Annotated in this window: 47 protein-coding genes (1 of these 47 running past the window's edge); 10 read left to right on the top strand and 37 right to left on the bottom strand. The window is 64.8% G+C overall.

What is annotated here, in order from left to right; translation table 11 throughout:
• The 4 genes from infB to rimP form a co-directional block, all read right to left on the bottom strand.
• Positions 1–2,083 carry the 5' portion of a translation initiation factor IF-2 gene (gene infB, locus FNV92_RS00235; RefSeq protein WP_014438692.1) on the bottom strand. The gene continues 632 nt to the left of window position 1, outside the view, so only the first 2,083 of its 2,715 coding nucleotides appear in the window; it begins with the start codon at positions 2,081–2,083; the stop codon falls past the left edge of the window.
• A gap of 70 nt (positions 2,084–2,153) precedes the next feature.
• Complete coding sequence (locus FNV92_RS00230) at positions 2,154–2,837, bottom strand: RNA-binding protein (RefSeq protein WP_014438691.1); 684 nt, start codon at positions 2,835–2,837, stop codon at positions 2,154–2,156.
• 23 nt (positions 2,838–2,860) lie between these two features.
• Positions 2,861–4,471, bottom strand: coding sequence for a transcription termination factor NusA (nusA, locus tag FNV92_RS00225; RefSeq protein WP_014438690.1), 1,611 nt, complete (start codon positions 4,469–4,471; stop codon positions 2,861–2,863).
• A 2-nt stretch (positions 4,472–4,473) separates the two neighbouring features.
• A complete protein-coding gene (gene rimP, locus FNV92_RS00220) occupies positions 4,474–5,250 on the bottom strand; it encodes a ribosome maturation factor RimP (protein ID WP_143842688.1) in 777 nt (258 codons plus the stop codon).
• Between the two features lie 358 nt (positions 5,251–5,608).
• On the opposite strand from rimP, the gene FNV92_RS00215 reads away from it, so the two are divergent.
• Complete coding sequence (locus FNV92_RS00215) at positions 5,609–6,691, top strand: DUF2336 domain-containing protein (RefSeq protein WP_041747941.1); 1,083 nt, start codon at positions 5,609–5,611, stop codon at positions 6,689–6,691.
• Here the strand turns inward: FNV92_RS00215 and trmB are convergent.
• The 16 genes from trmB to murJ all read right to left on the bottom strand — a co-directional run bounded on the left by trmB (position 6,688) and on the right by murJ (position 21,950).
• Positions 6,688–7,398, bottom strand: coding sequence for a tRNA (guanosine(46)-N7)-methyltransferase TrmB (gene trmB / locus FNV92_RS00210; RefSeq protein ID WP_143842689.1), 711 nt, complete (start codon positions 7,396–7,398; stop codon positions 6,688–6,690). The genes FNV92_RS00215 and trmB overlap by 4 nt on opposite strands.
• On the bottom strand, positions 7,395–8,552 hold the full coding sequence (locus tag FNV92_RS00205) for a M20 family metallopeptidase (RefSeq protein ID WP_143842690.1): 1,158 nt from the start codon (positions 8,550–8,552) through the stop codon (positions 7,395–7,397). Before FNV92_RS00205 ends, trmB begins: the two co-directional genes overlap by 4 nt.
• Before the next feature lie 85 nt (positions 8,553–8,637).
• A complete protein-coding gene (locus tag FNV92_RS00200; RefSeq protein ID WP_014438684.1) occupies positions 8,638–9,051 on the bottom strand; it encodes a helix-turn-helix domain-containing protein in 414 nt (137 codons plus the stop codon).
• Positions 9,052–9,283: 232 nt separating this feature from the next.
• Complete coding sequence (lnt, locus tag FNV92_RS00195; RefSeq protein WP_143842691.1) at positions 9,284–10,897, bottom strand: apolipoprotein N-acyltransferase; 1,614 nt, start codon at positions 10,895–10,897, stop codon at positions 9,284–9,286.
• Complete coding sequence (locus FNV92_RS00190) at positions 10,894–12,012, bottom strand: hemolysin family protein (protein ID WP_168213409.1); 1,119 nt, start codon at positions 12,010–12,012, stop codon at positions 10,894–10,896. Before FNV92_RS00190 ends, lnt begins: the two co-directional genes overlap by 4 nt.
• A 1-nt stretch (position 12,013) precedes the next feature.
• Positions 12,014–12,502 (bottom strand): rRNA maturation RNase YbeY, encoded by a 489-nt coding sequence (gene ybeY / locus FNV92_RS00185; protein WP_014438681.1) that lies wholly within the window; start codon positions 12,500–12,502, stop codon positions 12,014–12,016.
• A gap of 82 nt (positions 12,503–12,584) precedes the next feature.
• On the bottom strand, positions 12,585–13,580 hold the full coding sequence (locus FNV92_RS00180; protein ID WP_014438680.1) for a PhoH family protein: 996 nt from the start codon (positions 13,578–13,580) through the stop codon (positions 12,585–12,587).
• 64 nt (positions 13,581–13,644) lie between these two features.
• Positions 13,645–15,042 (bottom strand): tRNA (N6-isopentenyl adenosine(37)-C2)-methylthiotransferase MiaB, encoded by a 1,398-nt coding sequence (miaB, locus tag FNV92_RS00175; RefSeq protein WP_143842693.1) that lies wholly within the window; start codon positions 15,040–15,042, stop codon positions 13,645–13,647.
• A gap of 144 nt (positions 15,043–15,186) precedes the next feature.
• Complete coding sequence (locus FNV92_RS00170; protein ID WP_143842694.1) at positions 15,187–15,867, bottom strand: HAD family hydrolase; 681 nt, start codon at positions 15,865–15,867, stop codon at positions 15,187–15,189.
• A 4-nt stretch (positions 15,868–15,871) separates the two neighbouring features.
• Positions 15,872–16,327, bottom strand: coding sequence for a Fur family transcriptional regulator (locus tag FNV92_RS00165; protein WP_014438677.1), 456 nt, complete (start codon positions 16,325–16,327; stop codon positions 15,872–15,874).
• A 38-nt stretch (positions 16,328–16,365) separates the two neighbouring features.
• Complete coding sequence (gene rimI / locus FNV92_RS00160) at positions 16,366–16,851, bottom strand: ribosomal protein S18-alanine N-acetyltransferase (protein WP_143842695.1); 486 nt, start codon at positions 16,849–16,851, stop codon at positions 16,366–16,368.
• Positions 16,848–17,540: a tRNA (adenosine(37)-N6)-threonylcarbamoyltransferase complex dimerization subunit type 1 TsaB gene (gene tsaB / locus FNV92_RS00155; RefSeq protein ID WP_143842696.1), complete on the bottom strand. Its 693-nt coding sequence runs from the start codon at positions 17,538–17,540 to the stop codon at positions 16,848–16,850. Before tsaB ends, rimI begins: the two co-directional genes overlap by 4 nt.
• Positions 17,541–17,928: 388 nt before the next feature.
• Positions 17,929–18,498: a NifU family protein gene (locus FNV92_RS00150; protein ID WP_014438674.1), complete on the bottom strand. Its 570-nt coding sequence runs from the start codon at positions 18,496–18,498 to the stop codon at positions 17,929–17,931.
• A 170-nt stretch (positions 18,499–18,668) separates the two neighbouring features.
• A complete protein-coding gene (locus FNV92_RS00145; protein ID WP_014438673.1) occupies positions 18,669–19,163 on the bottom strand; it encodes a universal stress protein in 495 nt (164 codons plus the stop codon).
• A 109-nt stretch (positions 19,164–19,272) separates the two neighbouring features.
• Positions 19,273–20,325, bottom strand: a complete 1,053-nt coding sequence (gene trpS / locus FNV92_RS00140; protein WP_014438672.1) for a tryptophan--tRNA ligase — start codon at positions 20,323–20,325, stop codon at positions 19,273–19,275.
• A gap of 74 nt (positions 20,326–20,399) precedes the next feature.
• Entirely contained in the window at positions 20,400–21,950 is a 1,551-nt protein-coding gene (gene murJ / locus FNV92_RS00135) for a murein biosynthesis integral membrane protein MurJ (protein WP_143842698.1), read from the bottom strand.
• Between the two features lie 185 nt (positions 21,951–22,135).
• Between murJ and FNV92_RS00130 the strand changes: the two genes are divergently transcribed.
• Entirely contained in the window at positions 22,136–23,137 is a 1,002-nt protein-coding gene (locus tag FNV92_RS00130) for an adenosine kinase (RefSeq protein WP_143842699.1), read from the top strand.
• Between the two features lie 224 nt (positions 23,138–23,361).
• On the opposite strand, the gene FNV92_RS00125 is transcribed toward FNV92_RS00130, so the two are convergent.
• On the bottom strand, positions 23,362–24,555 hold the full coding sequence (locus tag FNV92_RS00125; protein ID WP_168213410.1) for a serine hydrolase domain-containing protein: 1,194 nt from the start codon (positions 24,553–24,555) through the stop codon (positions 23,362–23,364).
• A gap of 339 nt (positions 24,556–24,894) precedes the next feature.
• Here FNV92_RS00125 and FNV92_RS00120 point away from each other — a divergent pair, with 339 nt between their 5' ends.
• From FNV92_RS00120 to FNV92_RS00105, 4 genes are all read left to right on the top strand, one after another.
• Positions 24,895–25,215, top strand: a complete 321-nt coding sequence (locus tag FNV92_RS00120) for a hypothetical protein (RefSeq protein ID WP_014438668.1) — start codon at positions 24,895–24,897, stop codon at positions 25,213–25,215.
• A gap of 110 nt (positions 25,216–25,325) precedes the next feature.
• Positions 25,326–26,819 carry an NAD-dependent succinate-semialdehyde dehydrogenase gene (locus FNV92_RS00115; RefSeq protein WP_143842701.1) on the top strand — a complete coding sequence of 498 codons (1,494 nt, stop codon included), beginning with the start codon at positions 25,326–25,328 and terminating at the stop codon, positions 26,817–26,819.
• A gap of 247 nt (positions 26,820–27,066) precedes the next feature.
• Positions 27,067–28,533, top strand: a complete 1,467-nt coding sequence (locus FNV92_RS00110; RefSeq protein WP_244623787.1) for a sensor histidine kinase — start codon at positions 27,067–27,069, stop codon at positions 28,531–28,533.
• A 243-nt stretch (positions 28,534–28,776) separates the two neighbouring features.
• Positions 28,777–29,679 (top strand): sugar ABC transporter substrate-binding protein, encoded by a 903-nt coding sequence (locus FNV92_RS00105; protein WP_334266084.1) that lies wholly within the window; start codon positions 28,777–28,779, stop codon positions 29,677–29,679.
• Between the two features lie 5 nt (positions 29,680–29,684).
• Here the strand turns inward: FNV92_RS00105 and FNV92_RS00100 are convergent, their stop codons facing one another.
• From FNV92_RS00100 to FNV92_RS00090, 3 genes are all read right to left on the bottom strand, one after another.
• Positions 29,685–31,901, bottom strand: a complete 2,217-nt coding sequence (locus tag FNV92_RS00100) for an SLC26A/SulP transporter family protein (protein ID WP_143842703.1) — start codon at positions 31,899–31,901, stop codon at positions 29,685–29,687.
• Between the two features lie 280 nt (positions 31,902–32,181).
• Entirely contained in the window at positions 32,182–33,096 is a 915-nt protein-coding gene (locus FNV92_RS00095; protein ID WP_143842704.1) for a phosphoribosylaminoimidazolesuccinocarboxamide synthase, read from the bottom strand.
• A 78-nt stretch (positions 33,097–33,174) separates the two neighbouring features.
• Positions 33,175–34,092 (bottom strand): pirin family protein, encoded by a 918-nt coding sequence (locus tag FNV92_RS00090; RefSeq protein ID WP_143842705.1) that lies wholly within the window; start codon positions 34,090–34,092, stop codon positions 33,175–33,177.
• A gap of 225 nt (positions 34,093–34,317) precedes the next feature.
• On the opposite strand from FNV92_RS00090, the gene FNV92_RS00085 reads away from it, so the two are divergent.
• Positions 34,318–35,379 (top strand): AraC family transcriptional regulator, encoded by a 1,062-nt coding sequence (locus tag FNV92_RS00085; RefSeq protein ID WP_143842706.1) that lies wholly within the window; start codon positions 34,318–34,320, stop codon positions 35,377–35,379.
• 145 nt (positions 35,380–35,524) lie between these two features.
• Positions 35,525–36,994, top strand: coding sequence for a serine hydrolase domain-containing protein (locus FNV92_RS00080; protein WP_143842707.1), 1,470 nt, complete (start codon positions 35,525–35,527; stop codon positions 36,992–36,994).
• Between the two features lie 96 nt (positions 36,995–37,090).
• Here the strand turns inward: FNV92_RS00080 and FNV92_RS00075 are convergent, their stop codons facing one another.
• Entirely contained in the window at positions 37,091–38,458 is a 1,368-nt protein-coding gene (locus FNV92_RS00075) for an MmgE/PrpD family protein (RefSeq protein ID WP_143842708.1), read from the bottom strand.
• A gap of 118 nt (positions 38,459–38,576) precedes the next feature.
• Between FNV92_RS00075 and FNV92_RS00070 the strand changes: the two genes are divergently transcribed.
• Entirely contained in the window at positions 38,577–39,692 is a 1,116-nt protein-coding gene (locus tag FNV92_RS00070) for an FUSC family protein (protein ID WP_143842709.1), read from the top strand.
• A gap of 1 nt (position 39,693) precedes the next feature.
• On the opposite strand, the gene FNV92_RS00065 is transcribed toward FNV92_RS00070, so the two are convergent.
• From FNV92_RS00065 to FNV92_RS00040, 6 genes are all read right to left on the bottom strand, one after another.
• The gene (locus FNV92_RS00065; RefSeq protein ID WP_143842710.1) at positions 39,694–40,344 is read right to left on the bottom strand and encodes a 2-hydroxychromene-2-carboxylate isomerase; all 651 of its coding nucleotides are present in this window, start codon (positions 40,342–40,344) and stop codon (positions 39,694–39,696) included.
• Positions 40,341–40,829, bottom strand: coding sequence for a DUF2867 domain-containing protein (locus FNV92_RS00060; RefSeq protein WP_143842711.1), 489 nt, complete (start codon positions 40,827–40,829; stop codon positions 40,341–40,343). Before FNV92_RS00060 ends, FNV92_RS00065 begins: the two co-directional genes overlap by 4 nt.
• Positions 40,826–42,220, bottom strand: coding sequence for an MATE family efflux transporter (locus tag FNV92_RS00055; protein WP_143842712.1), 1,395 nt, complete (start codon positions 42,218–42,220; stop codon positions 40,826–40,828). Before FNV92_RS00055 ends, FNV92_RS00060 begins: the two co-directional genes overlap by 4 nt.
• 204 nt (positions 42,221–42,424) lie before the next feature.
• On the bottom strand, positions 42,425–43,720 hold the full coding sequence (gene murA, locus FNV92_RS00050) for a UDP-N-acetylglucosamine 1-carboxyvinyltransferase (protein ID WP_014438654.1): 1,296 nt from the start codon (positions 43,718–43,720) through the stop codon (positions 42,425–42,427).
• Between the two features lie 113 nt (positions 43,721–43,833).
• A complete protein-coding gene (locus FNV92_RS00045) occupies positions 43,834–44,301 on the bottom strand; it encodes a hypothetical protein (protein WP_143842713.1) in 468 nt (155 codons plus the stop codon).
• A gap of 1,122 nt (positions 44,302–45,423) precedes the next feature.
• Positions 45,424–46,056 (bottom strand): M48 family metalloprotease, encoded by a 633-nt coding sequence (locus FNV92_RS00040; RefSeq protein ID WP_143842714.1) that lies wholly within the window; start codon positions 46,054–46,056, stop codon positions 45,424–45,426.
• Positions 46,057–46,181: 125 nt separating this feature from the next.
• On the opposite strand from FNV92_RS00040, the gene FNV92_RS00035 reads away from it, so the two are divergent.
• On the top strand, positions 46,182–46,583 hold the full coding sequence (locus FNV92_RS00035; protein WP_143842715.1) for a hypothetical protein: 402 nt from the start codon (positions 46,182–46,184) through the stop codon (positions 46,581–46,583).
• A 1,194-nt stretch (positions 46,584–47,777) separates the two neighbouring features.
• Here the strand turns inward: FNV92_RS00035 and gyrB are convergent.
• The 6 genes from gyrB to dnaA form a co-directional block, all read right to left on the bottom strand.
• A complete protein-coding gene (gyrB, locus tag FNV92_RS00030) occupies positions 47,778–50,213 on the bottom strand; it encodes a DNA topoisomerase (ATP-hydrolyzing) subunit B (RefSeq protein WP_143842716.1) in 2,436 nt (811 codons plus the stop codon).
• Between the two features lie 281 nt (positions 50,214–50,494).
• Positions 50,495–52,666: a hypothetical protein gene (locus FNV92_RS00025; protein WP_143842717.1), complete on the bottom strand. Its 2,172-nt coding sequence runs from the start codon at positions 52,664–52,666 to the stop codon at positions 50,495–50,497.
• 109 nt (positions 52,667–52,775) lie between these two features.
• The gene (locus FNV92_RS00020; protein ID WP_168213411.1) at positions 52,776–53,519 is read right to left on the bottom strand and encodes a hypothetical protein; all 744 of its coding nucleotides are present in this window, start codon (positions 53,517–53,519) and stop codon (positions 52,776–52,778) included.
• A 103-nt stretch (positions 53,520–53,622) separates the two neighbouring features.
• The gene (gene recF / locus FNV92_RS00015; protein ID WP_143842719.1) at positions 53,623–54,762 is read right to left on the bottom strand and encodes a DNA replication/repair protein RecF; all 1,140 of its coding nucleotides are present in this window, start codon (positions 54,760–54,762) and stop codon (positions 53,623–53,625) included.
• A gap of 108 nt (positions 54,763–54,870) precedes the next feature.
• Complete coding sequence (dnaN, locus tag FNV92_RS00010; RefSeq protein ID WP_143842720.1) at positions 54,871–55,989, bottom strand: DNA polymerase III subunit beta; 1,119 nt, start codon at positions 55,987–55,989, stop codon at positions 54,871–54,873.
• 269 nt (positions 55,990–56,258) lie between these two features.
• Entirely contained in the window at positions 56,259–57,671 is a 1,413-nt protein-coding gene (gene dnaA, locus FNV92_RS00005; protein WP_014438647.1) for a chromosomal replication initiator protein DnaA, read from the bottom strand.

Here is a 57,671-nt window from a genome sequence, read left to right as displayed (position 1 = left end):
GCGACATCATCTGCTCGAGCGAGCCGCGCATGCCGGAGATCGAGGCTGCCGCGTTCTCGCGCTTCTGATGCGCGCGGTAGCTGGTGACCTGGCGGGCGCGAGCTTCGTTCTCGACGACGGCGAGGCGATCGCCGGCTTCCGGCGGACCGTTGAAGCCGAGCACCTCGACCGGCACCGACGGGCCTGCCTCCTGCACCGTTTCGCCCTGATCGGAGATCAGCGCACGGACGCGGCCCATTTCGGCGCCGGCGACGATGATGTCACCGACACGAAGCGTGCCGCGCTGGACCAGCACGGTCGCGACCGGACCACGGCCGCGGTCGAGCTTGGCCTCGATCACGGTGCCTTCGGCCGGACGATCCGAATTGGTCTTCAGGTCGAGAATGTCGGCCTGCAGCGCGATCATTTCGAGCAGCTTGTCGAGATTGGTCTTGTTCTTGGCGGACACCTCGACGTCGACGACGTCGCCGCCGAAGGATTCCACCTGCACTTCGTGCTGGAGCAGCTCGGTGCGCACGCGCTCGGGCTTGGCATCGGGCTTGTCGATCTTGTTGATGGCAACGATGATCGGCACCCGCGCCGCCTTGGCGTGGTTGATGGCTTCGATCGTCTGCGGCATGACGCCGTCATCGGCCGCGACCACCAGCACGACGATGTCGGTGACCTTGGCGCCACGGGCGCGCATCGCGGTGAACGCGGCGTGGCCGGGCGTGTCGATGAAGGTGATCTTCTTGCCGCTCTCGGGCGACAGCACCTGATAGGCACCGATGTGCTGGGTGATGCCGCCGGCCTCGCCGGAGACGACGTTGGCATGACGAAGCGCGTCGAGCAGCGAGGTCTTGCCGTGGTCGACGTGACCCATCACGGTGACGACCGGAGAGCGGGTCTCGGTGTCGGTGGAATCGTCGGTTGCGTCGAACAGGCCTTCTTCAACGTCGGACGCGGCAACGCGCTTGACGGTGTGCCCCAGTTCTTCGGCGATCAGCTGCGCGGTGTCGGCGTCGATCACGTCGGTGATCTTGTGAATCGCGCCCTGCTTCATCAGCATGCGGATGATTTCCACCGCGCGCTCGGCCATGCGGTTGGCGAGCTCCTGGATGGTGATCGCTTCAGGAATGATCACCTCGCGGATGAGCTTTTCCTTCGGCTCGTTCGCGGCATGGCCCTTCAGGCGCTGGGTGCGGCGGCGGAACGAGGCGATCGAGCGCTCGCGCACTTCGTCGGCGTTGAGCGCGGTGACGACAGTCAGGCGGCCGCGCTCTTTCTGCGGACCGGGCTTGTGCGTGGGCTTAGGGGGGACCACAGGGCGCGCTGCGCCACCGGGTCCGCGGCGGATCTGACGCGGACCGTCGTCCTCGTCCGGTCCGGCTGCGACCGCGGGCGCGCGGCCCAGCGGGCCGCCTGTCGGCCGCGCCGTGGTCGTTCCTGGGCGCGCGGTCGTCGTTCCGGGACGTGCCGTCGTGGTGGTGGTGGTGCCGGGCCGGGCCGCGGGCGCGCCGGTTCGCGGCGCGGGAGCAGCCGGGGCTGCCGTTGCGGGGCGCGGAGCGGATTGCGGCTGCTCGCCTTCGCCAAAACGCTTCTTGGCCTCGGTCTCGGCCTTGCGCTTGGCTTCGTCCTCGTGACGATGGCGCTCTTCCTCGGCCTTGCGGCGGGATTCGGCGGCTTCGCGATCGGCGCGTTCGGCGGCCTCGCGAACGGCGCGGCGCTGGGCCTCTTCCTCGGCTTGGCGGCGCTCTTCGACTTCGCGCACCTTGGCATCGGCCAAGGCGCTGGCGCGGGCGGAACGTTCGTCCTCGGTCAAGGTGCGCAGCACCACGCCGGACCCGGAGTTACGCGGGGGCGCCGGGCGCGAGGGAGCGGGCGCAGGCGCGGCGGGTGCCGGCTTCGCAACAACCGTGGGAGCCTGCTGAGGCTCGGGGCTGCCGTCGATGCGGCGCTTGCCGCGCTTCTCGACCACGACCTGCTTGCTGCGGCCATGGCTGAAGCTCTGGCGCACAGTGCCCGTTTCGACGCGTGGCTTGAGCGATAGCGTCTTGCTCGGAACGCTCAGCTTCTTGTCGTCAGGGGTCTTGGTATCAACCATTCAGCAGTCCTAATCCTGATCTGTTAGCGTTGTGCGTTGCCGCACCGTCCTATCGGGTGGTCGTTGTCTCTCAGAAATCCTGGCCGGGCTTTTCGGCAGTCTTGTCATCGTCCGCCATCCGGTATCGGACCAGCATCTGGCTACGTGACAGGAATGACTTGCTCGCCGGGCCCGCGAGCAGGGCAGCATGTATCACATTTGACCGGGTAAGTGCCAAATCCAATTCTACTGATTTTAGTGCGGTGACGACGGGAATCTGCGGCCTGGTGCCGCGATTTCCGTCATTTTGACGTGCCAGCATGTCCAATTTGCGGATTCCGTCCGCGGCCCCGTCGCTGGCGTGGATCAGGACCTCGACCGTGCCTTCCCGCAGGGCGCTCTCGACCTTGCCGAAACCGGCCACGATCTGGGCCGCCTTGGCAGCAATCCCAAGGGCTTCGGTCACGCTCCGAACCAGGAGCGCCTCGATGTCCGCAGGAAACGTCTGGGGGATGCGCAGCTCGCGCTTGAAGGCTTTGCTAAAATGGTGACGACGAACGGCTTCCGCAACCACCTCGCGCGAGGCGGTGAGCCACATGCCGCGTCCGGGCAGCTTGCGCTTGAGATCGGGGACGACTTGCCCTTGCGGCGAGACGACGAAGCGGATCAGCTCATCGATCGGCCGGACCTCGCGGCTGACCGCGCACATCCGCATGGTCGCGGACCTTTCGGTCCGCGGGCCATTGTCGAGATCGTGGTCGGTATCTGCGAGCATCCGGGCGACATTCTCCTTGGCCCTTAAGCCGGCTGATCTTCAGCCGCCTCGGCCTCTTCGGCCGGCTTGGCGAGATCGGCTTCGGTGATCCAGCCGGCCTTGACGCGGGCCTGCATGATCATGGCTTCGGCGTCGTCGCGGGAGATTTCGAGGCCATCGAGCGCGCCGGGGAACTTGGTCTGTTCGCCGCCTTCCTTGCGCTCGGTCCAGCCGACCAGATCATCGGTGGCGCAGCCGGCGAGGTCCTCGACCGTCTTGATGTCGTTCTCGCCGAACTTCACCAGCATCTTCGAGGTCACGCCCGGCACGTCCTTGACGGCATCCTCGACACCGAGCTCCTTGCGCTTGGCCTCGATCTCGGCCTCCTGCTGCTCGAGATATTCGCGGGCACGGTTCTGGAGCTCCTGCGCGGTCTCCTCGTCGAAGCCCTCGATGCCGGCAAGCTCCTTGAGGTCCACCATGGCGAGCTCCTCGACCGAGGTGAAGCCTTCGGACGCCAGCAGCTGGCCGACCACTTCGTCGACGTTGAGCGATTCCATGAAGACGCGGGTGGAGTTCTCGAAGTCGGCCTGGCGGCGCTCCGATTCCTCCTGCTCGGTCAGGATGTCGATGTCCCAGCCGGTGAGCTGGGAGGCCAGGCGCACGTTCTGGCCGCGGCGGCCGATCGCCAGCGAGAGCTGGTTGTTGGTGTCGGGCACGACGACTTCGATGCGCTCGCGATCCTCGTCGATGACGACCTTGGAGACTTCGGCCGGCGCCAGCGCGTTGACCACGAAGGTCGCGATGTCGGGCGACCAGGGAATGATGTCGATCTTCTCGCCCTGCAGCTCGTTCACCACGGCCTGCACGCGCGAGCCGCGCATGCCGACGCAGGCACCAACCGGATCGACCGAGGAATCGCGGGAAATCACGCCGATTTTCGCGCGCGAGCCGGGATCGCGGGCAACCGCCTTGATCTCGACGATGCCGTCATAGATCTCGGGCACTTCCTGCGCGAACAGCTTCGCCATGAACTGCGGATGGGTGCGGGAGAGGAAGATTTGCGGGCCGCGGGTCTCGCGGCGGACGTCGAAGATGTAGGCGCGGACGCGGTCGCCGTTGCGGAACACTTCGCGCGGCAGCATCTCGTCGCGGCGGATGATGGCTTCGCCGCGGCCGAGATCGACGATCACGCTGCCATATTCGACGCGCTTGACGACGCCGTTGACGATGTCGCCGATGCGGTCCTTGAATTCCTGGTACTGCCGGTCACGCTCGGCCTCGCGCACCTTCTGCACGATCACCTGCTTGGCCGACTGCGCGGCGATGCGGCCGTATTCCAGCGGTGGCAGGGTGTCGGCGATGGTGTCGCCGACCTGGGCACCGGGATTGGCGCGCTGTGCGTCCACCAGCGAGATCTGGTTGGAATGGTTTTCTACCGTGTCGACGACCAGCATGTGGCGCGACAGCCGCAACTCGCCCTTCTTGGGGTCGATCTCGGCGTGAACGTCAGTCTCGCTGCCGTAGCGGGCCCGCGCGGCCTTGGCGATCGCGTCCTCCATCGCCGCGATCACGATGCCGCGGTCGATCGATTTCTCGCGCGCAACGGCGTCGGCGATCTGGAGCAACTCAAGTCGATTGGCGCTGACTGCCATGGCTAGTCTCCTTCGTCAGGCTCGATCTCGCCCCGCCGCGCGCGGTCGGCGGCAAGTCGATGTTTCTTCGTATTTGTCGGAGCCGGCTTTTTTGGCGTCGGAGCCGGCTTCTTTTGCGGCTTGGTGTTCTTGGTCGTTTTCTCGCTGATGCTGGCGTGCGGTGCCGCCGGCGGCTCCAGGCCGAGATTGCGGCGCATCTCGCGCGCCTGGGCCTTGCCGCGGCGCATCGATTCCGCGATCAGCTCGTCGGTCAGCACCAGCCGTGCCTCGCCGATATCTTCCATCGTCAGGAGGACGTCGGTCTCTTCGCCCGACTTGACGTCGTCGCGATGCAGATGCACGCGGTCGCCTTCGACGGCGCCGATCTTGCCACGGAACCGCTTCCGCCCCTCATGGGCGACGGCCATCTCGACTTTCACCAGATGGCCCACATAGCGCTCGAAATCCGAGCGCCGCACCAGGGGCCGGTCGATCCCCGGCGAGGAAATCTCCAGCCGATAGGCACGATCGATGGGATCGGCGACATCGAGCACGGGCGACAGCGCCCGCGAGATCGCCTCGCAATCCTCGAGCTGCATCGTGCCGTCCGGCCGCTCGGCCATGATCTGCACTGTGCAGCCGGATTCCCCGGAAATGCGGATCCGCACCAGGCGATAACCCATGCCCTCAAGTACGGGCGCCGCGACCGCGGATACCCGTGCCGCCACGCCCGGCTCGACGACGAGCCTCGGCTCGGCCAGCAACTCGGCATCCGTGGAACCAGTGGTCGGTTCGGTCATATCCAGGGTCAAGGCGCTCGATGGTTAAGGCTTGGTTACGACTGCAAAGCCCGCTTCGGAACTTTCCCGACAACGCGTCAGGCCGTATCTTCCGCCAAGCCGCGCTCAGGTAACAAAAAAGAGCGGGTCCTTTCGGGCCCACTCTCACTACGCGGATCGTATGAGAAGATGAATTGGCGCTGATATAGCCCTTTCCGTCCTCCCGGACAAGGCCCATCGCAGGCAGGACGAGGCTTTTTGCGCCCGGTCCGCGGGCCTCGCGCAACGCTTCCTTCATCTAGCAGGCCTAGATTCCCTGATTGTGGGGCGGCTTGGACCGAGGGCGCACCCGCGGCGTGCCCTGCTCGAGTTGCGTTTCATGACCGTTGCCACGTCGCTCATTCCCGGACTGGACGATATCGTCAAACGCGGTGATCCCCGGCGTCGCGGCGAAATCGCGCGCGCCATCTCGGATTTGTTCTTCCACGATGCCGCAAGGCTCCGTCCCGATCTCATCGAGCTGTTCGACAATCTCCTGATCGATCTCGTCCCGCATGCCGAGCTGGCCTCGCGGGTCGATCTTGCCGAACGCTTCTCGCGCCTGGACAACGCGCCGCCGCATCTGGTGACCCAGCTCGCGCGCGAGAACGAGATCATGGTGGCGGGCCCGGTGCTGCGCCACTCGCCCGTGCTCGACGAAGCTGCCCTGGTCGAGATCGCACGGTTGAAGGGCCAGGGTCATTTGCTGGCGATGACGGAGCGCCCCGCTTTGCCGGCCGTCGTCACCGACGTGCTGGTCGAGCGTGGCGATCGCGACGTGGTGCGGCGCACGGCCGGCAATGCCGGCGCGGTGTTCTCGCCCGGCAGCTATTCCGAGCTGATCAAGCGTGCGGCACAGGACGGCGTGCTGACCCTCAAGATCGGTCAGCGCGACGATCTTTCGGGCGAGCACCTGAAGGAGCTTCTCAACGGCACGCTCGACGTGATCCGCCGCCGCCTCTCACGTGTGGTCAATCCCGCGCGCCAGGTCGAGATCAAGCGCGCCATGCTCGCGATCGAGGAGGCCGCTCTGCCGCCCGGGCCGCGGCGTGATTTCTCGGCGGCGCAGCGCACCGTGCTCGCCTTGCATCGCGGCGGACATCTCGGCGAGAGCGCGCTGCTCAGCTTTGCCAGGGCGCACAAATACGAGGAGTCGATCGCCTCGCTCTCGGCGATGGCCGGCGTCCGCCTCTCGATTCTCGACCGCCTGATCGCGGGCGATCGCTACGATCCAATTCTGATCCTGGGGCGGATGCTGAATCTCGGCTGGCCCACGGTGCGTGCCCTGATCCTGATGTGGTACGGCCCGAATCGGACGCCAGCCGATGCCGATCTCGAGCAGGCGCGCGTGAACTTCACGCGCCTGATGCCGGCGACGGCCGAGCGCGTCGTGAAATTCTGGCGCAACCGGCAGACGATTTAGATCCTCCTGAACCGCAGATACGCCGCCTTGCGCCCTTCGCGCGTGGCCTTCCGGCCGTAGCGCGTCATGGTGTAGCCGTTCCACGGCAGCCGGAAATCGTCGGCGCGTTCGGCGAGCCATCGGAAGTCCGGCGAGCGCGACAGATGCGACAGCGTCCAGGCGCAGTAATCGTCGATGTCGCAAACGAAGCGGAATTCGCCGCCAGCCTTCAGCACGCGCGCCATCGCGGCGATCGTCCGGTCCTGGACGAAGCGCCGCTTCCAGTGCCGCCGCTTCGGCCAGGGATCGGGATGGATCAGGTCGATCCGCGACAGCGAGGCCTGCGGCAGCCAGGCCAGCAGTTCGGCGGCGTCGCCCGCGAACAGGCGGATGTTGGCGATGTTGGCGGCCTCGATCTGCGCGAGGATCTTCGCCATGCCGTTGACGTAGGGCTCGCAGCCGATGAAGCCGGTCCCGGGGAAGGCCTGCGCCTCGGCCGCAAGATGCTCGCCGCCACCGAAGCCGATCTCGAGGCGCACCTCGTCCGCTGCGGGATCGAAGATCTCGCCGGCATTGGCCGGCGCCTCACCGTCAATGTCGAGCGCAAGATGCGGCAGCAGATGATCGATCAGCTCGGCCTGGTGCTGCCTGAGCTTATGGCCCTTGCGGCGCCCGAAGAAGGCGCGCTCGCTATCGTCGCGATCGGGATCCGATTTGCGTTCGCTCATCGCAGCGTCTGGTACAGGCGATGCAGCAGCCGCGCCCGCGGTTCGAGTGACGAGACGTAGAGCTGCTCATAATGGGTGTGCGCGCCCTTGCCGTCGACGCCGAGCCCGTCGAGCGTCGCGGTGTGCGCGGCGGTGAAATTGCCGTCCGAGCCGCCGCCGGTGTGGGCGTCGATCAGCTCGAAGCCGATCTCGGCGGCAAGCGTCTTTGCGTGCTCGTACAGCGCGGCGCCGGCATTGTTCTTCTCGTAGGGCGGACGATTGAGCGCGCCCGTGACCTTGACGGTGACGCCTTCCGTCTTCGACGTCAGCCCGAGGATCCTGCCGACGAATTCTTCCGCATCGGCGAAGCTCGGGACGCGCAGATCGATTTCGGCGTGGGCCTCTTCCGGCGTGACGTTGGGCCGCGTGCCGCCGCGCACCACGCCGACATTGACGCTGACGCCGCGCTCCAGATCGTTCATTCCCTCCAGCGCCAGGATCACGTTGGCGAGCTCACGGTTCGCGCTGCGGCCGTCCTGGGGCCGTGTGCCGGCATGCGCGGGCACGCCCTTGATGAATACTTCGAATCTTCCGACGCCCTTGCGCCCGGTGACGATCTTGCCGCCGTCGCGCGCAGGCTCCGTCACCAGGACGTATTTGGCCCTGCGCCCCTCCTGCTCGATCAGCGCGCGGGAGGTGGGGCTGCCGATCTCCTCATCGGAGGTGAAAATGTGGGTGATGCCGAGCGGCGAGCGATCTGCCGCTGCGCAAAGCGCGCGAAAGGCGTGCTGGGCGATGTAGGCGCCGCCCTTCATGTCGTAGATGCCGGGGCCGAACGCGCTGTCGCCTTCGACCTTGAACGGCAGGCGCTCGATGAATCCCATGGGATGAACGGTGTCGAGGTGGCTCAGCACCAGAATGCCCGGCAGGTCCTGACCCCAGATCGTGCGCGCAATGAGATGATCGCCGCAGCCGTCGACGCCGGCGATGCGTTCGAGCGTGACCGGCAGATCGCGATATTGCTCCGCGACCATAGCGATCAGCTTGTTGACCTGTTCAGGCGCTTCCGTCGGCGTCTCGATCTCCACCCAGCGCCGGATGCCATCGAGAATAGTTTGAGAATCGAACCAATTGGAGTTGGTCATGAGCGCATCTGTGTCTTTGAACCGCATCATCGGAAAGGGGGCGCACCAAAGCGCGGCCACAGATGACGACATAGGCCAGAATTGACGCGGTCTCAAATCAGATTGAGATTGTGCGTCAGCGCTTGTCGGGGCCTTCGCGTGCCGCGATCTGCTCGACGAGGTCGACGATCGAGCGGCGCATCTTCGAATCGGTGATTCGCGTGAACGCCTTGGTCAACGCAAGACCCTCGGAGGTCGCGAGGAAGTCCGAGACGTAAGAGGGCGAGGCGCCTTCTGCGAAGCCATCCGTTCCGGCCACGCCGCTGGGGCCGCCCTCGAACAGGAACGACACCGGTACCTGCAAAATCTCGGAGATCTGCTGGATGCGGCTTGCGCCGACGCGATTCGTACCCTTCTCGTACTTCTGAATCTGCTGGAAAGTCAGGCCCAAAGCTTCACCGAGCTTTTCCTGACTCATGCCCAACATGATGCGGCGCATGCGCACGCGGCTGCCGACATATTTGTCAACAGGGTTGGGCGCTTTCGACATTTCCTCAGCCTCCAAACATCACCGTCGGCGCAATCGAAGAGAATGCCTCAGGTGCAAGCAGCGTAAAAATCAAACCCTGTTATTGGGGAACATTGCGGAGAAATTTAGCAATGCCCACTGTCTTTTGCAGCGGATGCAGAATGAGGAGGCCCCGTGCAGTCTGTCAACCGTGGGACTACGGTTGTCAAAGGATTCCGGTCGCGTCGACCGAAAACCGCTAGCGACGGTGTGACTACGGATGCCGTTTGGCAACACGTCGCCTGACCGCCAGAAACACAGCCAGCGCGATGAGCATGGCAGCGGGCACATCGCCCACACGCGCATAGACGGTCGGTGGGATTGCGGCAGGCAGGCTTGCATCCAAAATGCCTTCGACTCCGAGGCCGAGGCTTGCAACGGTGCGTCCGACCGGATCGATCACCGCCGAGACGCCGGTATTGGCCGAGCGGACCAGCGGCAGTCCGAGTTCGATGGCGCGCATCTTTGCCTGCTCCAGATGCTGATAGGGGCCGGTCGAGATGCCGAACCAGCCGTCATTGGTGAGATTCACGATCCAGCCTGGACGTTCGTTGCGCCCGGCAACCTCACCGGGAAAGATGGCTTCGTAACAGATCAGCGGCAGCGCGGGCGGCACGCCGGGCACCGGCAGTGCGTGCCGCACGGTGCCGGGAATGAAGCCGCCGCGCATGCGCGTGAGTTGCTCGAAGCCGAGCTTCTCCATCAGGTCCTGGTAGGGCAGAAATTCGCCGAACGGCACGAGGTGGAGCTTGTCGTAGACCGAGAGCACGCTGCCGTCGTGATCGATGACGTAGATCGAATTATACGCGCGCGTGATCGGCGTGCCGCGCGGCAAGTCGGGCGCGCGGACTGAACCCGTGATCAGCACCGTGCCCTTCGGCAGCAGCTCGGCGATCTCGGCCATCGCATCGGCTTCGCGGGTCAGGAAGAACGGAAAGGCGGATTCCGGCCAGATCAGGATGGTGGCATCGCGCACGCCGGTCGATTGCGGTCCGGAGGCGCGGTCCGACAGCGCCAGGTATTTCTTCATTACGTCCGCCTTGGCGGCGTAGTTGAACTTCGCGTCCTGCTGGAGGTCCGGCTGCATCAGGCGCAGCTTGGCGCCCGCGACCATGGTGGTCGGGTGGAGCGACAGGCGGATCGCGCCGAAGATGCTCATCACGATCAGGAGCGCCATCGCGGCAGCCGGCGCGCGCCACGCCGGGCGCCGATCAGGCGTGCGGTCGATCAGCGCCGCGGGGCTCGCGAAGATCGCGATCGCGACGAACGTCATGCCCCAGAGGCCGATCAACGACGCCGTCTGCGCCAGCGGCAGCGGCTCGGACAGCGCATAGCCGAACGCATTCCAGGGAAAGCCGGTCAGCGCGTGACCGCGCAGCCATTCGGCGACGGTGAGGCTCGCGGCGAGCGCCAGGATGCGCGTGGCATCCTTGGTCCAGAGCAGGCGGGCCAAGGCAAATCCGAGCGCCGTGAAGATCGAAAGATAGGCCGGCAGGCCGAGAACAGCGAACGGCGTCAGCCAGGCGAACACATCGGCGTCGACGAAGAACGCATAGCCGATCCAGTAGAGGCCGGGTACGAAATAGCCGAGCCCGAAGCAGTAGCCGGTCAGTGCCGCGACGGGGACGCCGCCATATCGTCCGGCGCCGGCGCCGTCGATCAGCCAGACCATCACGGGCAAGGTGACGAACAGCACCGGAAAGATGTTGAACGGCGCCAGCGCCAGCACCGACAGCGCGCCGCACCCCGTCGCGATGAGCGCGCGCTTCCATCCCCAGGCGAGGATGATGGTGAGGGCGATCTGTCGAAGGCGCTGGAACGGGCTCACTGCGGGCCGGCCCCGTCGCTCGGCGGCGGGGTGGGCGTATCGCTGGACGGCGGCTGACCGCTCTCCGGCGGGGTCTCGCGGCGTCGGCTTTCGCGCTGAGTGCGCGGCGCGGCGCGTTCCTTCCGCGTCGAGATCCGCAGCCGCTTGACGCGGCGCGGATCGGCATCGAGCACCTCGATCTCGTAATTGCCGGGGCCCGAGATCACCTCGCCGCGTACCGGCAGGCGCCCGACGAAGCTGACGAGATAGCCGCCGAGCGTCTCGACTTCCTCGCCGGCCTCGCCGGTGACGAAATCCTCGCCGATCACCGTGCGGACGTCCTCGAGGCTGGCGCGGGCATCGGCGATGAAGGCGTTGTCGGGCAGGCGCACGATCGACGGCGGCTCGTCGCTGTCGTGCTCGTCGTCGATCTCGCCGACGATCTGCTCGACGATGTCCTCGAGCGAAACCAGCCCGTCGCTGCCGCCATATTCGTCGACGACCAGCGCCAGATGAATGCGCGTGGCCTGCATCTGCGCGAGCAGGTCGATCGCCCGCATCGACGGCGGCACGTAGAGCAGCTTGCGAATGATGCGCGCATCCTGCAGCGGCAGCGCCAGGTCGACCGTGCGCAGGTCGAGGCCGGCCGGCAGCGGTTTCTTGCGCTTCGTCTTGGTGGCATCCGACACGCGCGCACGTGCGGTCATGTAGGCGAGCAGGTCGCGGATGTGGACGATGCCGACGGGATCGTCGAGCGTTTCGTTGTAGACGACGAGGCGCGAATGGCCGGCGCTTTCGAAGCGATCCATCAATTCGCCGAGCGGGATGTCGCGCTTCACAGCGATGATGTCGGCGCGATGCACCATGACGTCGGCGATCCGCCGCTCGTGCAGGCCGAGGATGTTGCGCAGCATGGTGCGCTCGACGGTCGAGAAACCGGTGTCGTCGGGCGTCGTGGCATCGAGCACGACCTGGAGGTCGTCGCGCACCGATCCGGCCTTCCAGCCGAACAGGGTCCGGATGGCACGGAGCAGCCAGCTGTCCGCGGTCGGTCGCAGCACCTCGCCCGACGTCACGACGGCCGGCAGATTGGGCGTATCGCGCGGATTGTCGTGGATCGGTTCGGAATCCGGCATCTCAGTGCGTCCCTGCGCGGTCTGCATAGGGGTCGGGGATGCCGAGATGAGCCAGGATCTGCGTCTCCAGCGCTTCCATCTCCTCCGCCTCGTCGTCGTTCTCGTGGTCGAAGCCGATCAGATGCAGGAAACCATGCACGGCGAGATGGCTCAAATGATGATCGAACGGCTTGTGTTCCTCGTCCGCCTCGCGCCGCATGGTCTCGTAGGCGATCGCGATGTCGCCGAGCATGCGCGGCGCATCGCCCGGCTTCCACGCGCCCTCCGGCTGCAGCGCGGGAAATGACAGCACGTTGGTCGGCTTGTCGATGCCGCGCCAGTTGCTGTTGAGAGTGCGGATGCCGGCATCATCGGTCAGCATCACGGCCACTTCCGCGCCCGCGACGTCCTCGTCGACAGTTTCGGCAGCGGCCGCAACGGCGCGCTGGATCACGGCTTCGGAATCGGGTTCGCGTTGCCAGCAATCGGCAACGACAAGGACCTCGGTCATGGGAAGGTTGGGGTGTGACATTCTCTTTGTTCGGAACGAAAGGCGCCTGCGTCCGCGCCCGTATGATCCGGCTGTTGTCTCGTCAGGATTTACCGGCGGCCGGCCGCTGCGGCTGCCCTTCATAGGCGGAGACGATCCGCGCCACGAGTTCGTGGCGGATCACGTCCTCGGCCTTGAAATGAACTTGCGCAATGCCTTCGACGCCGCTCAGCAGCCGGGTCGCCTCGGCGAGGCCCGAGGTCTGGCCGTTCGGCAGGTCGATCTGCGAAGGATCGCCTGTCACGATCATGCGGCTGTTCTCGCCAAGACGGGTCAGAAACATCTTCATCTGCATCGACGTGGTGTTCTGCGCCTCGTCCAGGATGATGGCGGCATTGGTCAGCGTGCGGCCGCGCATGAAGGCGAGCGGCGCGATCTCGATCTCGCCGGTCTGCAGCGCGCGCTCGACGATGCGTGCATCCATCAGGTCATAGAGCGCGTCGTAGATCGGTCGCAGATAGGGATCGACCTTCTCGCGGAGATCGCCGGGCAGAAAGCCGAGCCGCTCGCCGGCTTCCACCGCCGGGCGCGACAGGATGATCTTGTCGACCTCCTTGCGCTCGAACAGTTGCGCGGCATGCGCGACCGCGAGCCAGGTCTTTCCGGTGCCGGCGGGACCGATGCCGAACACCAGCTCGTGGCGCTTCAGCGCCCGGATGTAGGAATCCTGCGCCGCCGTGCGCGCGCGCACCGGGCGCTTGCGCAAATTGATGCTGTCGAATGTCGACTTGGCCGACTTGGCGTCAAACTCGAACAGCGAGCCCTGGGCGATCACGGCGCGGATCGCGCCCTCGACCTCGCCCTGGTCGAGATCCTGTCCCTTCACGGCCTGGGCGTAGAGCGTCTCCAGCACGCGGCGGGCGGCATCGCAGCCGTCGCGCGAACCGCCGATGGTGATGTGGTTGCCCTTGGAATCGACGACGACGCCGAGCCGCCGCTCGATCTGCGCCAGGTGCTGGCCGTAGGGGCCGACCAGCGCGGACGCCGCGCGATTGTCGTCGAAGTCGATGACGACCTGGGTCTCGGGCGGTACTTGCATGTCGCGGTCGAATTTGCGGCTGGGAGCGATAGAAGACGAATCCGATGCACTTTTTGGCAAGGGTTCAGGCTCCAGTGGCTATGGGCGATAAAGCGGGCTCGCGCGCAACGCGCGGTGTGGCGAGCTCACCGAGGAAGCTGTAGCGTTCGAGGCTGTCGATCCGCACCGGCAGGATTTGTCCGATGATGTCGGGCGAGGCCATCACATGGGCGGGCTGAAGGAAAGCGGTGCGGCCGACGATCTGGCCGTCCCTGCGGGCCGGACGTTCGAACAGCACATCGACCGTCGAGCCAATCGCAGCCTTGTTGAAGGCCGATTGCTGGCTGTCGATCAGTTCCTGGAGCCGCTCCAATCGCTGGTCCATCTCGGAAGGGGACACCGTCTCCTGCATGTCCGCGGCCGGCGTTCCCGGCCGGGCGGAATATTTGAACGAATATGCCGCAGCGTAGCCGATTTGCGTGACAAGCGCGAGTGTGGCGAGAAAATCCTGCTCGCTTTCGCCGGGGAAGCCCACGATAAAATCTGATGAAAAAGCAATGTCTTGGCGCGCGGCCCGGAAACGGTCGACGACACGCTGGTAATCATCGGCGGTATGTTTCCGGTTCATGGCGGCCAAAACCCGGTCCGAACCCGACTGCACAGGCAGGTGCACGAAGGGCATCAGCGCATCGAGGTCGCGGTGGGCCGCAATCAAGCTGTCGTCGACGTCGCGGGGATGGCTGGTTGAATAACGCAGCCGGGCGATGCCGCGAATCTTTGCCAGATGCTCCAGCAGCCGGCCGAGCGGCCAGCTTTTTCCGTCAGGCCCCTCGCCGTGATAGGCGTTGACGTTCTGCCCGATCAGGGTGAGCTCGCGCACCCCGTTGTCGGCCAGCCGCTTCACGTCGTCGACGATCTTCGCCACCGGACGCGAGACTTCGGCGCCGCGCGTATAGGGCACGACGCAGAAGGTGCAGAACTTGTCGCAGCCTTCCTGCACCGTGACGAAAGCGGAAATGCCGCGCGCGCGGATCGCGGCGGGCTTGGGCTGGGCCAGGAAGCCGAATTTGTCGGCTGCGGGAAATTCGGTCTCGATCGCGCGGCCCTCGTCGCGCGCTCGCTTCAGAAGCTCCGGAAGGTGATGATAGCTCTGCGGGCCGACCACGACGTCGACGACCGGCGCGCGGCGCGTGATCTCTCCACCCTCGGCCTGTGCGACGCAGCCGGCGACCGCGATCTGCATCGCCCGGCCCCCGCGCGCGGCCTCGTCCTTGGCGACGCGCAGCCGGCCGAGCTCGGAATAGACCTTTTCGGAGGCCTTCTCGCGGATATGGCAGGTGTTGAGGATGACGAGGTCGGCGTCCTCGGCGCTATCAGTCTCCACGAATCCTTCCGGAGCCAGCGTGTCCACCATGCGCTGGGCATCGTAGACGTTCATCTGGCAGCCATATGATTTGATGTGCAGCTTGCGCGGCGGCGTCATGGAACCCGGAATGGAGGTGGAGGACGGCCTCCAGATATAGGCTGGAGCAGCGAAAATCCAGCGAATGAACCAAAGAGGTCAATCCGGGACGCCCTAAGGCGAGCGAAATGCGGAATCCGGAGGTTTTGGAGCGGGATTCGGGTTCTAGCCCACGACGACGTCCGCTGCGATCCGCCGGACCAGCTCCGGCAATTGCCGCATATCGTCGAACGTCAATCCGGAGCCGGCGGCCCGCAGCCGTTCGGCGTGACCTGGCGGGCAATGGCTGCCGCCGTGAAAGCCGAGCACAGTCATCCCGGCGGCATGTGCTCCGGTCACGCCGGGGACGCTGTCCTCGATCACGAGGCACCGTTCCGGTGCGACCTTCATCTGCGCGGCGGCAAACAGGAACAGGTCGGGCGCGGGCTTGCCGCGGGCGACCTGGCTTGCGGAAAAGATGTTCGGAGCGAGCAGGTCGTAAAGGCCGGCACATGTCAGGCCGTGATGGATCTTCTCCGGCGTGCCGCTCGATGCGACGCATTTCGGCAAATCGATTGCGGCAATTGCCGCGGCCACGTGGGTGATCGGCTGCAGATCGCTGGCATAGAATTGCAGCGTGGCCGCATTCACCTGGCTCTCCAGATCCTCGGGGAGGCTGCGGCCGATTTCCTGTTCGACCATCCGCCGCGCGTCTTTCTCGGATACACCGAGGAAGCGGATCAACACCTGCTCCGAGGTGATCGGATAGCCGTGCTTCGTCAACACGTCGGCATGCGCGCGACAGGAAATGACCTCGCTGTCCACGAGCACGCCGTCGCAATCGAAGATGATGAGATCTATCGGCACGACGTCAGGACGTCGGCTTGTCGTCGTCGAGCGGGACGCAATAGAGCTCGAGCCGGTGGTCGACCAGCTTGTAGCCGAGCTTGCGGGCGATCTCGGCCTGGAGCTTCTCGATCTCTTCGGACGTGAACTCGATCACCTTGCCGTCGCGCAGATTGATGAGGTGGTCGTGGTGGCTGTCGCGCATCGTCTCGTAGCGCGCGCGGCCCTCTCGGAAATCGTGGCGCTCGATGATGCCGGCATCCTCGAACAGCTTGACGGTACGGTACACCGTCGAGATCGAGATCTTGTCGTCGACGGCGACGCAGCGCCGATACAGCTCCTCGACATCGGGATGGTCGATCGCCTCCGCGAGCACGCGGGCGATGACGCGGCGCTGCTCGGTCATGCGCATGCCGGTCGCGGCACAGCGCGCCTCGATGCCGGACGCCTTGGATGCGGTGGAAGGTTTAAGTCCAGTCATGTGTTGTCTGCCTGACGGGGCGCTTTCTGCCATCAATATTACGACAAGTCACGGCGCATCAGAAGTGCGTTCAATTGTTCCCCGTTGGGCTGCTTATAGTAGCGTTCGCGGCGCCCGACCACCACGAATCCGGTCCTGTCGTAGAGCCGCCGTGCCGGCTGGTTGTTCTCCTCGACCTCCAGAAATATCGTGCGCACGCCGCGCCCGGCGAGATGACCGAGATGGGTCATCAGCAGCATGCGGGAGAGGCCGCGGCCGCGATAGGCCTGGTCGACCGCGATCGAGAGAATCTCCGCTTCGTCCGCGCCGATCCGCGACACCGCGAAGCCGATGACCTTGCGGCCGAGGCGCAGGCGATGGACGAGCGTGTTGCGCTCACCGAGCATGGCCTCGAACTCGCCTTCACCCCAGCCGTGCGCGAAGGACTGGCCGTGAAGCTGCGCGAGCCGCAGCGCGTCGCGCGCGGAGGCGGGTTCGACGACGGGCGTGCCGCCGCGCCACCATTCCGAAAACCATCTCATCATGAGCTTGCGGCTTGTGCGAGCGGCGGCCCTGCAGTCGGCTTTGCGTCGGGCGCCTTTAGATAGAACGGCCGCGCCGGATTTGTCTCGGGATCGGCGGCCGCGCCGAGCCATGCGACCCAGCTGATGTCGGGCGCGGGCTGCGCGTCGACCGTGACAGGTTGCGGTGCATCCTTCGGCCAGCGATCGGCGAGGAGTCTTGCGCCATCGCCGACCAGATGCGGCGCGCCGAATTGCGAGGCCGCGATCGCCTCGTCGATGCGAGCTACGCCCGGCCGCACCAGCTGGCTGCCGTCGCCGGCGACGATCTGGAAATAGACGTGATCGTGCCGCGCATCGATGGCGGAGATCACCGGCGCCGTTCCGTTCTGACCGACGATGGCGGCGGCATAGGCCGACAACGTCGTCAGCCCGACGGCCGGGCGCTTCGCCGCCAGCGCAAGTCCGCGCGCGGCCGAGATGCCGACGCGCAATCCGGTGAAGCTTCCGGGACCGACGGTGACGGCGATGCGGTCGAGCGAGGTGAAGGCGAGATCGGCAGACTTCATGACGCGCGCGATCATCGGCATCAGCGCTTCGGCGTGGCCGCGCTTCATGAGGAGCTGCTCCCGCGCAAGGAGCTCGCCGGCGTCGGTGTCGAGAACGGCGGCCGCGCACGCCTCCAGCGCGGTATCGATGGCAAGGATCAGCATCGAATCAGCTTAGTCGGTTCCGCCACGGTCGAACCAGCCCAAGTTTGATTTCTCGACAGGCGCATGAACGCCTCCGGAATTCCACGTGAGCGGGAATTTGGCAAAATCTTCGTGCCCCGCTTTTAAAGCGATCGCATGTATCTGCGACCTCCGGGACGGCTAAGTCATTGGGATTATTTCAATTTATAAGGCATTGGTGGTCACCAAATGCCATGTCGGCGAGCATGCGAAAGGCTGCGGAAGAAGCGGCGAGCTCGGCCAGGCGGCGTAGGCACGGTCATTCCGGGATGGTGCGTTAGCACCAGACCCGGAATCTCGAGATTCTCAGGCGCGCAAATGCGCGCCTGAACTCGGTCCTACGGACCGCCCCGGAATGACGATGTCGTCGTCACATCGGCCGGACTTCGACCACGTCGGGCACAAAATGCTTCAGCAAATTCTGGATGCCGTGCTGAAGCGTCGCGGTCGATGATGGGCAGCCGGCGCATGAGCCCTTCATGTTGAGATAGACGATCCCATCCTTGAAGCCGCGGAAGGTGATGTCGCCGCCGTCATTGGCGACCGCCGGCCGCACCCGCGTCTCGATCAGATCCTTGATCATGTCGACCGTCTCGGCGTCGGCCTCGTCGAAGAACTCGTCCTCGTCGTCGAGATCGGCATCGCCAGCGGCCGTGCCGTCGGCGAGCAGCGGAGCACCGGACATGTAGTGCTCCATGATGGCACCGAGGATCGCGGGCTTGAGCTGCTGCCATTCACCGTTTGCCTTGGTCACGGTGATGAAGTCGGATCCGTAGAACACGCCGGTGACCCCGGGCACCTCGAACAGCTTTTCGGCCAGCGGCGAGCGCGTCGCCGATTCGCGGCTGGCAAATTCCATCGGCCCGCCGTCGATCACGACGCGGCCGGGAATGAACTTCAGCGTGGCAGGATTGGGGGTGGCTTCGGTTTGAATGAACATGGCTTTCTCCAGACGTCGCCGGTTCAAGGCCGGCGCGTGAGCTATCAATTAGCAGATGGCGACGGCGAACGCACGATCAAGGGGTGTGGCGAAGGTTTCGTTGTTATATCAGCGGGTTACGGTGTTACTATTCTCCCTCTCTCCGCAAGCGGGGCGAGGTGAAGAACGGGCTACGACAGCGAATCCACGCTTTGGTCGCTGAGCGCGCCGGAGATGATGGTCACGGGCACCGGGAACGTGCCCAGCGCGTGTGCCAGCAGTGAAACCAGCGGCCCCGGACCCTCCGCCCCGGGGTTGGCAGCGAGCACCAGCATGGCGATGTCTGGGTCCTCGTCGATCACCGCCAGCAACTGTTCCATCGCGGCGCCTTCGCGGATCACCCGTTCCGGCGTGATCGCGGCGATGCCGTTGGCGCGGCCGGCGGCGCGGTCGAGCGCGGCTTCCGCCGCATCATGCGCCTCGGCGCGCATGATGTCGGCGACCCCCAGCCATTCCTGGTTCTGCTCGTCGGGCTCGATGATGCGCAGCATTACCACGCCGCCGCCAGCGCGGATCGCCCAGCGGCTGGCGTAATAGACCGCGCGATCCCATTCGGCGGTATCGTCGACGATGACGAGGCATTTGGGCTTGTGACCCGGCTCGAAGCAAAGTCGCTTGCTGGTCATACATGTCCCGGAATGTGCACGGCCCGCATGCTGCCACACTCCCGCAACGTTGGGGAGAAGAGATGCGGCCGGCGCCTTGGCGTCGGCCGGGGTGTTGCGATCGCAGCAATCAGCGGCGGCGGATGAAGCCGACGATGTCCTTGGAGAGCTTCATGGTCTCGTCGGCGATTGCGCGGGCACGGTCGGCGCCGTCGTTGAGGATGGCGTCGATATGGCCGGGGTCGGCGACGAGACGCTTCATCTCGCCGGCGATCGGCGAGAGCTTCGTCACGCACAGCTCGACCAGCGCATTCTTGAAGCTGGAGAACTGGCCGCCGCCGAATTCACGCAGCACGTCGGCCTTGGTGCGGCCGGAGAGCGCGGCAAAGATGCCGACCAGATTATCGGCCTCGGGGCGCGGCTCGAGGCCCTTCTCTTCGGTCGGCAACGGCTCCGGATCGGTCTTCGCCTTGCGCACTTTCTGCGCGATGGTGTCGGCGTCGTCGGTCAGATTGATGCGCGAGTTGTCGGATGGATCCGACTTCGACATCTTCTTGGTGCCGTCGCGCAAGGACATCACGCGCGTCGCCGGCCCCTGAATCAGCGGCTCCGGCAACGGGAAGAACAGGCCGTCATTGGCGCCGAGGTTGCGGATCGAGTCGCCGAAGTCGTTGTTGAACTTCTGCGCGATGTCGCGCGAAAGCTCCAGATGCTGCTTCTGGTCCTCGCCGACCGGCACGTGAGTGGCGCGGTACAGCAGGATGTCGGCCGCCATCAGCACGGGATAGTCGAACAGGCCGACCGACGCGTTCTCGCGGTCCTTGCCGGCCTTCTCCTTGAACTGGGTCATGCGGCCGAGCCAGCCCATGCGCGCGACGCAGTTGAAGATCCAGGCGAGCTCGGCATGGCCCGAGACCTGACTCTGGTTGAACACGATGTGTTTCTTTGGATCGATGCCGGCGGCAATGAACGCCGCGGTCACCTCGCGGGTGTTGCGCGCCAGCTCGACCGGTCCGCCCCAGACGTCCACCCCCTGCGTGATCGCGTGCATGTCGACGACGCAATAGATGCAGTTGTGGGTGTCCTGCATTTTCACGAAGTTGACGATCGCGCCGAGATAATTGCCGAGGTGCAGATTGCCCGTCGGCTGGACGCCCGAAAAAACCCGTTCAACGAATGGCATGGCAAGCTTTCCTAAGGGGTAGCCGGCGTCGTTTCCAACAGCGGCGCTGCCCCGTCAAGGGTAATTCGCGGGGCTCAGGCGCGCGGATCGTGTGTGGCAGGTCGCTTCAGGGCGGCCGCCGCCTCGCGCAGGGAGGCGACCCCGAGGATTTGCAGGAGCAGGCCATAGACGGCGATTCCGGCCGCGATCTGGAAGCCCAGCGCAACGAACCTGATCAAGCCATGCGCCTCGGCGGGCACCAGGCTCATGGTCAGCCAGAGCAGGGCGCCCATTGCTGCGGCGGCAAGCACGATCCGCGGCAGCCGTTGTCGCGCGGCCGCATCGACCGAGAAGCCGAATTCACGCGCGCCCTTGCGGAGCAGCGAAAGCGCGCTGCTCCAGGCACCGGCCGCGATGCTGGCGGCGATCCCGCTCGCGCCGAAATAGTGACCAAGCAGGATCGCGAGCGCGACCGTGACCGCGAATCCTTTCGTCGTTGCCAGCAGCGGCGTCATCGTGTCGCTGCGGGCATAGAAGGCAGGCGATAGCGCCTTGATCAGCACATGGGCCGGCAGTCCCAACGCCAGCAACATCAGCGCATGTGCGGTCGCGGTACTGTCCGCCGCGCCAAAGGCGCCATGCTCGAACAATAGCCGCACGATCGGTTCGGCCAGCACGATCAGGCCGAGCGTGGCGGGCAGCGCCAGCCCGGCCGCGAGTTCCAGCGCGCGCGATTCCGCATGCGCCGCCGCGTCGCGGTCTCCGAGACTCACCGCGCGCGTCAGCTCCGGCACCAGCACCGTGCCCATGGCGACGCCGACGATGCCGAGCGGCAGCTCGATCAGCCGATTGGCGAAGTAGAGCCAGGAGACGGCGGACGGCGTGGCGGAGGCGATGATCGCGCCGGCCACCATCAGCCATTGCGGGCCGGAGCTCGCGATCATGCCGGGGATGGCCTTGGCGAAGAAGTCGCGCATCTCCTTGTCGAAGCTCATACGCAGCGGCGTCGCGAGGCGCCCGCTCCGCTGCGACAGCAGCATCGCGAGTTGCAGCAGGCCGGCGAGGCCGACGGTCGCCGCCAGCATCCACGCGGCGAAGGGTGCATCGGCGTGCCCGACGAGCAGCAGCGCGATCGCGGCAATCAGCGCGGTGTTGAACAGCAGCGGCGAGAAGGCCGTGAGGGCAAATCGCCCTTGCGCGTTGAGCAGTCCCATCAGCACCGTGACGGGACCGGCGAAAGCAAGATAGGGCAGCATCAGCCGCGCGTTCGCGACGGCGAGATCGAGCGTGCTGCTGCCAATGAATCCCGGCGCAATGATCGTGATGATCAGCGGCATCAGAAGCGCAATGACGATCGAGATCGCGATCAGGGCCGCGCTGACCGTGCCGAGCACGCGTCCCGCAAAGGCGGAGGCGGCCTGCCCGCCGTTGCGGTCACGGACGCGCAGCCAGGCCGGGATCAGCGCCGCATTCAGGGCCCCTTCGCTGAGCAGGCGGCGAACGACATTGACGAGCTGGAATGCGGCCAGAAACGCATCGGCCACCGCGCCGGTGCCGAGCAGCGCCGCGATCAGGGAATCGCGCGCAAAGCCCAGCAGCCGCGAGGCGAGTGTTCCCGTCGAGACGGTCAGGAAGGAGCGGATCATCGGGCTTGTTATATCATAGCGTTTTCGAGCGAAGTGGCTCCGGTTCGCGTGAAGAAAACGCGTCAAAAGACGACTCTCGTTGCTTGCCCGCGCAGGGCCGGTCGTGATAGGCCGCGAGCCAGATTTCAGGCCGACAGGAAGCGGATTTCCTCAGGGATCGCAATCCGGCAACAGGATCAAGGTGAATGGCTGACGTGAAATACGACGTTCTCGGGATCGGCAATGCGCTGTTCGACGTGCTGGTCAGGACCGATGAAGCCTTTTTGGCCAAGCACGGCATGACCAAGGGCAGCATGTCCCTGATCGACGAGGCGCGGGCCGCCGCCATCTACCAGGACATGGGTCCGGCGACGGAAGTTTCGGGCGGCTCGGCCGCCAACACCATCGTCGGCATCGCCAGCCTTGGGGCGCGGGCCGCTTATGTCGGCAAGGTCAAGGACGACCAGATCGGCGGTCTCTATGTCCACGACATCCGCGCCGCCGGCGTCGCCTTCAACACGCCCGCCGCGAAGGACGGCGCCGCCACCGGCTGCTCCTACATCCTGGTCACGCCCGACGGCGAGCGCACCATGAATACCTATCTCGGCGCCGCGCAGGATCTGTCGCCCGCCGACATCGACCCCGCCGAGATCGCAAGCGCGAGGATCGTCTATCTCGAGGGTTATCTCTGGGATCCCAAGGACGCCAAGGACGCCTTCCTCAAGGCGGCCAAGATCGCGCATGATGCCAAGCGCAAGGTGGCGCTGACGCTGTCGGATTCCTTCTGCGTCGATCGCTATCGCGACGAGTTTCGGTCGCTGATGCGCAACGGCACCGTCGACATCGTCTTCGCCAACGAGTCCGAGCTGCATTCGCTTTACATGACCTCGGACTTCGACACCGCGCTGAAGCAGCTGCGCAACGACGTCAATCTCGGCGTGGTCACCCGCAGCGAGAAGGGTTGCATGGTGGTGTCGTCCGAAGACGCCGTCGCCGCGCCTGCGGCCCCGATCGCCAAGCTGGTCGACACCACCGGTGCCGGCGACCTCTTCGCCGCGGGCTTCCTGTTCGGCCTGGCGCGCAACCTCGCCTACAAGCAGTGCGGCGAGCTCGGCGCACTGGCGGCGGCCGAAGTGATCCAGCACATCGGGGCAAGGCCGCAGGTGTCGCTGAAGGAGCTCGCCCAGCAGCGCGGGCTGACTGCGTAACGCTCACTTTCCGTCATTGCGAGCGAAGCGAAGCAATCCAGAATCCATCCGCGGCGGCAGACTGGATTGCTTCGCTCCGCTCGCAATGACGGAGTTGAGGTCGGGACGCGCCTTACCCACAGTGGTCATGCCCGGGCTTGTCCCGGGCATCCACGGTCTTCGTACCGCGCGGCGACGCGTGGATGGCCGGGACAGGCCCGGCCATGACGTGTCCTGAGTGCTGACTACGCCGCCCTCTGCCCGCTCCCCGCATCGAGCCCGGCATAAACCCCGCGCTCGAAGCCTGCGAACGTCTCCAGGCACTTGGCATCCGCGAACGGCAGCAATTGCATCAGGATCACGCCAGTGACATCGCGCGACGGATCGATCCAGAAATAGGTGTTGGCGAGGCCCGCCCAGGCGAGGCTGCCTGCGCTGCGGCCCTCCGCGGTCTTGGCGGTGTTAATCATGAAGCTGAGGCCCCACTTCTTGACCTGCTCCGGATAGAGGTCGACGTCGTTGGTGTACATCGGCGCCGCCGTCGTCAGCCTGGTCATGTTGAGATCGCCGATGTGGTTCTGTCCCATCGTCGCGACGGTCTCGGCCTTGAGCACCTGGTTGCCGTTGCCGCGGCCTTTGTTCAGGATCATCTGGGTGAACCTGATGTAGTCGGCCGCTGTCGCATAGAGGCCGCCGCCACCCATGTGGAATTCCGGCTCCTGCTCGAGCTCGAACGGGATCGCGGCGAGCTGGCCGTCCTCACCGCGTGCATGCATGCCGACCAGCCGCTTGCGCATCGTGTCGGTAATCTTGAAGCCGGTGTCGGACATTCCGAGTGGAGCAAAAAGGTTGTCGCGCAAATAGGCATCCAGCCGCTTGCCGCTGACGGCTTCCACGGCCTTGCCGACGAAATCGATGTTGGTGCCGTATTCCCAGCGTGTGCCGGGATCGGTCATGACAGGCGTCTTCAGCGCCGCGTTCTGGCAGGTGGTGATGGCGGGGGTGCCCGTCTTTTCCAGATGGATCGCAAGATCGCCGTTCCACATATTGTAGGCGAAGCCGGCGGTGTGGGTCATGAGCTGGCGCAGGGTGATCGGTCCCTTCGCCGGTCGCAGCCTCGGCTCACCGCTGGAATCGAAGCCTTCGAGCACCTGCGGCTTGGCGAGATCGGGCAACACCTCGCCGATCGGCGCATCCAGCGACAACTTGCCCTGCTCGACCAGCTGCATCGCGCCCGCCGATGTCACCGCCTTCGTCATCGAGGCGATCCAGAACACGCTATCCGCCGTCATCGCATCGGGCTTGGACAGATCGCGCTTGCCGAAGGCGCCCTGATAGAGCACGTCGTTACCGCTGGCGGCGATGGCGACGACGCCGGGAATCTCCTTGGCGTCGCTCTTCTGGCGCAGGATCTCGTCGATCTCGGCTTGGCTTTGCATACGCGTTTCCTCCGGTTTGATTATTGTTGGAAGTAACCGATTGTCCTCCCGCATCCGCTGTGCGGCAAGGGCGGTCATATGCGCGCTTCGGTCGCGATGTCGTGACTTGACGGTTCGCGCTCCAGGCAGGACGACACGATTGCAACACGCCATCGCAATGTGCGGTTGATGGACGCACTTCGCCGTGACCTCGGATGGGCCTGGGCGATATGTTTCGAGCGCTTGAATCACTTGAAACATTTTGTGCGTTGCGGCGTTTGACCTCTGGCCCAATGGGCGGCTGACGCTAGGACTTGATACAAATTTGGCGGCTTCCGATCGGCCGCGAGGGGGACTCAGATGATTTCGACCTGGAGCGAATGGAAGCGCTATCCCCGTCCCGGACGGGGCGAGAACCTCGAAGCGCCGATCTCACCCGGCATTTACGAGGTCCGGATCGCCGGCACCGGCGCGCTCTATTCGTTCGGCGCGGTCGACAATCTGGCGCAAGCGCTGGCGTTGCTGCCGGTCGGCTCCAAATCCTGGTTCGGCCGCCGCGACGCCTCGGACGCGCCCGATCTCGAATACCGGACGTGCGCGACCTCCTCGAAGGCCGGCGCCAAGGCGGCCGCCGAGCGCATGATCGGCCGGCGCGAGACCTATATGAGCGGTGCGGCGTAACCCTTCCGCTCTCGCTTTAACTCCCATCAGATGTGCGTCGCGGGACGGTGCATTGCGCACCGTCTGCCCCTATATTCCGGGCCGATCCGATCGCCCTAGGGAGTAACGCCATGACACCGACCGCCGCCGCACGCGCCCCGCAAGCCACCGCCACCCTGCGCGACCGGCTGAAGGATCCTTCGCTGCTCAAGGAGGCCTGCTACATCGACGGCGCCTGGGTCGGCACGCCGGTCTTTGCCGTCAACAATCCCGCGACCGGCGTCGAGCTCGCAAAGGTCCCGCAGCTCGGTGCGGACGAAACGACCAAGGCGGTCGAAGCCGCCCAGCGCGCCTTTCCGGCCTGGGCCAAGCACACCGCCAAGCAGCGCTCCAATATCCTGCGCAAATGGTTCGAGCTGATCATCGCCAATCGCGAGGACCTCGCGCTGATCCTCACCTCCGAGCAGGGCAAGCCGCTCTCGGAAGCTCTCGGCGAAGTCGACATCGGCGCCGCCTATATCGAGTTCTTCGCCGAGGAAGCCCGCCGCGTCTATGGCGAGACCATCCCGACGCAGCGGCCCGATGCGCGGCTGCTCGCGATCAAGCAGCCTATCGGTGTCTGCGGTGCGATCACGCCGTGGAATTTCCCGAACTCGATGATCACGCGGAAGGTGTCGCCGGCCCTTGCCGCCGGTTGCACCGTGGTGCTGAAGCCCGCCAACGAGACGCCGCTGTCGGCGCTGGCACTCGCCGTGCTGGCCGAGAAGGCCGGCATCCCCAAGGGCGTTCTCAACATCGTCACCGGCGACGCGCCGCCGATCGGCAAGGTGCTGTGCGAGCATCCGGCGGTGCGCTTCGTCGGCTTCACCGGCTCGACCGCGGTTGGCAAGATCCTCTACCAGCAGGCCTCCGTCGGCGTGAAGCGGCTCGGTCTCGAGCTCGGCGGCAACGCGCCGTTCGTGGTGTTCGACGATGCCGACATCGATGCCGCGGTCGAGGGCGCGATGGTCTCGAAATATCGCAACATGGGCCAGACCTGCGTCTGCGCCAATCGCATCTACGCCCAGGACAAGATCTACGACGAGTTCGTGAAGAAGCTCTCGGCCAAGGTCGCGGCGATGAAGATCGGCGACGGCACCGAAAGCGGCGTCACGCAGGGGCCGCTGATCAACCTGAAGGCGGTCGACAAGGTCGAGCGCCACATCGCCGACGCCGTGAAGCGCGGCGCCAAGATCGTCACCGGCGGCAAGCGCAGCGAGCTCGGACGCTCGTTCTTCGAGCCGACCGTGCTCGCCGACGTCAAGCCGGACTCGCTGGTCGCGCAGGAAGAAACCTTTGGCCCGCTCGCGCCCGTCATCCGCTTCAAGGACGAGGCCGATGTCGTCGCGATGTGCAACGCCTCGCCATTTGGTCTGGCCTCCTACTTCTACTCCCGCGATCTCGGCCGCGTCTGGCGCGTCGCCGAGGCACTGGAATCCGGCATGGTCGGCGTCAACACCGGCCTGATCACCACTGAAGTCGCACCCTTCGGCGGCGTCAAGGAAAGCGGCCTCGGCCGCGAAGGCTCGCGTCACGGCATGGAAGAATATGTCGAGATCAAATACGTGATGATGGCGGGGGTGTAGCCTCCCTGTCGGGGACATCCCTGACGTTCGTCCGACAACCGTGCAAGTCCGATCGCAGCGCCCTGGCCGTCATCCGGCCGGGGCGCTGGTGCGTTTGCACCCGGCGTTGCGCTGCAGGCTCCGACTTCCGATGGAACCCGGCGCTTGGGCCTTGATGTTATTTCGTCCTTAAGGTCTTGTAATCCTATTGAATTTGCCGGCATCCGGGCTGGATTGACACGACATGTATATTGCGAAGCGTCTCATCGTGCCGATCTCGCTGGTTCTGCTCGTCGTGGGCCTCGCCGCGCTGCTCGCGGTTGTCGCCATGACCGTGTGGCTCGGCGATCGCGCCAACGAACATTTCGATGAAGTGGTCAGGTTGCGTGATGTCCGTGTCGCGGCGGTCGAGCTTCGCAGCGCGGTCCAGTCGGCGGAAGCGAGCCAGCGCGGCTTGCTGCTGACCGGCAACCAGATCTATCTTTCTCCCTACGGCGCCGCAAAGACGTCGGCCAACCGGCAGCTCGATAGCCTTAAGCGAAATCTCGGTGATGACCCGCAATTCGCCGCGGTGTTGAAGCGGCTTGATGTCCTCACCGCCGATAAATTCGCCGAGATGGACCAGACCATCGCGCTGAAGAACGACCGAAAGGACGACCAGGCCCTCGCCATCACCAACACCAATCGCGGCAAGGCGCTGATGGACGAGTTGAACCTGTTCGTCTCGGGCATCGTTCGAACCATGGACAATCGTCTCACCTCGGGCGTCGTGCAGCAAAGGGTGAACGCGACGAATTTGCGGTACGCGTCAATCGCGGCGTCGGTCCTGATTGTGCTGGTCGTCGGCGCCGTGACCGTAACGCTTCTGCGTTACACCCGGGAATTGACGCAAGCGCGCGACGAGGTTGCGGCGCTCAACGTGTCCCTGGAGGATCGGGTCAAGCACCGGACGGAAGCTCTTGCGAGGGCCAACGAGGAGATGCAGCGCTTCACACATCTCGTGTCGCACGATATCCGCGCTCCTTTGATCAGCATTGTGGGATTTTCTGAAGAGCTTGCAGAGGGCGCGAAGGATCTTGCGCAATATCTGGAGCAGCCGAGCGTTGGGGTGGCCGACCTGGATCTGCAGCATGCACGGAAGATCACCAATGAGGAGATGCCCGAAGCCATTGGCTACATCCGCACGTCGGCGTCCAAGATGGAGACACTCCTGAACGCGGTGCTCCTGCTGTCGCGGGACGGGCGCCGCGATCCAACGCCGGAGACCGTCGACCTCGAGCGGGCCATTGTCTCGAGCGCCTCCGCGATCCAGCACCAGATTTCGGCGGCAGGCGGCAAGATCGATACGCAGTTTCAGGTCAAGTCGATCGTGACCGACCGGCTTTCGCTAGAGCAGGTGATCGGCAATCTCTTCGACAACGCGGTCAAATATCGCGCGAAGGAGCGGCCGCTCCAGCTCAAGGTCAGCAGCACCACGCTGCCCGGCGATCGGATCGCGATCGAGGTTGCCGATAATGGCCGCGGCATAGCTCCGCAGGATGTGGGGCGGATTTTCGAGCTGTTCCGCAGGGTCGGCAAGCTGGACCAGACCGGCGAGGGGGTCGGGCTCGCTTATGCGAAAACGGTTCTGAGAAACCTTGGGGGTGACATCACTGCGAACTTCCGAACTGGATCGAGGCACGACTTTCCGGATAGTCTTGCCGCGCAAACTGGTTTTTCCCTCCGTGCCCGATAGTGTGTCCGCATGAAATCTGACAGACGGAATTGGCCTGCGGCCTTCGTTGTCTGCACGACTATTGCCTGTCATGCGGGCGCATGCGCGGAGGACGGACCGGCCGGGATCACGATCCCCCGCGTTTTTGGCCCATTCGATCGAAACGCCGCTGGTTGCAATCCTCCTCCGTCACTGAACAAGTCTCTCGCCTTCGCGCAGGACAATGACCGCGAATTCGTCAAAGGCATTGCGAGAGGCGTCGCGATGGCTGCGAAGGACCGCGGCCTGAGCTTCTCCGCTTCGGTCGCCGACAACAGCGCCGAGAAGATGATCGAACAGGTCGACGGCTTCCGGGACGCTCGAACCGGAGGACTTGTTGTCGCGCCCGTCGATCCCGCTGCGTTGGCGCCGGCCTTGCGGAGGATGATCTGGCAAGGCGCCTATGTCGGCGCCGTCGTGCCCCCGCCGGCGACGTCCCTTTTGAATGCGCCCCAAAATCTCACGGGCAAGGTGCTGGGCGATGCTGCGGGCAATTACATTCGGGGCAAGCTTGGCGGCAAGGCTAACGTTGTGATCCTGACCCATGACAGCCTGCAGTTTCTGGCCCCGCGCTTTGCGGGGATGCGCGATGTGTTGAAGGACATTCCCGGCGCCGATGTCGTTGCGGACAATTCCCCTCCGACGGTGAACAAGGTGGGCGGGTATAAAATGATGCAAACGATTTTACTGGCACATCCCGACGTGGATGTCGTGCTGGGCGCCGATACGGTCGTCCTTGGGGCTCTGCAGGCAGTCAGGGAGGCTGGCAAGGAAAGGCCGGATCAGTTCTTCGGCGGTATCGATGGCGAGGTCGAAGCCGTCACTGAAATCAAGAAGGGCGGCCCTTACAAGATCAGCATCAGTCTTGCATCCTCGGTGTTCGGCTACGCCATGGGCCAGCACGCGGCCGACTGGTTGGACGGCAAGAGCATTCCGCAAGCGATGGACATTCTTCCCAGCGCGCTGACCGCAAGTAATATGCGCCAATATGAAGCGGACCTGGCGAATCCCGCGGCCGTGTTCAATGATTCCGCGCGTCGGGATGCTTACCTCAAGATGTACGGAAACATCTGCTACGACACGCGCGACCAGTACGTCAGCTTTCCGTGGTCTTCAGAAAGCAGGTAGCTTGATCACCGCCGCAACACCGCGATCGTCCGGTTCGCGAACTTCAGCCGCTCGGCCATGACCGACACGAAATAGGTCAGCAGCTTGTGGCTGAGCGCGGGGTCTTCGGCCTTGATCGCATCGAACTGGTGCGTGTTGAGCACGTAGAGCACGCTGTCGACCTCGGCCTGGATCGTCGCGCTACGCGGCGTGTTCGAGACCAGGCCCATCTCGCCGATCGTGGTGTAGCGACCGAGGCTGCGGACACGCGTGGTGCGATCGTCGTCGGCGGGCACCATGATGCCGACGCGTCCCTCGAGGATGAAATGCATGGAATCGGCGGGGTCGCCGGCCTGCACGATGACATCGCCGGCTTCGACCTCGAGGCGCTGGCAGCGGCGGATCAGTTCGTCGGCGTCCGCCTCGCTGCCCAGAATCCCCGTGAACCAGTCGCGCAGGCTCGCCTCCTCCCGAGCCAGCTCCTGATGCTGCGCGATCAACTCGTTCTCGCACCACTCCAGCGCATGATCGAGCTCGGGAACAATGGTGACGCCCTCGCCGACGAAGTCGCTGGAACGCAGCACCTTCTCGGCAATGGCCGACAGATGCACCAGGATCAGCTCGACGCCGAGGTCATGCGCGCTGCGCTTGATCTGCGCAAAGCTGTAGGCCGCCGACGAGTCGACGCCGGTGACGAGCTTGAAGTCGAACAGCAGATAGCGGCACTCCGGGTGTTCCTGCAGCAGCCGCTTGACGTGCTGGTAAAGCCGGTTGGCGGACCCGAAGAACAGATAGCTCTGCAGATTGAGGCCCCGGATCTTGCCGCCATGCGCGAGCAGCACGTCCTGGTCGTCGCGCGAGCGGTCGAGCGAGGAACGGTATTCCGAGCCGTCGAAACTGTACTTGATCGACTCCACGCGCGCGGCGCTGAACGCAAACGTCGCGCAGCCGATGACGACGCCGATCAGGATGCCCGGCACGAAGCCCCAGATCACGATGATGGCGATGATCGCGATCAGCGAGAGATATTCGAGCTTCGAGAGCCGCTTGCGCGATTCGATGATCCATTTGTGGAGTTGGTCGGCGCCGAGATAGAGGAGCAGGCCGCCAAGAACGAATTTCGGGATGAAGCCGAGCAGCTCGGGCGCGACCGCGAGCATCAGCAGCGACAGCGCCGCGACCGTGAGGCCAGACAGGCGTCCCCGTCCGCCGCTGCTGTAGTTGAGGAGCGACCGGCTGATCGAGCTGCAGCCGGGGTAGCCGCCCAGCAGGCCGGTCAGGATATTGGCGGCGCCGGTGACGTTCAGCTCGCGCTCCAGATTGGCTTCGCGATGCGTGGCCACCTCGATGCCGGTGGTGTTGAACAGCGTGCTGGCGGCCGTGACGAAGATGACGGCGACGACGTTGCCGATCAGGTCCGGTATGGCAAACCAGGGATAGCGGGCGAGATCTCCGGTGTGCCAGGGCAGCATGAAGGTCGCTTGCGGCGGAGGCTGAAAGGTCCATCCCAGGGCGCGTGCGTCGTCGAACGAAACACCGGTGATCCAGAATGCCAGATGTGCCGTGAGCACGCCGCCGACCAGAATGATCGGCAATCCGAACGGGCTGCGCGAGCGATGCCAGGTGAGATACAGCACCAGCGCCATCGCGCAGGCAGCCCCGAGCTCCAGCAAGATGGTATGGTCGGCGAAGCGAGGCAGCGTCGCGAACTGCAACGGGTGATTGGTGATCACCCGGATCGCGCCGAGGGCGATGAGAAGTCCGGTGGCGCCGAGGAAGCCGCCGACAACGGGATAGGGCACGTAGCGGATGGCGCGGCCGAGCCGCGTCAAGCCCAGCCCGCACAGCACCAATCCTGTCAGCACCGTCGACAGGCCGAGCGTGATCAGGATCGGCGAGAGCAGCGACGCCTGCAGGTTCGCCGTCTCGATGCGCTCGACCACCGAGGCCGCCAGAATTCCGGTCACCGCGGCGGTCGAGCTGTCGGGGGCGGCAATGGCAAAGGGAAGGGAGCTGCCAAGCCCGATGACGATCGCAAGGACCGCGGAGCTGACGAAGGTCGCCGTGATCCCGTAGGACAGATAGGGCGAAAGCGGTCCGGCGAAGATCAAAAGCGAATAGGACAGTCCGAAGGTGACCGTCAGGACACTGGCGGCGCTTCCGCCCAATATGTCATTCAGCGCACGCTTGAGGGCCGGATTGAATCGCGGAGCCGAACTGAGAACAATTGCTGGATCGGTCACGCCGTTGCGCTCGCTCCTGAAAATTTCTCTCCGAGACGTAGACGACTACAGGCTTAGCGCAACAGGATTCTCGGAATTATGAGATATCCGACAGTTCTGCGGCGAAGACCCGCATTCACGACGTGTGAATGCTCAACCATATGGTTGAGAGAAAAACGGAAGCACCCGGTTTCTCCCCGTCATTGCGAGCGCAGCGAAGCAATCCAGAAATGCATCCGCGGAGGGACCCTGGATTGCTTCGCTGCGCTCGCAATGACGGAGTGTGCGACGGCTGCCGGGCCTAAATCGTCAGCTCAGTCCCGGTCACGCGCCGGTACGCTTCCAGATACCGCTTGCTGGTGGCCTCAACCACGCTCGCGGGCAGCGGAGGCGGCGGGGCGTCGCCGTTCCAGCGGCCGGCGCGGCGCTCGACGTCGAGATAATCGCGTAGCGGCTGCTTGTCGAAGCTCGCCTGCGGCTGGCCGGGCTTGTAGGCGTCGACGGCCCAGAAGCGCGACGAATCCGGCGTCATCACCTCGTCGATCAGGATGATGCGGCCGTCCTTGTCGCGGCCGAACTCGAACTTGGTGTCGGCGATGATGATGCCCTGCTCGCGGGCGAGCTCCTCGCCGAGGGTGTAGATCGCGCGCGTCATGCTCTCGAGCGTGTAGGCGGTCTCGTCGCCGACGACCTCACGCATCTTTGCAATGGTGATGTTTTCGTCATGACCGGTCTCGGCCTTGGTCGCCGGGCTGAAGATCGAAGGATCGAGCTTCTCGCTTTCGACCAGACCTGCCTTCAGCTTCTCGCCGGCGAGCGTGCCGCTGGCGGCGTATTCTTTCCACGCCGAGCCCGAGAGATAGCCGCGGATCACGCATTCGATGGGGAACACGGTGGTGCGGCGGCAGAGCATGGCACGTCCCAGGATTTCGGCGCGGTGCGGCTTCAAGGCCGGCACGGCCGCGATGATCTCGTCGGTGTCGGCGCTGATCATGTGGTGCGGCACCACGCCTTCGAGCTCGTTGAACCAGAACGCGCTGATCTGGGTCAGCACCGCGCCCTTCATCGGAATGGTCTCGCCCATCACGACGTCGAAGGCGCTGATGCGGTCGGTGGTGACGAGCAGCAAGCGGTCGTCGTCGACGGCGTAGATGTCGCGCACCTTGCCACGGCCGATCTTGGGCAGGGGCAGGTCGCTGGAGAGCATGGTGGTCATCGGCAAAGCTTTCGCAAGGCAGGGCCTTCGGGCAAAAATCCGGCCGCACCGGACAGCGCGGCCGGAACCGGGATTAGCCTATTCCGGCAGCGGAATGAACTCATGTTCCTGCGGAACCGCGGCGAAGCGGCCGGTTTTCCAGTCCTGCTTGGCCTGCTCGATCCTCTCCTTGCTTGAGGAGACGAAATTCCACCAGATGTGGCGCGGGCCTTCCAGCGCATCGCCGCCGAGAAACATCATCCGCGTCAGCCTCACGGCCTTCACGGTGATGCGATCGCCAGGCCGGAAGATCAGCAGCCGCGGCCCCTCGTAGCGCTCGTTCGCAATCTCGACCTCGCCGTCGACAACGTAGATCGCGCGCTCCTCGTGGTCAGGATCGAGCGGCACGGTCGCGCCCGCGGCCGCCGTGACCTCGGTATAAAACCAGGGCGAGACCATGGACACCGGCGAGGTAATGCCGAAGGCCGAGCCCGCGATCACCTTCGCGGTGAAGTCGCGCTCGGAGATAACGGGCAGGTCAGCGGCCCCATAATGCTGAAACGACGGCGCGATCTCTTCCGATCCGGCCGGCAGCGCGATCCAGCTTTGCAGGCCCAGCATCTTCTGCCCCGAGGCGCGCTGCACGTCCGGCGTGCGCTCGGAATGGGCGATGCCGCGCCCGGCTGTCATCAGGTTCATCGCGCCGGGCTGGATTTCCTGGATGTTGCCCTCGCTGTCGCGATGCATGATCGCGCCGTCGAACAGATAGGTGACGGTGGCAAGCCCGATATGCGGATGCGGCCGCACGTCCATGCCCTTGCCGGAGACGAACTGCACCGGCCCGAAATGATCGAAGAAAATGAAGGGCCCGACCATCTGCCGCTTGCCATGCGGCAGGGCGCGGCGCACCGCGAATCCATCACCGAGGTCGCGCGTGCGCGGCACGATGACGAGATCGAGCGCGTCGCAGGACATGGGATCGCCGAGCACGGGATCGTTGGAGGGCTGCCAGCTCATGGTGGACTCCTTCTTTTATTGCGGCGACCTTAACAGGATTTGACGACCCCGTCGCGACGCCTCCGCATCGCCGCGACAGTCTATTTGCCGTCATCACGCGATATCGGCGATACCTAATCCGGAAACGGGGGCGGGCGATGGTTTCTCTGATGTGATCCATCTTGAAAAGCGCCGCCCGACGAAGGATGTTCGGCTGATGTCAACCGCGACTGATCGCATCACCCGATGACCCTTGCCGGAACAGAACTCGCCTTCCGCGCCGCCAGCGTCGCGCTGCTGCTGATGCTGGCGGCGTCGCTGTTGCAGAACTTTCCCAGGGTGCTCACAGCTCGCCTCGGCGCCGCCTTCGCGCTGGGCTCGGTCGCGCATGCCGTGAGCTACTCGATGGATGTCACGTCACGGATCCCGCTCTGGCATGCACCGCTGATCGCGTTGTCCACCGGCACCATCGTGGTGTTCTGGTTGTTCACTCGCTCTCTGTTCGACGACGAGTTTCACCTCCGCTGGTGGCACGGATGGGTCTGGGCGCTGGTGATGGCCTTCAGCTTCGCAGGCTGCGTCTGGATTGCACCCAGCGGCCATGTGCGGTTCTCGGTGACGGTGGTCAATCTGATCGTGCTCGGTTTCATCGCGCTCGCGGTCGGGCAGATGATTGCCTCGTGGCCGGCCGACCTGGTCGAGCGCCGCCGCCGTGTTCGTGTCTTCATCGTCTGCGCAACCGCGCTCTATGGCGGGCTGAGCGCGGTGCTCCAGATAGCCGTCGCTGGCTACCACGTCGGCGATGTCGCCGAAACCATCAACGCCGGCGTGCTCGCCTGCACCGTCGCAGCGATCGTCTTTGCCATGATGCGCGTTGACGGGGCGGATCTGTTTCCGGCCGCGGCGGAGCCCGCACCGCCGATTGCTTTCAGTCAGTCTACGGCCGATGACGCCGCCGACCAAAAGCTCATCGGCGCCCTGATGCGGCTGATGGCGGACGAGCGGATCTACCGGCAAGAGAACATCACCATTGGCGTGCTGGCAGGCCGGCTTAAGATCCCCGAATACCGGCTACGCCGGCTGATCAACCAGAGGCTCGGCTATCGCAACTTCAACGTCTTCCTGAACAACCACCGGATCGAGGAGGCCAAGGCCGCGCTCGCCGATCCTGCCCAGGCCGAGGTCCCTGTCATCACCATCGCCTTGGACGCCGGTTTCCAGTCGCTGGGGCCGTTCAACCGCGCCTTCAAGGCGGTGACGGGCGTGACGCCGACGGAATATCGACGGCTCAAGGCGGAAGCGGCCTGATATTTATCCATTTGAAATCACGCAATAATTCCAGAATCGGCTAGCTCCGGTCAGTTTCGGTAGGGTCGTTTTTCAAATCCGGCGAGCGTGCATCGCGGCGCTCCGGCTTCCTGTCCGGCACTCGCCCCGAAGCCGGAGAAACCCCGTGACCCGCCGCAGCAAGATCATCCTCCTCGCCACCACCATTGCCTGTGCAGGCCTCGCGCTCGGCGCGGCGCGGGCCCGCGACGTACCCAAGGTCGCCACCGGCTTCATCGCCGACATCCTCTGCTCGGAAACCTTCGTCTCGGGTTTCGATGCCAGGCGGAACCTCGCCGAGACCACCGATGCGATGCCGGGCACCGGTCTGCTCACCTGGGCGATGGACTTTCACGTCGACCGCGTCCGCAAGGATGTCACGGTGACGCTGCTCGGCATCGGTCGCAGCCATGCCGTCTATCGTGAGGGGCTCGGCTGCACGCTCGATCATGGCGCCGATATCGCCGACGTCGCACTGCCGCCGGACGACAAACAGCCGGCGTTGCTCCCCGAGATCGCCGGCCCTTCGATTGTGCCGCCTCAAAGCGAGGCGCTGTCGGCCGCGCTCGACCGCGCTTTCACCGAACCTGCGCAGCCGCCCTATCGCCGCACCCGCGCGATCGTCGTCATGAAGGCTGGCCGCATCATCGCAGAACGCTATGCCGACGGCATCGGACCAGAGACGCCGCTGCTCGGCTTCTCCATGACGAAATCCGTAATCTCGGCACTGACGGGCATTCTCGTGCGCCAGGGCAAGCTCAGGCTCGACGGGCCTGCGCCGGTCGCGGCCTGGCAGGACCAGAATGATCCGCGCCACGCCATCACCGTCGACCAGCTGCTGCGCCACACCGCTGGCCTTACGCTTGGAAGCTCGTTGCAGGCCTCGCTCGGCTCCGCCTTCGAGCCGGTCAATCGCATGAAATTCGTCGAAGGCGACATGGCGGCCTATGCCGCGAGCATGCCGCTTTCCACCGCGCCTGGCACGGTCTGGAACTACCACGACGGCAACACCATCATGCTCGCGCATCTAATCCGCAACGCCGCGGGCGGCCATCCTGCGGATGCGCTGCGCTTCGCGCGCCGCGAACTGTTCGCCCCGCTCGGCATGCGCCATGTCACGCTGCAGCTCGACGGCGCCGGCACCATCGAAGGCTCCAGCGAGATGCTCGCATCGGCGCGCGACTGGGCGCGGTTCGGCCAGCTCTATCTCAACGACGGCGTCGCCGGCGGCAAGCGCATTCTCCCCGAAGGCTGGGTGAACTACTCGGCAACGGCGACGCCGAATGCCTGGGTCGGCATCGGCGCCGGTTTCTGGACCAACCAGGGCGACAGTTTTGGCGCGACCCTCCGCATCAAGCACGGTTGGCCGCGCGATGCCTTCTTCGCCAAGGGCACGATCGGGCAGTACACGATCGTGATCCCGTCGGAGAAGCTTGTCATCGTGCGAATGGGCCGCTCGCCGAACGGGCCGCCGGAAGCAGATGGCGTGTTCGATCTGGTGCGCGACGTGGTGGCGGCGACGGGCGCCGCTTCTTCTCCCTCGCCCCGCTTGCGGGGAGAGGGTTGGGGTGAGGGGGAGTCTCCGCAAGGGAAATGAGAGTTGGATTCGCGGAGAGTCCCCCTCACCCGGAATCCGCGCTTCGCGCGCATTCCGGCCTCTCCCCGCAAGCGGGGAGAGGCGAAGAGACGTCTCCTACCGTCCCAATTCCGTCGCCTTCGCCACGCGATCGAACCGCTCCAGCGTCATGATGGCATCGGCAAACTTCTCCGCGCGCGCGTTCAGCACCGGGCGGGCCAGCGTCAGAAACTTCTGCTGCATCGCCTGCGCGTCTGGGAATGAATTGGGCTCTCCGGATGGATCGGCGTAGAGCCGCTCATGCACGCCGTCATCGGTGGTGATGCTGACGCGCGCGCCGAACGGATGGGTCCGGCCGACCTCGAGGCGGTCGTCCTGCACCACGTCGAACTTGTCGGCGAGCGCGTCGATCGCGGCGTCCCCGAGCCGGTTGTAATCGTCCCAGCCGAACGAGCCCTGGTCGAGCGCGAGCGCGCCGGTGAAGAACATCGAGAACTGGCCCCCGACGATCGAGGTGGGATGGCGCTTGGTCGCGGCATCGCCGGTCAGCGTGATGCCGTTGCGGTGCAGGCCGATCTCGACGCGCTTGACCTGGTCGGGTGTCAGATTGTGCTCGCGGCGCATCGCGATCAGCGCGTCGATCGCGGCGTGGGTGTAGCGGCAGCTCGGATATGGCTTCACGCCGATCTTCATCGTCTCATACGTCGTGCCGAGCCCGGCGACCGCCTTGTCCGGATGCGGATCGTCGGTGTAGCCGGCGAGCAGGCCGTGCTTGCCTTCGACCGATTCGGCCGAGCCGACGAAATCGTTACGCGCCAGCGTCGCGGCGATCACGCCGTTCATCGCGGCGGCGCCGACCTGGTAGCGCTTGTTCCAGGCGCCGTTGACCAGGAATTGCAGCGAGCCCGCGGCCTGGCTGCCGGAGACGCCGAAGGCGGCGATGATCTGCTGCTCGGAGAGGCCGAACAGCTTGGCTGCGGCGGCGGCCGCGCCATAGGTGCCGGCGGTGGCGGTCGGGTGGAAGCCGCGCGCATAATGCGAGGTCGGATCGAGCGCGTTGCCGAGCCGGCAGCAGACTTCATAGCCCGCCACAATCGCGGTCAGCACGTCGCGGCCGGAAGCGCCGACCATCTCGCCGACGGCGAAGGCGGCCGGGACCACCGGGGCGCTCGGATGCAGCGAGGAATCGGCATGGGTGTCGTCGAAATCGAGCGAATGGCCGAGCGCGCCGTTGAGCAGCGCCGCGACCGCCGGGGTCCAGGTCTTGGTGTCGCCGAACACGGTGGATTCGCCCTTGGTGTCGAGCGCGAGCGCCTCCAGCATCTTCAGGATCGACGGAGTCGATTCCGCCTCGGACCGGGCCCGGATGGCGCTGCCGAGGAAATCCAGCGTCAACACCTTTGCGCGATCCAGCACCTCCGCTGGAATATCGTCAAATTTCAGATCGAAGACGTAGGCGGCGAGCGTTGCGGTTTCGTGGGCCATCGTGTTTCCTCGTTTTGGCGCGCAAGTTAGGCGGGCTGATTTGGCCTTTCAAGCGGCCTTGGGGCCGCGGGCATCAGCCATGCTTTTGCCTGGCTCGAGAAGATCGGAACGTTTGACCATGGCATTGGCGGGAAAGCTGTTCGACCGGATCCGGTCGCGGCGGACGCAATTGGGACTGGCGATCCGGGTCACCGTGGCCGCCACCGCGGCCTATGCCATCGCCACCGCGCTGCATCTGCTGTTGCCGCTCTGGGCGGTCCTGACCTCGCTCATCGTGACCCAGATGAGCGTCGGCCGCTCGCTGAAGGCGACGCGCGACTATTTGCTCGGCACCATCGGTGGCGCCATCTATGGCGGCGCCATCGCGATCCTGATTCCTTATTCGAGCGAGGCTGGCCTGCTCGGCCTGCTGGTGCTCTCGGTCGCCCCGCTGGCCTTCATCGCCGCGATCAATCCGAGCCTTAGCGCGGCCACGGTGACGGCGGTGATCGTGCTGCTGGTTCCGACCATGCATCACTCCGATCCCATGACCTCGGCGATCGACCGGGTCAGCGAGGTCGGGGTCGGCGCCGTCACGGGGCTGCTCGTCTCGTTCCTGGTGCTGCCTTCGCGCGCGGTGCGGCAGATCCGCGCCGCTGCGGCAAAGCTGCTCGAGCTGATTGCGGATGCGTTAACCGAGCTGCTCGCCGGCCTGACGCGCGGCCGCGACAACGACGCGCTGCACCGGATCCAGGACGGCATCGGCACGGCGATGGTCGGGCTCAATGCGATCGGCGCCGAGGCCGAGCGCGAGCGCGCCGCGCGTCTGTCGGGCGGGCCCGATACCGGCCCGCTGTTGCGCACGGTCCTGCGCCTGCGCCATGACGTCGTGATGATCGGCCGTGCCACCGTTGTACCGCTGCCTGTCGATGTGCAGATGCGGCTCGCAGCTCCCCTGGCGGAGGTCTCGACCGTGATCGCGCGCTTCCTGCGATCGGCCGCCGCGGCGTTGCGCGAGGGCGCCGGCGCGCCGCCGATCCATCCCGTCCACGTCGCGCTCCAGCATTATGCCGAGGCGGTCGCCGCCGTGCGTCAGGACGGACTGATCCGCGGCCAGCCCGGCGACACCGCCGAGCGCTTCTTCGCGATCGGCTTCTCGCTGGAGCAGATGCACCAGAATCTCTGCGATCTCGACCGCGTCGTCGGCGAATGGTCGGAGGCGGCGGCGGATGGTCCGGTGCGCAAGGGTGTGTGAACTACCGCTTCGTCAGGCCCTTGCTTTGCATACGCCAGACCAGGAGATCGATGCGGTCCTGGCCGAAGAACGGCTCGTTCTCGAATACGAAAGTCGGCACGCCCCAATGGCCTGATGCCGCGTGGTCCTTTTCGTTCTCCGCGATCACCTGCTCGTAGCGATCGGCGTCAGCTTTGATCGCATCATCCATCGCGGCGAGGTCGAAGCCGGCCTTTCCGGCGGCGCGGGCGAGGTGATCGCCCTCGTTCCATCCCGCCACCGAGCCGTCCCAGAGCACGGGCGCTATCGCGGCTGTGAAATCGAGCGAGCGGCCCTCGAGCTGCGCCATGGCGCCGAGCCGGGTCAGGCGGTGGATGTAGGGCTGCTCGGCCGCGACATCGAGCGTCACCTTGTCCTGCACGATCGGATCGGGCCTCGGAAAGCGGAACGGAATGCCCTCGTGCTGCGCCACGCGCGTGCTGTCGAGCACCACATAGCGAATGAAGTTCGGGCTGGCCTTCTTGAAGAAACCGGGCACGCGGACCGCGAGCGGATAGACCGGCCGCAGATTCACCGCGAGGTCATAGTCTTCGACGAGCTTCAGCGTCTTTGGCAGCGCCAGATAGCTGAACGGGCTGCGGAATGAGAAGAAGAGGTCGACGGAGAGCGTCATCGGGCCGGCTCCGCGATGCGTCCCATCATGCTGCGGACCACGAGCTTGTGGAAGGGCATGATGAGCGTGAGATAGCTGCGTCCGAGCAGATTATGCGTCCGCACCAGCGTGGTCGAGGTCACCCGGCGGTCCGCCGCCGTGCCCGCGACATCGACCACGATGCGGAAATCGAGGTGGGAATCGTCAAAGCCCGCGACCAGCCTTTCCGGCGTCTCGCTCAGCACCGGAAACAGGCCGATCAGTCCGCCCGGCGCCGGCGCGCCTTCGCCCGATGTCTTCAAGCCGAATGGCGTCACCAGAATGTTGCGCAGGCGTATCAGCGCATCGATCCAGCGTGGTCCGTGCAGCACCATCCTCGTGCAGGCCTCGCGCGCATTCACTGCTGCCGTACCGATCTCGACGCGAAACGCGTCGATGAACTGCGCGCCTGCCAGCACGGCACCGGCATCGACCTCAGGCGTGACTTCGTGGACTGTCCCGATCATGCCGCCAATCTGCGCGTCAGCAACCGGAAGCGCAAGATCAGAAGGCCGGCATAGACGAACGATCCGATCGACAGCCCGATCCAGACGCCGACCGCGCCGAGATGGGCGTGGAAGGCAAGCCACCAGGCGATGGGAAAGCCGACGCACCAATAGCCGATCGCCGCGAACACCAGCGTCATCCTGGTGTCATTGATGCCGCGCAGGGCGCCGCCCATGATGGTCTGGAGCGCATCGGCGATGAAGAAGGTCGCGCCGACCAGCAGCAGCGTCGCTGTCAGCTCGACCGTTGCCGCCCCGGTCTCGCCGTGGCCGAAAAACAGCCGCCCGAGCTCGTAGCGGCCGAGGATGATGGCGACGGTCAGCGCGGAGACGCACGCGATCCCGAGCACGGAAGCAACCAGGCCGGCGCGGCGCACCGCGGCCGGGTCGTTGCGGCCGAACGCGTGGCCGACCCGCACCGTCGCGGCCATGCCGATGCCGAGCGGGACCATGAACAGCACGGCCGTGACCTGGAGCGCGATCTGGTGCGCGGCGAGCGCCGCTGTCGAGATCAATCCCATCAGCAGTGCGGCCGACGAGAACAGGCCGTATTCCAGCAGCAGGGAAAACGAGATTGGCGCTCCGATCGCGATGAGCCGCCGCATCAGCGGCCAGTCGATCCGCCACAGGCGTGCAAGCGGCTGGTAATCGGCAAACGGTTTTCGCCATGCGGCGATGGCCAGCGCAGCGAGAAAGGTGCCGAGATTGACCAGCGTGGTCGCCAGCCCCGCGCCGAACAGGCCGAGCTCCGGGAGGCCGAACAGGCCATGGATCAGGGCATAGACCAGCGCGGCATTGACGGGGATCGCCGCGAGCGTGATCCACAGCGGCGCCTGCGGCCGGTTCACCGCGCTCATCATGCTGCGCAGCGCGATGAAGCCGAGTGCCGGCGCGATGCCCCAGGCCAGTCCGTTCAGATAGCGCTGGGCGAGTGCGGCCGACTGCGGCGCCTGGCCGAGCGCAAGCAGGATCCTTTCGCCGTAGAGCGGCGAAGCCATCATCGGCATCGAGATGAGGAGCGAGACCCACAGGCCGACGCGCAAGGCGTGTCGAAGCCGCTTGACGTCGCCCGCGCCGAACGCCTGTGCGGCCAGCGGCGATACCGCGGTCACCAGCCCGAGCCCGAAGGTGAAGCTGACGAAATAGACCGTATGGGCCAGCGCGGCTGCCGCGACCGCGTCCTCACCGAGCCTGCCGATCATCGCGAGGTCGGTCGTGATCATCGCGATCTGTCCGAGCTGCGTCAGCATCATCGGCACGGCCAGCCGCAGCGTCTCGACGAATTCTTCGGCGAGATGATTCGGCGGCGCGCCGGCTTGCGGCTGCGGTTGATGTCGGGCGGTGTCGAGCATGGCGGGCTCATTAGCACGGCCGCGCGACGAAAACATGGCCCGTGCTTCTTCTCCCTCTCCCCGCTTGCGGGGAGAGGGTCGGGGTGAGGGGGAGTCTCCGCGGGGGAGGTGAGAGTTGGACTCGCGGAGAGTCCCCCTCACCCGGAATGCATCTGCGATACATTCCGGCCTCTCCCCGCAAGCGAGGAGAGGCGAAGAAGAGCCTCAGCTCTTCCTTTCCGGCACGCGCTTGATTTTGGCACCCAGCGCATTCAGCCGCTCCTCGATGCGCTCGTAGCCGCGCTCGATTTGGTCGGCGTTGTTGATCGTGGAGGTGCCCTCGGCGCAGACCGCGGCGAGCAGCATCGCCATGCCGGCGCGAATGTCGGGCGAGGTCATCGTCGCGCCGTGCAGGCGGCTGGGGCCGGCGATGATGGCACGGTGCGGATCGCACAGCACGATTCGTGCGCCCATCGCGATCAGCTTGTCGACGAAGAACATCCGCGATTCGAACATCTTCTCGAACATCAGGATCACGCCCTCGCATTGCGTGGCGGTGACGATCGCGATCGACATCAGGTCGGCCGGGAAGGCGGGCCAGGGCTGGTCTTCCAGCTTCGGCACGTGGCCGCCAAAATCGTCCTGGATCTTCATCGTCTGGTTGGAGGGCACGATGAGATCGTCGCCCTCGATGCGGCAGACGATGCCGAGCCGCTCGAAGCCCATGCGGATCGAGCGCAGATGCTCGACGCCGGCGCGCACGATGCGCAAGGGAGAGCGCGTCACGGCGGCAAGGCCGATCAGCGAGCCGACCTCGATATGATCGGGCTGGATCCTGTAGGTCGTGCCGCCCAGCGTCGCGGGTCCATGCACGATCATGGTGTTGGTGCCGATGCCCTCGATCCTGGCGCCGAGCGCGACCAGGAAATTGGCGAGGTCCTGCACATGCGGCTCGGAGGCGGCGTTGCGCAAATACGTGGTGCCTTCGGCCGCCACGGCTGCGACGAGCGCGTTTTCGGTCGCGGTGACGCTGGGCTCGTCCAGGAACACGTCGGCGCCGGTGAGTTTCGAAGCGCGGAATTCGAGCCGGTCGGTCGCCGTGACCTTGGCCCCCAGCTGTTCGAGCGCGAGCACGTGCGTGTCGAGGCGGCGGCGGCCGATGACGTCGCCGCCGGGCGGCGGCAGCATCACCTCGCCGCAGCGGGCGAGCAGCGGGCCGGCGAGCAGGATCGAGGCGCGGATGCGCACGCAGAGCTCGGGATCGAGGTCGGCGGCGCGAATGCTCTTGGCGTGGATCTGAAGCGTATTGCGCGCGGTCCATTCCGCCGCCGCGCCGACCGAGCGGATCAGCTCGACCAGCGTCTCGGTGTCGCGGATCCGCGGCACGTTCTCCAGTGTCACCGGATGCTCGGTGAGCAAGGCAGCGGCGATGATCGGCAGCGCCGAATTCTTGTTGCCGGACGGCTCGATCGAGCCCGAGAGCCGGTGACCGCCCTCGACGATGTACTGGATGGGCGCCACAGGGGTCTCGCTGTTCTGTTGGTGGGCGGTTTCGGGCGGAAACTACAGAGATTTGAGCGCGGTAGCAATTGTGCTGGCCGTGGTCAAAGCCGGCCCGTCAGGCTCGGAGGAGTCTAGAACAGCCCGATGACATTCCCCACCACATAGAGGATCGCGATCAGGATCAGCGCGCCGATCATGACGAACGAAATTTCGATTGCGATGGCGCCGGTGCCGAGCGTGGCGGCGACGGCGGCGAGGAGGCGCTCTTCGCGGAAAATCAGCGAGAGCACCGAGAGCAGGATGGCGAGCAGGCCGAGCGAGATCGCGGCGGCTGAAGCTGTTTCGCTCCAGCTTCGTCCCGCCGATTTCTCGACCTTGGGCGCCTGATACTCCACGCCCTTCACGCGGGCGATCACGCGGTCCTTGATGCGGTGCCCGGTGTCGACGATCACCTGGTCCGCCGGCGGCGGCGGAAACACCATCGGCACGACCCAGTGAGGCAGCACGGCCGCCATCAGCGCCAGCACGCCGACAAGGCTGCCGATGACGCCGAGGCGGCGGGATGGTCGGGCGGAGCTGGTGGCGACGGAGCTGGTCATGGCATGGCGTTTCCCGGCCCGGAATAGGCCAGCGGGTTCATGCCACTTCGTCGCGATAGTGGCGGGTGAGGTTCAGGTTAGGCATTCCCATAGCCTTATGCCCGCAACAAGCCCGGGCATGATGACCGTCCAAAGCTGTCCTCTCACAAACAAACCCCGACTCAGTCGCCCAAAAATGTTCAACGAAATCAACGGCGATTAAAACCGATCCAACATATCTGACGCTAACAACCTAAATCCCTGACTCACAAACCTCTCTCTAACGCACAAAACGTGAGTCTGCATCACGCGGCGCCATTTTCTGGTTGTATTGGTGGCAGACGGCGGCCGTTCCGGACGTTATTGGGTGCACTTGGAAGCACGGGCAATCGCTGCAAGACGCGCTGTCAGTGTTAGCGGATTCTGAGCCCGCAACTCGTTCGAATTGCACCTGCCGACCGATCGATACTTAAAACATAAACCAGCGTCTACGCCTCGCGGCTCAGCGCCCCGAACGACGTCTTGATAGTGTCTATGTTTGACTATCACCCTCTCACAAGCAGAATAGAACGCGCGAACGTCTCAATGGCCAGCGGTTCGATGATCGAGCGCACCGCTCTCAGCCAATCAGAGGCAGATGATGCTATATTTCATTCGGAGCCATCTAGAAATTTCTGCGGTATCGTGGGGTCCTCACGAGCGAGCTCGGTCTCAACAAGCAAGCCAAGAGCCTTTTCGTAAGTCGAAGACGAAGTGAAGGTTGGATCAGATTGGATTGCTGAATTGATGTCAATCCCAGGTATTTGAAGCGAGCCAGCTGCTATACTGTTAACAGCCCTTTCTTTTGCTCGTGCGATAAGCTCTTCTTTCAACTTGCGCTGTGCTTCTTCGCTTTGCTGGCTTTTATGACCCCTTTATCCTGGCCGTAATCTAAGTCGTGGGTGAACGCGGCAGGTCCGTATCCCAGATGCTTTCTGCGAGGGGCGGTTTCGTCCTTATCGAAGAGCGCAACAGTGGCCACTATCTCTTTAGCGAATGACTTCGGCTGGCTCAGTGAATTCTGAGCACTCGCTAGCTGCGGAGCAAGAAGTAAGGGCAGAAGCCTAAGGAGATTCGAATAAAGGTGTTTCATTGGGTAATACTTCAAATAGTGAGAATGTATGATTTTCCTTGTTCAATCGCCGACTTCACGTCGGTGCTTCCATTTTGACCGAACGCAAATCCCATTTCAGCCGCGGCTACCCGCTCTTTTGGCGTTCCGTGATGTTGTTCTTCGTTGAACTTGGTGTCACCAATCCTGTTAAACGTATCGCCACACGCCCACAAACTGACAGATGGGTTGTTGCGTTTGAGAAGGCCAAGGTACCAGCCGGACATATAGTCCGCATGGAGTTCGATCCTTCGTACCGTTTTCTCTGAACCACGAAGCTCCTTTTGCAAGCCTAAGTTGAATTGACAAATATGCCCGAATTCGTGTGCAATGATCGCGACGACAGAGAGGCCGCCATCAGAGTACCGCTTAAATTGATCCTGAAAGAGCGACTTGCCGAAGATCACTGAGCCCGCTGTTCCTGCTACCGTGCTATCGGGCGAAGCATAGGCATTGGGCCGCTGCCCGTCGGCGAAAAATGCAAAACTCGGGTTTACTTGAAATGTCTTTGCCATTCGTACGAGGGCTTTGCCGAGCGCTTTGTCGAGCTCCGGGTCTCCTGAGCTATCGGTGAGATCATCGCTGTTGGGGAGCGCTCCGAAATCTTTGTCCTGCACGCCAACCACGGTCCTCTCTCCGGGTAATAGCCAGCAACCCTCAATGTCATCAAGCTTTCGTGCCGCTGATTGTCTGCAACAAAAGCAGGCTATAGCGGCTCCAAATAATGCTCTGCGGGAAATAGTCATTTGTCTTGCTCGATCGCAATTCGGACTCGATTTCGTTTAGGGTCGGACTTGATATAGAACTCGACTCCATTGAACCTATGGGTGAAGTAATTTCCAGTATTCGAAAGATGGTACTGGAACGTCCCTTTTGGGTAGCAGTCTCTGATACCTTCGGCGAAGGTCTTGGCTTGCGACTCGGTATCGTCACTGAAATTCAACTGCCAGGTACAATTGAAGCTGCTGTCATCCTGATCGATGTAACATTGGGTGGCGCCGGGCAGAGTGACCTTGGACGTGTATCCTCCAAGTTCATCGTCAGCTCCGCGGAAAATCCTGAAATTCTTGTATGTCTCATTTGCCACCCGCGTGAGGGAAGCGCAGAATTCTTCGCCTATAGCAACACCTGTCGCAATCTGGAGGCTAGCTAAGCTCAGGGCGATTAGCTTGAACACCTTCATCATGGTTGAGGCCATACTGTGCCTGCCACATATCCAGGGGGCACGTTCACGTTGCAATAGCACCCACCACCAACAACACCTTGCTGGAACATTTGGCACCAGAAAGCTGGGGTTTGACAGATACTGCTCATCCTGATCTGCGGTGGCGGCAATTGTTGCGGCGGGCCCCCCCCAGTCTGAGTTGGTTGCTGTTTCGGGGGCTGCGGTGTTGGCGGGTTCTTCGAAGTGGAATCTCCGCACTCACCGAAATAGCAACCGTCCCCGCCGGTCGCAGCATTGCCCGGTGTGTAAGCGCCATATTTCCGGTCGCTCGGTTGCTTGGAATTTGGGCTGCCCGCGCCAGGCCACTGTGCCGCAGCCGAGGAAAGCGAGATGAGAAGAAGGAAAATTGGAAAAAGCGCTCTAAGTTGAAATTCGGTTGTCATGAGAAAAAATCCCTGCCAAACGTATCAAAATAATAAAACGTTAAGTTGTCAATATGAACTCTACTTAGGCGACACGCCTAAGTAGCTGTCCTTCAGTTTCCGGTTCGTCGGGTCTGGAGAGGAGAGCGTACTCGGTTACGCGCAGAGACGGGTGCCAGCTCGGATCGACATTGGCGTCGTGCACCCCGACAGCGCTGCCATCCACGCTGCGCACGAGCGAGTTAATCAGAGAACCCTCCTGTGTTGCGAAGTCTTCCGCACAAGAAGTCCTAAACAGAATAAGACGATCAATAGTCCAACTGAGGCAAACTGTAGTATTGGGCTAACACCGGGGTCGCGCGCAGCGGTCGGGACAGCCGAGCTTAGGGTCTGCTGTAGAGAGAAAGTCCCTTCAGACGTGTACCGAAATCGCAAAAGCCGCTGTATAGCGTTCACCAACCGCACAATTGCTCTCTAGTTGGAGATATTTGCTTTCTTCCAAAGTGGTTGGATGGGAGACGGCGGCGAAGATTGCCTTCGCCGCTGAACTCGGCCGCATAGCCCATAGCCATAGCCCGCGGGTCTGGGATACGATGGCCGGTAAATCGAGAGGATCAATTTGTAAGGCGCCGCGCTCAACCCAATCTGCCGAAAATCAACCCTCGGTAGCGATGATGTGAGTCAAGATTGTGCGCAAATCGAGTCTGGTACTGCCGCCGTATGGTCAAGAATATGCGTTACCCGACAAGAACCATCCGCCTCAGATATCGATCGTCGCGCTCAGCGAATGCTCCTGGATGAAGTCGCGGCGCGGCTCGACCACGTCGCCCATCAGCTTGGTGAAGATGTCGTCGGCCTCGTCGACCTCCTTGACCTTCACCTGGAGCAGCGAGCGCGCATTGATGTCCAGCGTCGTTTCCCAGAGCTGCTCCGGGTTCATCTCGCCCAGGCCTTTGTAGCGCTGCAGGGTGACGCCCTTGCGGCCGGCGTCGGTAATCGCTTCGAACAGGTCGACCGGGCCGTAGACCATGTGCTCGGCGTCCTTGCGGCGCAGCTTGCCCGGGCGGGCATAAACATCCTGGAGCTTCACCGTGTACTCGTCGAGCTTGCGGGCCTCGACCGAACCCAGGAAGGCGTCGTCGATGAGGGCGGCTTCCTTGACGCCGCGCACCGTGCGCTCGAACTGGAAGCCCTGGCCTTCGACGTATTGGCCGACCCAGCCGCGCTCGACCTCGTCGGCGAGCGTGTCGAGGCGGGCGGCGATGTATTGCGCGGCCGCCGCGGCTTTCTCCGGGTCGCCGTAGATTGCCTTGTTGAGCACGCCGGTGATGGCGGCCTGCTCGATCACCTTGCGATTGTAGCGGGTGTGCAGGCTGCGCAGGATGCCGCGGACGGCGCGGGCGTCGTCGATCAGCGAGCGCAGGTCGCGGCCGGTGCGATCGCCGCCGGTGCCGGGAATATAAACGCAGTCGTCGAGCCCGGTGTCGATCAGATAGTCTTCCAGCGCCCGCTCGTCTTTCAGATATTGCTCCGACTTGCCGCGGTTGACCTTATACAGCGGCGGCTGGGCGATATAGAGGTAGCCGCCGTCGATGATCTCGCGCATCTGCCGGTAGAAGAAGGTCAGCAGCAGCGTGCGGATGTGGGCGCCGTCGACGTCGGCGTCCGTCATCACGATGATCTTGTGATAGCGCAGCTTCTCGATCGAGAACTCGTCGCTGATGCCGGTGCCGAGCGCGGTGATGAGCGTGCCGATCTGCTCGCTGTGCAGCATCTTGTCGGGACGCACGCGTTCCACGTTGAGGATCTTGCCGCGCAGCGGCAGCACCGCCTGAAATTCACGGTTGCGGCCCTGCTTGGCACTGCCGCCTGCCGAGTCGCCCTCGACGATGAAGAGTTCGGACTTGGCCGGATCTTTTTCCTGGCAGTCGGCGAGCTTGCCGGGCAGCGACGAGACCGAGAGCGGGCTCTTGCGCGTCAGCTCGCGCGCCTTTCGCGCGGCTTCACGGGCAGCGGCGGCTTGGATCACCTTGCCGACGATCATCTTGGCCTCGGACGGGTGCTCCTCGAACCAGGCCTGGAGCGCCTCGTTGAGGACGTTCTCGACCACGGGCCGCACTTCCGAGGACACCAGCTTGTCCTTGGTCTGTGACGAGAATTTCGGATCGGGCACCTTCACCGACAGCACGGCGGTGAGGCCTTCGCGGCAGTCGTCGCCGGTCAGCGCGATCTTTTCCTTCTTGGCGTGGGCCTCGGCATAGCCGTTGACCTGACGCGTCAGCGCGCCGCGGAAGCCGGCGAGATGAGTGCCGCCGTCGCGTTGCGGGATGTTGTTGGTGAAGCACAGCACGTTTTCATGGTAGCTGTCGTTCCACCACAACGCGGCCTCGACGCCGATGCCGTTGGCTTCCGCGCGTACCATGATCGGCGCCGGCACGATCGCCTTCTTGTTGCGGTCGAGATATTTGACGAATTCCTCGACGCCGCCCGAATAGTGCATCTCCTCGCGCTTCTCGACCGCGTGACGCATGTCGGAGAGGGCGATGTTGACGCCGGAGTTGAGGAAGGCGAGCTCGCGCAGCCGGTGCTCCAGCGTCGCGAAATCATATTCGATGTTCTTGAAGGTCTCGGTCGAAGCCTGGAACGTCACCTCGGTGCCGCGCCGGCCCGGCGCATCTCCGACCACCACCAGCGGTGCAACCGCATCGCCATGGGCGAATTCGATGTAGTGCTCCTTGTTGTCGCGCCAGATGCGCAAGCCGAGCTTGCTCGACAGCGCGTTGACGACGGAGACGCCGACGCCGTGCAGACCGCCGGAGACCTTGTAGGAATTCTGGTCGAACTTTCCGCCGGCATGGAGCTGGGTCATGATGACCTCGGCGGCCGAGATGCCTTCGCCCTTGTGGATGTCGACGGGAATGCCGCGGCCGTCGTCGCGCACGGTGACGGAATTGTCGGCATTGAGGATCACGTCGACGCGCGTGGCGTGGCCCGCGAGCGCTTCGTCGATCGCGTTGTCGACGACCTCGTAGACCATGTGGTGCAGGCCGGAGCCGTCGTCGGTGTCGCCGATATACATGCCCGGGCGCTTGCGGACCGCGTCGAGACCCTTGAGCACGCGGATCGATTCCGCCCCGTAATCGCTTGGATTTGAGGGCTCGTTTTCGGCAGGCGTCTGCCGAGCAGGTTCTGTCATGAGAGGCCTTCGAGATGTCGCCCGAATCAGCCGCGCAAAAGGCGCTGATTTGCAGGCTATTTGTGCCATGAAAGACAGCTTGCGCCTAGCGCAAAGTATCCTCCAGCAACCCTTTGATCAAATAGGGGTTTTTTGCCGGTTTTCAAGGCGTTTGGAGGCCGTTTTTGGGCGCCGCGAAAAGCGCGATTCGCGGGGCTGTTCCGCCTCGCTCGAAGGCGTGGATTCTGCGGGGTGGGCGGATGGTTCCGAGGCGCCTGGAGCGCCTCGGAGGACGGACGGGTTCAGTACATCTGAAGCGGCAGGACGTCGCCGCTTGGACCCACCACGAGGCCCCAGGCATCGCCGGCGGCGACCGTGAGGGTCTCGGTACGGGCCGGGCGTCCGGGCATCCGCAGCGCATATTGGTAGGTGCCGGGCGGCAGGTCGAGCATCGGGCCCTTCGGCGATTGCGGACCGCCCGCGCCGGCCGCGATCTTGACGGTCTGCTTGTTGATCGTCAGCGCAGCTTCCTGCGGCCCGATATTGCCAAGCATCAGCCTGGCCTGGCCGGGCCTCGGCATGATGTCCGCCTTGGTCGCGGCATCCGGATTCTTCTGCACCAGGCTGACCGTGGTCTCGCCCTTGGCGCGGCCGAGCTTGAGCGTGGCCGGGCCTTGCGGCGAGGTGAAGTCGATCTGCGCGCGCTCCGTGGACACGGCCGCACCATCGGCTTTTTCCTGCCAGCCGAGCCTGGAAAGCTCCGAGCGGTAGAACGCCACGACGTCGCCGAGCGGCGCCGGGATGCTGGCTGCCAGCTCGCGGCGGAACGGAGTCTCGCTGCCTGGCAGTTTCGTGGTGGCAAGCGAGGTCGACGAGCGCTGTGTCGGCACGGGGAGTTGGGATTCGCTGTCGGGCTTGAGCGGCTCGGAGGACTTCGCCTCGGAAGATCCGGCCTGCACCTCCGCAGCGGCCATGGGCTTGGCGGCAGCCACCATAAGGCCGGAACCGTGGGCGCGGACATTCACCTTTGGGCCCATCTGCATCACGGTCATCGAGATCGTCTTGCCGCTCCTGGAAAACTCCATCATCGCCATGTTGGGCTGGTTGATGACGGAGGGCTGCTCTTTCCAGCCTGCGGGCTTCAGCGCCGCGCGATAGAACGCGGTGAGCGCCTTCACACTCGAGGTGGATGAGAATTCCAGCTGGCCGTCGTCGCCTTCGAACTTCACGCCCTCGGCGTTTTCGGGCAGCGGCACCGGCGTCTTGCTGTCGGCGAGCGGATTGAGCGGCGTATCGGACAGCGCCGCCGCCTGCACCTTGCGCCTTGCTTCGTCGGCGGCGATCATCTGCTTGGCGACGGACGTGGCATCGCTGAAGAATCTGTCGTCGGCCTCCTTCTTCGCCCTGGCTCGGGCGGCAAGCGCCGATTCCTTCACCTGCGCGGTCAGGCTGATCATGGTGAAATCGTATTTGCGGCCGAGCCGCAGCAAGCCGGTTTCTTCTGCCGTGGAGATCCTGATAGCCGCGTCGTCGCCGGGCGGGAGCGGCGCGTTTCCATCCTCCTGCCAGCCGCGTGCGGCGAGCTCGCGACGATAAAAGGCGAGTACGGCGGGCAGCTCGGCCGTCGCGGCGGCCGTCATCTCGCGCTTGTTCGAGCTGGCGCTGCCCACGCCCGCCGCCCGCCTGGTGAAGCTCGGCCGGGGCAGGCCGGCGATATCGCTGTCGGCCTTGAGATCGACGGGAAGCGCGAAGGGCGCGACCCGGATGTCGACATTGGTCCGGCCGTCGTCGCGGCGTGTCAGCGTCAGCATGACGGGCTTCTGCTTGTAGAAGCCGCCGGCCTCGTCGTCGGCATGGTCGTAGAACGCGCGCACGCCGTTCGGAACGGTCTCGTCAAGGCCGGCATTGGTCCAGCGTGCGGCCGCCTCGGGCGTGAGTTTCCGCCAGCCGATCGCATTCATCTGGCTGGTGTAGAAATCCGATGTCGCATCGAGCGCCGCAGGGGCGATGCAGCCGAGATAGGGCCGGGTGCCGTCGAACACGATGTCGCTGGCGCCTTCGGGAAAAGGTACATTCGAATAGATGCGGTCGGTCGTGTAGTTGACGACAGACTGGTCGGGCCGGCCGCGCGCCTGCGTCAAGTGAACCGAAAGGCCCTGCCGTCCCTTCTTGAATTTCAGCGTGCCGCTCGTCTCTTCCAGCGGCATCACATAGGGCACCCATCCGTCGGCGCTCAGGAGTTTTCGGACCGCGGGCAATGTCACTGCGGCCGGCGTCGGCACGCGATATTCGACCCGGTAGGGATCGGGACGCGAGGTGTCTTCCACCGCGCCCTCCAGCTGCGGCAGCGCGTGGACGTCGGCGATGCCTCCGTCCGCAGCTGCCGCGATCGAGCAGCTCGACATCAGGAAGAGGCCGCACACAAGCAGCCGCCAGCGTGCCGGGACTTGCGTCCCGCGCGGGATCATCGGCATCGTCAAAGCTCCTGGATTTTCGCGCGGGTCATCATCCCTCGCGCAATTGCGGGCCGCGGCATCGTCGGCGCGGCCTCGAACGAGAAGTCGCGGCAGAAACCCGTGAGGTTCAATACAGCTGGAGCGGCGACCATGCCTCGCCGCCGCGCCCGACCGTGAGCTCCCAGGTGTCGCCGGCGGCGAAGGTGAGGATGTTCGTCGTGACCGCATGGCCCGGCACGCTCAGTTCGTAGGTGTATTGACCGGGCGGCAGATCCAGCGCCACCGCGTTGGCGCCGCCCGCGCGCCGGATGGTGCGCTCGTGGATCGTGAGCACCGCTTCGGTCTCGCCGATATTGCTGAACACCACTTTGGCCTGGCCCGGCTCGGGCATGACGTTCGCCCTGGTCGCCGTATCGGCATTCTTCTGCACGAGATTGACCATTGTGCTGTTGTCCCTGCGGTGCAGCTCCAGTGCTGCCGGCCCCAGCGGGGAGGCGAAGGCGAGCTGCACGCGATCGGCGGCGATCACTGCGCCATCGGTCTTCTCCTGCCAGCCGAGCTTGCCGAGCTCGGTGCGGTAGAAGGCGAGCACGTCGCCAAGCCCGGCGGGCACGGTGGCGTCGAGCCTGGTGCGCAGCGGCGCCTCGAAGCCGCTCGCCTCCGTGGTGTGGATTCCTCTGTAGCTGTAACGGGTCGGCGCGGGCAGCCTGGCGTCGGGATCCGGCGTGAGCCCGGCCGAAAACAGCGCCGACAGATGCGGCACCCAGGCGCCGGCGCTGGCGGCGAGCGTGCAGCTCGCGAGCAGTGCCAGGCCGCACGCAAACGCCAGCCATCGTGCCGAGGCTTGCGCCCCGGGCGTTATCGTCCGCATCTCACTCTCCAGGGATATCGCGCGTCTTGTCATCGCGACTGCAGCGGCTGCGACAGCGTCGGCGCGGCCTCTGGCAACTAGTCGTGAGGAGAATGGGGCAGGTTCAAGGGCGGCGGTTGGAGACCCGTCCGCTCTCGACGTCAAAGATCTCGCCTCCGGCGCCGATCTCGGCGAAGGAGGCCGGGTCCGCGCCGGTCAGCCACACCTGCGCGCCGAGCTTGCGCAGCTCCTCGAACAGCGCGGCGCGCCGGTTCGGGTCGAGATGCGCAACGACCTCGTCGAGCAGCAGCAGCGGCACGATGCCGGTCATTTCCGCGACCAGCGTCGCATGCGCCAGCACGAGGCCGATCAGCAGCGCTTTCTGCTCGCCGGTCGAGGCATCGCGCGCCGGCATGCTCTTGGGTGCGTAGATCACCTGGAGGTCGGTGAGGTGCGGGCCGTCGGTGGTGCGGCCGGCGATCGCATCGCGCGGACGGTTGTCGCGCAGGATCTGGCGGTAGCGGTCCTCGACCGACGTCGCGGTCTCCTGAAGCAGCGCGTTCTCCATCCAGCCGTCGAGCGCGATCTGTGCCGACGGAAACGCGGAAGCCTGCGCGCGCGCATTGAGCATGCCGGTCAGCCGCGCCGCGGTCTGGCCACGCGTCGCGGCGACGGCGACCGCGAGCTCGGCGGTCTCGCGCTCGATTGCGTCACACCAATGATCGTCGTAATTGCGCGTCTCGAGCAGGCGGTTGCGCGAGCGCAGGGAGCGTTCGAGCGCGGAAATGCGGCTGGAATGCTCGCTGTCGATGGCGAGCACCAGGCGATCGAAGAAGCGCCGCCGTTCGGAGCCTGCGCCCATGAACAGCCCGTCCATCGCCGGCGTCAGCCACACCATGCGGATGTGGTCGCCGAAGGCGGTGGCCGAATTGACCGGCTCGCGGTCGATGCGGCAGCGCCGGCTGACCGCGCTATCCGCCCGCGGCGGATCGATGCCGGTGCCGAGCGTGGCCAGGCCCAATGCGCCCTCGACCTGCGCGGAGACCGCCCAGGAGCCGTCGCCCTGGTTGTCGGCGACGTCTTCCAGCGTGGCGCGCCGCAGGCCGCGGCCCGGCGACAGGAACGAGATCGCCTCGATGCAATTGGTCTTGCCCGCCCCGTTCGGCCCGACCAGCGCCACCATGTCAGCCGCCGTCTCGAGCCCCGCCGCCCGGTAATTGCGAAAATGCGTCAGCGTCAGGCGATGAATGCGGGAGGGGGTCATGTCACTCTGTCATTGCCGGGTGCCACGTTCTTGGGCTCCCAAGACGTTGATGGCCGGGACAAGCCCGGCCACGACGCATGTAGTCAATGCGTGGAGAGGCGGTAGGCCTCACACCCGCATCGGCATCAGCACGTACAGCGCGCTCTTGTCGTCGCGGTCCTGCACCAGGGTGGGCGAGCCGGGGTCGGCGAGCCTCAGCGTGGCGACGTCGCCTTCGATCTGGGCGGCGATGTCGAGCAGGTAGCGGGAGTTGAAGCCGATATCGAGGGCGTCGGAGGCGTATTCGACCTCGAGCTCTTCGGTGGCGCTGCCGGAATCCGGGTTGGTGACCGACAGCACCAGCTTGCCTGGCGAGAGCGACAGTTTCACCGCACGGCCGCGCTCGCTGGAGATCGTGGAAACGCGATCGACCGCATTCTCGAAATCCTTCTTGTCGACGACGAGCTCCTTGTCGTTGCCCTGCGGGATGACGCGGCCATAATCAGGGAAGGTGCCGTCGATCAGCTTCGAGGTCAGCACCACATTGCCGATGGTGAAGCGGATCTTGGCCTGCGACAGCTCGATCGTGACCTCGGCCTCGGCATCCTCGATCAGGCGCTGCACCTCGCCGACCGTCTTGCGTGGCACGATCACGCCCGGCATGCCGTCGGCGCCCTTGGGCTGGACCAGGTCGAGCTGGGCGAGGCGGTGGCCGTCGGTGGCCACGCCGCGCAGGGTCGCCGCCGTCGGCGTGCCCGCGGCGTGCAGATAGATGCCGTTGAGATAATAGCGCGTCTCTTCCGTCGAGATCGCGAACTGGGTGCGGTCGATCAGCCGCTTGACGTCCTTGGCGGCGAGGTTGAACGAATGCGACATGTCGCCGGCGGCGAGATCCGGGAAGTCATTCTCCGGCAGGGTCTGCAGCGTGAAGCGCGAGCGGCCGGCGCGGATCGCCAGCACGGCGCGGTCGCCGTCGGCCTCCAGCACGATCTGCGATCCGTCAGGCAGCTTGCGCACGATGTCGTAGAACATGTGCGCCGGCACGGTGGTGGAGCCTGCGGTCGCGGTCTCCGCAGGCAGCGTCTCCGTCACCTCGAGGTCGAGGTCGGTCGCCTTCAGCGACAGTTTTGCGTTCTCGGCGCGGACCAGCACGTTGCCGAGGATCGGGATCGTGTTCCGGCGCTCGACCACGCGGTGGACATGACCCAGCGACTTCAGGAGTTGCGCGCGCTCGACCGTAACTTTCATTGCACTACTCGCCCGATCCCCAAGAAAACCAGTGAAAACCCAGTGTTGGAAAAGCCGGGCGGCGGGACGCGCGCCACGGCACCGAAAGACCCCGACAGACCGGGGCATCCAGTCGATATGACCAAAGCCGTCAGGGTCGCGCAAGGTGGCGCGGAAAGCCATCCGTTTCAAGGGATTGCGGGGCAGTTCCCCACGATTTACCGGCAGAAATGAAGACCGCCGCCCAGGCATGGCCGGGGCGGCGGGAGAATGGCAACAGCACCAGGCGTTTATTCCTGAAGCTGGCGCTTCAGCGCCTCAACTTCGTCCGACAGGGCGGTGTCCTTGGAGACCAGTGCCTCGATCTTGCGCACGGCGTGCAGAACCGTGGTGTGGTCGCGCCCGCCGAAGCGGCGGCCGATCTCGGGGAGCGAACGCAGGGTCAGCGTCTTGGCGAGGTACATCGCCACCTGGCGCGGACGCACCACGTTGGCGGTGCGGCGCGAGGACAACAGGTCGGAGCGGCTGACATTATACTGCCGTGCCACCACGCGCTGGATGTCCTCGATCTTGATCCGCTTCGGCTCCTGCGGGCGGATCAGGTCGCGCACCTCGTGCTCGGCCATCTCCAGCGTCACCGGCCGGTTGTTGAGCTTCGAGTGCGCCAGCAGGCGGTTGATCGCGCCTTCCAGATCCCTGCCGTTATGGGTGATGGCGCGGGCCAGATAGGTCAGCACCTCCTCGGGCACCTCGAACGTCGCATGATGGGCGCGAGCGGCCGCGACGCGCGACTTGAGAATGCCGTGGCGCAGTTCTTCGCCGAGCGAGCCCATCTCGACCACGAGACCGCCGGCCAGTCGCGAGCGCACGCGATCGTCAAGGCTTTCGAGGTCGGACGGCGGACGGTCGGCCGCGATCACGACCTGGCGGCCGGCATCGATCAGCGCGTTCAGCGTGTGACAGAACTCGGCCTGCGTCGACTTGCCCTGCAGGAACTGCAGATCGTCGATGACGAGCACGTCGATGCCGCGCAGCGCTTCCTTGAAGGCGAGTGCCGTCTGCGTCTTCAGCGCGGCGACGAAGCCGTACATGAATTTTTCCGCGGTCAGGTACAGCACCTTGCGCTCGTTGCCGGAATTGCCGGCCCAGGTCACCGCCTGAAGCAGATGCGTCTTGCCGAGGCCGACGCCGGCATGGATGTAGAGCGGGTTGAACATGACCGGGTCGCCGCGACGGCCCTCGGCGACCTGGCGTGCCGCCGCATGTGCCAGCGTGTTGGAGCGGCCGACGACGAAGCTCGCGAAGGTCAGGCGCGGATCGAGCGGCGAGCCGCCGAGCGCGTCATGATTGGCGGAGACCGGTGCGGTCGCGGTCGAGCGCAGCTCGGCGGCGGGCGCACGGCGGGTCTCGACCGGCGCGGGCGCTTCCTTCGGCTGAGCGACGGGGCGCACCGCGGTACGAACGGTGAGATCGATGCGATGGACTTCGGGCATCTCGGCCTGCCAGCACGACAGCACGCGCTCGGCATAATGGGCCTGGATCCAGCTCTTCAGGAAGCGCGTGGGAACCGAGAGCCGCACGCTCTCCTCCTGCACGCCTTCCAGATCCATGCGGGCAAACCAGCTCGTATAGACGTCTTCGCCGACGTTCGAGCGCAGCCGGCTCTTCACGCGTGACCAGCGATCCTGTTCCGATGTGTTCAT

The sequence above is a fragment of the Bradyrhizobium cosmicum genome, assembly GCF_007290395.2.
Lineage (GTDB): Bacteria > Pseudomonadota > Alphaproteobacteria > Rhizobiales > Xanthobacteraceae > Bradyrhizobium > Bradyrhizobium cosmicum.
Note: the sequence above shows the minus strand (reverse complement) of the source record. Positions and strands in the feature narration are given on the sequence as shown.

What these genes read in the sequence shown, in the direction of transcription:
- FNV92_RS00230 (WP_014438691.1), bottom strand. Translation starts at nt 2,837, where the DNA reads ATGCTCGCAGATACCGACCACGATCTCGACAATGGCCCGCGGACCGAA.
- nusA (WP_014438690.1), bottom strand. Translation starts at nt 4,471, where the DNA reads ATGGCAGTCAGCGCCAATCGACTTGAGTTGCTCCAGATCGCCGACGCC.
- rimP (WP_143842688.1), bottom strand. Translation starts at nt 5,250, where the DNA reads ATGACCGAACCGACCACTGGTTCCACGGATGCCGAGTTGCTGGCCGAG.
- FNV92_RS00215 (WP_041747941.1), top strand. Translation starts at nt 5,609, where the DNA reads ATGACCGTTGCCACGTCGCTCATTCCCGGACTGGACGATATCGTCAAA.
- trmB (WP_143842689.1), bottom strand. Translation starts at nt 7,398, where the DNA reads ATGAGCGAACGCAAATCGGATCCCGATCGCGACGATAGCGAGCGCGCC.
- FNV92_RS00205 (WP_143842690.1), bottom strand. Translation starts at nt 8,552, where the DNA reads ATGATGCGGTTCAAAGACACAGATGCGCTCATGACCAACTCCAATTGG.
- FNV92_RS00200 (WP_014438684.1), bottom strand. Translation starts at nt 9,051, where the DNA reads ATGTCGAAAGCGCCCAACCCTGTTGACAAATATGTCGGCAGCCGCGTG.
- FNV92_RS00190 (WP_168213409.1), bottom strand. Translation starts at nt 12,012, where the DNA reads ATGCCGGATTCCGAACCGATCCACGACAATCCGCGCGATACGCCCAAT.
- ybeY (WP_014438681.1), bottom strand. Translation starts at nt 12,502, where the DNA reads ATGACCGAGGTCCTTGTCGTTGCCGATTGCTGGCAACGCGAACCCGAT.
- FNV92_RS00180 (WP_014438680.1), bottom strand. Translation starts at nt 13,580, where the DNA reads ATGCAAGTACCGCCCGAGACCCAGGTCGTCATCGACTTCGACGACAAT.
- miaB (WP_143842693.1), bottom strand. Translation starts at nt 15,042, where the DNA reads ATGACGCCGCCGCGCAAGCTGCACATCAAATCATATGGCTGCCAGATG.
- FNV92_RS00165 (WP_014438677.1), bottom strand. Translation starts at nt 16,327, where the DNA reads ATGACTGGACTTAAACCTTCCACCGCATCCAAGGCGTCCGGCATCGAG.
- rimI (WP_143842695.1), bottom strand. Translation starts at nt 16,851, where the DNA reads ATGATGAGATGGTTTTCGGAATGGTGGCGCGGCGGCACGCCCGTCGTC.
- tsaB (WP_143842696.1), bottom strand. Translation starts at nt 17,540, where the DNA reads ATGCTGATCCTTGCCATCGATACCGCGCTGGAGGCGTGCGCGGCCGCC.
- FNV92_RS00150 (WP_014438674.1), bottom strand. Translation starts at nt 18,498, where the DNA reads ATGTTCATTCAAACCGAAGCCACCCCCAATCCTGCCACGCTGAAGTTC.
- FNV92_RS00145 (WP_014438673.1), bottom strand. Translation starts at nt 19,163, where the DNA reads ATGACCAGCAAGCGACTTTGCTTCGAGCCGGGTCACAAGCCCAAATGC.
- trpS (WP_014438672.1), bottom strand. Translation starts at nt 20,325, where the DNA reads ATGCCATTCGTTGAACGGGTTTTTTCGGGCGTCCAGCCGACGGGCAAT.
- murJ (WP_143842698.1), bottom strand. Translation starts at nt 21,950, where the DNA reads ATGATCCGCTCCTTCCTGACCGTCTCGACGGGAACACTCGCCTCGCGG.
- FNV92_RS00130 (WP_143842699.1), top strand. Translation starts at nt 22,136, where the DNA reads ATGGCTGACGTGAAATACGACGTTCTCGGGATCGGCAATGCGCTGTTC.
- FNV92_RS00125 (WP_168213410.1), bottom strand. Translation starts at nt 24,555, where the DNA reads ATGCAAAGCCAAGCCGAGATCGACGAGATCCTGCGCCAGAAGAGCGAC.
- FNV92_RS00120 (WP_014438668.1), top strand. Translation starts at nt 24,895, where the DNA reads ATGATTTCGACCTGGAGCGAATGGAAGCGCTATCCCCGTCCCGGACGG.
- FNV92_RS00115 (WP_143842701.1), top strand. Translation starts at nt 25,326, where the DNA reads ATGACACCGACCGCCGCCGCACGCGCCCCGCAAGCCACCGCCACCCTG.
- FNV92_RS00105 (WP_334266084.1), top strand. Translation starts at nt 28,777, where the DNA reads ATGGCTGCGAAGGACCGCGGCCTGAGCTTCTCCGCTTCGGTCGCCGAC.
- FNV92_RS00095 (WP_143842704.1), bottom strand. Translation starts at nt 33,096, where the DNA reads ATGACCACCATGCTCTCCAGCGACCTGCCCCTGCCCAAGATCGGCCGT.
- FNV92_RS00090 (WP_143842705.1), bottom strand. Translation starts at nt 34,092, where the DNA reads ATGAGCTGGCAGCCCTCCAACGATCCCGTGCTCGGCGATCCCATGTCC.
- FNV92_RS00085 (WP_143842706.1), top strand. Translation starts at nt 34,318, where the DNA reads ATGACCCTTGCCGGAACAGAACTCGCCTTCCGCGCCGCCAGCGTCGCG.
- FNV92_RS00075 (WP_143842708.1), bottom strand. Translation starts at nt 38,458, where the DNA reads ATGGCCCACGAAACCGCAACGCTCGCCGCCTACGTCTTCGATCTGAAA.
- FNV92_RS00070 (WP_143842709.1), top strand. Translation starts at nt 38,577, where the DNA reads ATGGCATTGGCGGGAAAGCTGTTCGACCGGATCCGGTCGCGGCGGACG.
- FNV92_RS00065 (WP_143842710.1), bottom strand. Translation starts at nt 40,344, where the DNA reads ATGACGCTCTCCGTCGACCTCTTCTTCTCATTCCGCAGCCCGTTCAGC.
- FNV92_RS00060 (WP_143842711.1), bottom strand. Translation starts at nt 40,829, where the DNA reads ATGATCGGGACAGTCCACGAAGTCACGCCTGAGGTCGATGCCGGTGCC.
- FNV92_RS00055 (WP_143842712.1), bottom strand. Translation starts at nt 42,220, where the DNA reads ATGCTCGACACCGCCCGACATCAACCGCAGCCGCAAGCCGGCGCGCCG.
- FNV92_RS00045 (WP_143842713.1), bottom strand. Translation starts at nt 44,301, where the DNA reads ATGACCAGCTCCGTCGCCACCAGCTCCGCCCGACCATCCCGCCGCCTC.
- gyrB (WP_143842716.1), bottom strand. Translation starts at nt 50,213, where the DNA reads ATGACAGAACCTGCTCGGCAGACGCCTGCCGAAAACGAGCCCTCAAAT.
- FNV92_RS00025 (WP_143842717.1), bottom strand. Translation starts at nt 52,666, where the DNA reads ATGCCGATGATCCCGCGCGGGACGCAAGTCCCGGCACGCTGGCGGCTG.
- FNV92_RS00020 (WP_168213411.1), bottom strand. Translation starts at nt 53,519, where the DNA reads ATGCGGACGATAACGCCCGGGGCGCAAGCCTCGGCACGATGGCTGGCG.
- recF (WP_143842719.1), bottom strand. Translation starts at nt 54,762, where the DNA reads ATGACCCCCTCCCGCATTCATCGCCTGACGCTGACGCATTTTCGCAAT.
- dnaN (WP_143842720.1), bottom strand. Translation starts at nt 55,989, where the DNA reads ATGAAAGTTACGGTCGAGCGCGCGCAACTCCTGAAGTCGCTGGGTCAT.
- dnaA (WP_014438647.1), bottom strand. Translation starts at nt 57,671, where the DNA reads ATGAACACATCGGAACAGGATCGCTGGTCACGCGTGAAGAGCCGGCTG.